The sequence below is a fragment of the Winogradskyella sediminis genome, from assembly GCF_003387355.1.
Classification (GTDB): domain Bacteria; phylum Bacteroidota; class Bacteroidia; order Flavobacteriales; family Flavobacteriaceae; genus Winogradskyella; species Winogradskyella sediminis.
The window spans coordinates 292,337-350,007 of record NZ_QUNH01000003.1; the positions used below are offsets into that span (position 1 = coordinate 292,337).

Sequence of the window (57,671 nt, forward strand, 5' to 3'; positions counted from 1 at the left end):
GTAAGCTGTAATGGAGGTTCAGACGGATCAGCTACAGCAAGCGCTACAGGTGGAACAGCACCATATACGTATGCATGGAGTAATGGAGCCACTACAGCAAGTATAGTAGGTGTTGTAGCTGGAACTTATAATGTAACCATCACTGATGCTAATGGTTGTACTGACACTACTTCAGTAACAGTAACAGAACCTACAGCTCTTGTAGCATCAAGTGTAGTGGATTCAAATGCAAGCTGTAATGGAGGCGTAGACGGATCAGCTACAGCAAGCGCCACAGGTGGAACAGTACCATATACTTATTTATGGAGTAACGCAGCAACTACAGCAAGTATTGTTGGTGTTGCAGCAGGAACTTATAATGTAACCATCACTGATGCTAATGGATGTACTGATACATCAAGTGTAACGATTACAGAGCCAGCAGCTTTAGTCGCTTCAAGTGTAGTTGATTCTAATGCAAGCTGTAATGGAGGTTCAGACGGATCAGCTACAGCAAGCGCTACAGGTGGAACAGCACCATATACGTATGCATGGAGTAATGGAGCCACTACAGCAAGTATAGTAGGTGTTGTAGCTGGAACTTATAATGTAACCATCACTGATGCTAATGGTTGTACTGACACTACTTCAGTAACAGTAACAGAACCTACAGCTCTTGTAGCATCAAGTGTAGTGGATTCTAATGCAAGCTGTAATGGAGGCGTAGACGGATCAGCTACAGCAGGCGCCACAGGTGGAACAGTACCATATACTTATTTATGGAGTAACGCAGCAACTACAGCAAGTATTGTTGGTGTTGCAGCAGGAACTTATAATGTAACCATCACTGATGCTAATGGATGTACTGATACATCAAGTGTAACAATTACAGAGCCAACAGCTCTAGTCGCTTCAAGTGTAGTAGATTCTAACGCAAGCTGTAATGGAGGTTCAGACGGATCAGCTACAGCAAACGCCACAGGTGGAACAGTACCATATACTTATTTATGGAGTAACGCAGCAACCACAGCAAGTATAGTTGGTGTTGCAGCAGGAACTTATAATGTAACCATCACTGATGCTAATGGATGTACTGATACATCAAGTGTAACAATTACAGAGCCAACAGCTCTAGTAGCTTCAAGTGTAGTGGATTCTAATGCAAGTTGTAACGGAGGTTCAGACGGATCAGCAACAGCAAGCGCCACAGGAGGAACAGCACCATATACATACTTATGGAGTAACGCAGCAACTACAGCGAGTATAGTTGGTGTTGCAGCAGGAACTTATAATGTAACCATCACTGATGCTAATGGATGTACAGATACATCAAGTGTAACGATTACAGAGCCAGCAGCTCTAGTAGCCTCAAGTGTAGTAGATTCTAATGCAAGCTGTAATGGAGGTTCAGACGGATCAGCAACAGCAAGTGCCACAGGAGGAACAGCACCATATACATACTTATGGAGTAACGCAGCAACCACAGCAAGTATCGTTGGAGTTGTAGCAGGAACTTATAATGTAACTATCACTGATGCTAATGGATGTACGGATACATCAAGTGTAACGATTACAGAGCCAACAGCTTTAGATAATAGTATAACTCAAGACTCAGGAGTTTTAACGGCAAATCAAGCAGGTGCAACTTATCAATGGTATGCATGTCCTAATACTTTATTAGTCGGAGAAACAGATCAAAGTTTTACTCCTTCAGAAGTAGGAAGCTATAAAGTTGAAATCACTATGGGAGCATGTGTTGAAGAGTCTGCTTGTGAAGATGTTACAGTATTGGGCTTAGAAGAAGTTGAAAATAATTTTAAATTTTCAATGTATCCAAATCCTAGCGATAGAAATGTACATATTACAACGAGCATGGATGGTTATTTTCAAGTTATTAATCAATTAGGTCAAATAATCAAAACATTTAAAGTAGATGCCAATATTGAATCTACGGTGTATGTTGGAGATTTAAATAATGGATTTTATTTTGTAAAATCAGTAAATAACAATTTTATTCAAAAGTTAATTGTAAAAAAATAGCTTAGTTAAGTACTTTTTTTGAACATGCAAAAGCGAGATTTCATTGTTAGAAATCTCGCTTTTATTTCCCCTTACATTTAATAATATCTATTGGATAAATGATAACTATCAAATATTTGAATTGATAGATTTAAATTCGTTTCATAATAAGTTTTAAGCTAAAGGTAAGGTTGTAAATATATCATTTTACTTCTTACTTTTTTTGTGTGACAAAGTGTTGTAAATTTGCAACTTCTAAAAACAATCCGAAATTAAATTTATGTCGCAAACAAATCAAGCTGTTCAAGAAAAAAAAACCGATAAAGAATTATACGACTACCAACAAGGTGCCATAAGTCAGATTTTTGAAAAGTTCGAAACAGAACGCGATGATTATCACTTATTATACCAACTACCAACAGGTGGTGGAAAAACGGTTATCTTCTCTGAGATGGTTCGTCAATATCTTAAAAATCATAATAAAAAGGTATTGATCATGACACACCGAGTGGAACTTTGTAATCAAACCTCTAAAATGTTAGATGGTTTTGGTGTGACTAATAAAGTGGTGAACAGTAAGGCAAATTTAGATGACCAGGCAGACTATTCTTGTTTTGTGGCCATGGTCGAAACCTTAAATAATCGATTAAATGACAACAAATTAGATATTTCAGATGTTGGTTTGGTGATTATTGATGAGGCGCATTACAACTCCTTTACTAAATTATTTAAGTTTTTTGAAAAATCCTTTATTCTTGGTGTTACGGCTACGCCTCTAAGTTCTAATAAGGATTTGCCAATGAAGGATAATTACGATGAACTCATTACTGGCGAAACCATTGAAAGTCTTATAGAAAATGAATTTTTGGCAAGAGCTGAAACCTATGCGTACGATATGGGTTTAACATCTTTAGAAGTCGGTTCTAATGGTGATTATACCGTAAAATCTTCCGAAGATTTATACTCAAGTCCAGCGATGTTGCAAAAGCTACTCGATGCTTATAAAAAGCACTCGTACGGTAAAAAGACATTAATATTTAATAACGGTATTAACACGTCTATAAGTGTGTATTATGCATTTAAAGAAGCAGATCTTCCAATTATGCACTTAGATAATACCGCGACAAAGAAACAACGTAAGCAGATTTTACAGTGGTTTCATGAGACGCCAAATGCAATTTTAACCTCAGTAAGTATTTTAACAACGGGTTTTGATGAACCTACAATTGATACCATTATTTTAAATAGAGCAACAAAATCGTTGACTTTATATTACCAAATGATTGGTCGTGGTTCTCGTATTTTAAATAATAAAACCAAATTTACTACTATCGATTTAGGAAATAACCTTTACAGATTTGGACCTTGGGGAGCCGATTTAGATTGGCAATTAATCTTTAAGTCGCCAAACTGGTATGCAGATCGCATTAAGGATGATGAAGCTATTGAATCTAACTTTAAACACGATTTATCCGATGAGATAAAGGAAGAGTTTTCAAAGTCTGAAGAAACCTATTTTGATATCAAGCAAACCTACAAAGACGCCGTAGATAGTGGTGAATCCTCTAAAGTGGTTTTAGAACGTTCTATAGCTCAACATGCTAAAATTTGTATTGAAAATAGTGAAGATGTGTATGATGCATTGGCTTTAGCAAAACTACTTAAAGACGATATTAATCAACGTATTGAAACCTATGCAAAATGTATTAGTCGTAGTACTTATAATTTCTTAAAATGGTTGAAAGACGATTATCAGAAGAAATTAAATTCTTATATACGAACTAATTTTGACGAGAAGTTTGAAGAAATTCACGGATTTCCACCTGAAGATTAAGAGTTTGCAATAAAATCAATTAATTAGATTTTGTATGAGAAAATAGCGTAGTTTCGCGGCTTATTTTAAAACATTATAAAATGAAACGCATTAGTCAATACAAAAAGCTTTTTTCTGTAGAAGAATCAATTAATCTTAAAGATTTAAAAAAGACATACAGAAACTTAGTTAAGGAATGGCATCCAGATAAATTTCAAGATGGAGATCCTAAACAGGAAGAGGCGGAATTTAAAAGTGTTGAAATTATTGATGGGTATCATTTTTTAGTCAGTATTGCACCTGAAACTAAAGCTGCAAATCTTGAAGAATACACCGAAACAATTACAAACTCTAGTATTGTAGACTTTCAACACAAAGGTTTATTATTAGAGATTACATTTTTAGATGGTTCTACATACGAGTATTTTGGAGTGCCAAAAGGTGTGTTTATTAAATTTTTAAATTCAGATAAACAAATGCGTTTTGCAAGACGAAGTATTTTTAATTCGTACACGTATAGAAAATCTAAAAAAGAACTTCAGGAGGCTTAGAATAGCGTAGACCTGATATTATAATAAGTTATGAGCAACGTAAATTCCGAGACAAACGAAGACATTTCAATCCATGAGATTGAAAACTGTATTTCTATATTAGAACGCCTCGTTGCGAATACAGATCAAATTTTTGAAATTCCAAAAGCCCAACGTACGGCTTTAATTAAGGCATCTGGCCAATTATCGCGTCCGAGTAGAGAGGAATTTTCAAGACGAAAGAAAGACGCAAAAAAAGCAGCAAAACGAAAGCAAGCTGCCAGAGATAAAAACGCACGAAAAGAAACCGGAATACGTAGTGCCAGAGAAGCACATGTTTTTGTAGCACCTAAATTATTACCTGAAGCCGATCTAAAGGCTAAGGAACAATTAGAATTAGAATCTCCAAGAAACTGCTACGTTTGTAAAACACTTTATACCAAATTGCATCATTTTTATGACACCATGTGCGAAGAATGTGGCGATTTTAATTATGCTAAACGTTTTCAAACCGCAGATGTTAAAGGGCAAGTAGCTGTAATTACCGGATCGCGTTTAAAAATAGGATATCACATAACGTTAATGTTATTACGAGGTGGTGCCACAGTTATTGCAACTACACGTTTCCCTGTAGATTCTGCTTTGCGTTTTTCAAAAGAAGAAGACTTTACAGAATGGGGACACCGTTTAAAAATACATGGTCTCGATTTAAGACATATTCCGAGTGTAGAAATCTTTTGTAATTTTATAGAACAACGTTACAAAAAGCTTGATATTCTTATCAATAATGCCGCTCAAACAGTAAGGAGACCAGCCGGATTTTATAGTCATTTAATGCCAAACGAAGAGCGCCCAATTGAGGAATTACCTAAATTTGCACGCGATCTACTAAACGATCACACTGAGTGTTTACAAGAATTACAACAGTTAACTTCCGGAGCCTCTTCTAATAAGAATATGCCAGTGACTTGGCATGGGCCAGAACCAGGTATTGGTTTGCGTGCTTCTGCTAAATTATCTCAAATTCCATATAGTTTTGATAATACCTTGGTAGCACAAGAGGTTTTTCCTGAAGGAGAATTAGATGCCGACTTACAGCAAGTAGATTTAAGAAAAACCAACAGTTGGAGGCTAAAACTTGGAGAAATTGAAACTACCGAAATGATTGAAGTACAGTTGGTAAATTCTGTAGCTCCGTTTGTATTGTGTAACCGCTTGTCTGAAGTGATGAAGAAAGAAAATACAGGGCAAAAACACATTATTAATGTATCTGCTATGGAAGGGAAATTTCACACCTTCTTTAAAGAAGATCGTCACCCTCATACCAATATGGCTAAAGCGGCATTAAATATGTTAACACATACGGCTGCTGGTAGTTTGGCTAAAGAAGGAATTTATATGAATGCCGTAGATACGGGTTGGGTTACAGATGAAGATCCTGCAGAATTGGCAAAACGTAAGCAAGAACTACACGATTTTCAACCACCATTAGATATTGTTGACGGTGCCGCACGTGTTATGGACCCGCTTTTTGATGGTATTAATACAGGAAAACATTGGTCGGGTAAATTCCTAAAGGATTATCGTCCGATTAGTTGGTAGGCTATCATTTTTTCACACATAGCCTTATTCCATTGTATAACATCAGTTCTAGTAATTTTGAAGGATGAAAAGCTTATTGAGAACACATCTTATTAAAAAGTGATATTCTCGATACAAGTATTTCGCTTTCTATCGTAAATTTTACTCGAATTGAAGAATTACCTCAAAAGAACAAATTACCTTTACAACTTAATAATAACACTATGGCATCATTTTCAGAATTAGGAATACACAAGAATTACATAAAAGGATTAAAAGAACTTAATATTGTAAGCCCAACAGAAATACAAGAAGCCGTTATTCCTGTTCTACTAGAATCTAAAACTGATCTAATAGGATTAGCACAGACAGGCACTGGAAAAACAGCAGCTTTTGGCTTACCTGTTTTGCATGCTATAGATGCTACGAATCCTGAAGTACAAGCCTTAATTATTGCACCAACACGCGAATTGGTGCAACAAATACAAAAGCAACTTTTTAAGTTTACAAAATATATAGATTCTAAGATTTTCTCTGAAGGCGTTTATGGAGGTGAAAAAATAGACCGTCAGATTAAAAATTTGACTAGAACAACGCATATTGTTGTTGCGACTCCGGGACGTTTACTCGATTTAGTAGAGCGTGAAGCAGTGGATATTTCAAATGTAAAAATATTAGTTCTAGACGAAGCTGATGAAATGCTTAGTATGGGCTTCAAAGAAGATTTAACTAAAATTTTACAGTACAATACGAAGAAACGAAACACATGGTTGTTTTCGGCGACGATGCCAATAGAAATTAAGAACATCGTAAAAAATTATATGTCTAAGGATGCTATTCGTGTAGAAGTGAATAAAAATGCTTTAGTAAACGAAAATATATCTCATCATTATATTCAAACGACGATTAAAGACAAATTGAATATGATTACTCGTATTTTAGACCGACGTCCAAATGAGCGAGGAATTATTTTTTGTAGAACCAAAGCTGGTACAAAGGCTTTAGCAGAACAATTGCAAAAAGAAGGTTTTGCAGTAGGCGCCTTAGAAGGAGATATGCAACAAAAGGACCGTGATAAAGTAATGCGTGCCTTTAAAAATGAAAGTTTGCAAGTCCTAATTTCTACGGATGTTTCAGCGCGAGGGATTGATGTTAACAATCTTGGTTTTGTATTACATCACCAATTACCAGAACATTTAGATTATTATACACATCGTAGTGGTAGAACTGCAAGAGCCGGAAATACAGGGCAATCTATAGCTTTAATTATTCCTGGTGAAATGCAAAAGGTTATCGATATTCAAAAAGCTTTGGGCATTACGTTTAGAGAACTTACCATGTAATTCTATTCCCTAGAAACTTGTTGTTTTTTTCAGAATTGAGAATGGATAGGTCTACATGTTAACAAGCGTTCCTTTACACTTTGGTTTGTTAAAATGTATAGGTTTTATTAGGTTCCGAGAAGTTGGTATTTTATTTGGTTAATTATTAAAACTCTTCAGACAGCAGCTTACCACATTTTCATTTATTAATAGTATATTGTGTTTTTATAAATAAACAATAAACACAGAATAATATACAATGAAATCATTTTCAGTAGAAGACATTAACGCCATAGTTAATGGTGAGATTATAGGCAAAACCACAAATAAAATTTCGGGATTAGAACAAATAAAAAAGGCCAATGAACATCAGGCTACATTTATTGGTAACCGAAAATTTGCGGCTTTATGGAAAGATTCTAAAGCAAGTTTAGCTATTGTAAATGATAATTTAGATATCGAACCAGGAGAAAATCGTGTGCTTATTAAAGTGAAGAATGCAGATTTGGCCATGGCTAAATTATTGGAATCTTTTACTCCAGAACCACCTCATTTTGAAACCGAAATTCACCCTTCTGCTACTATAGATGCCACTGCAACTATTGGAAAAGGCACTAGAATAGGAGCAGGTTCTTATATCGGAAAAGATGTGGTATTAGGAGAAAATGTGACTATTTATCCTAATGTTACCATTTTAGACGATACCACAATTGGTGATTATACCACGATTTGGTCTGGGACCGTTATTAGAGAGTACTCAGAAATCGGCAGTCATTGTATATTTCATAATAATGTAAGTATTGGTGCAGATGGTTTTGGCTATCGACCATGTGATGATGGCAGAGGCTTAGTTAAGATTCCACATATCGGAAATGTAGTCATTGGAAATGGAGTAGAGATTGGTGCCAATTCTTGTGTGGATCGTGGTAAATTTAGTTCTACAATTTTAGGAGATGGCTGTAAAATTGATAATTTGGTTCAAATAGCGCATAATTGTGTCCTTGGTAGATCTTGTATTATGGCTGGTAGTTCAGGTCTTGCAGGTTCTGTAACTTTAGGAGATGGTGTGATGATTGGAGGATCGGCCTCTATAAAAGACCATACTACTATCCATTCTGGTGCTACGGTTGGTGCAGGCTCTGGTGTAATGAATGACGTTGCTGCAGGTAAAACGGTATTGGGTTATCCTGCTGTAGACTCTAGAGAAATGTTAAAACAATGGGTAGCATTACGTAAGTTAGCGCGTTAAATAATACAAGACTAATAGCAATATACTATACGTCGCTTCGAGTGAAATTCTTATTCTATAATAAGTATCGAAACATTTTTATAAATTAATTGATTTTAACACCAATTACTTTAGACAACTCCACTCGAACTGACGTCTGTATTCTAAACCCTTAAGCTGATTTTTGTTCTACATTCTGTTTTAAATGTAGCAGACCAGCAACCATGCCATCTAGCTCATGTTCCAAAAAGGTAGCATTTCTTTTGCTAAACCCTTTGATGCTGTTGGCATAAAGTTCTACACCACCATGTGTAATACAAACACTGTACGTGTCATTTTCGGCATCTAATTTTACTGAAGTTCTGTAATCGCTTGAGATTAATAACCAGTAACACAAACTATTAATCTGATTAAATAAAGAAAATTTTGTTTCCATAATATTTAGATTTAATAGATAGAGGGAGATCTAAAACAAAGGTAGATTGAAGATCTACGGCAATCAAATTTTGTTGTTGTAGCGATTCTTTTTATCGGCTAACTGAGTGTAAATGACTAAAAATACGATGATTAACATATGGATTATTGAAAAGCCCAATACAAATAAGTATCGGGCTTAAACTTAAATATTTATGCGGGATTAATTATTTGTCCTTAGCAATCATAATAGATTTGGTATTCACAAATTCCTTCATACCAAAACCTCCGTGTTCTCTACCAAAACCAGAATCTTTAACTCCTCCAAAAGGCATATTCGGTTCTGCTAAACCAAATTTATTTATATATACCATACCAGTATCAAAATGCTTTTCGGCAAGTGTTGTAGCTCGCTGAATATCTTTAGAGAAAATACCTCCACCAAGACCAAATCGGCTGTCGTTTGCGATGTTTATGGCATCATTTTCATCTTTTGCTTTAATCAGTGCTGCGACAGGTCCAAAGAGTTCATCATCGTAAGCTGGTTGGCCTTTGCTAACAGATTCTAGCACTGTAGCAGGATAAAAGTAGCCATCACCTTTGGGTATACTTCCTCCACACAGTATTTTTGCTCCATTCTCTACACTTTTCTCAACTTGTTCATGAAGTGTTTCTCGTAAATCTTTTCGCGCCATAGGTCCTAATTTGGTAGATTTATCTGTAGGATCTCCTAATTTTAAAGCTTTCATAGCTTCAACGAATCCTTCTTTAAATTCATCATACACCGCATCTACCACGATAAAACGTTTGGCTGCAATACAAGTTTCTCCATTATTATAAATACGTCCCATAACGCAAGTTTTTACAGCGTGTTCGATATCTGCATCTTCAAGAACTATATAAGCATCGTTACTCCCTAACTCTAGTACGGACTTTTTTAAGGCTTTACCAGCTTTAGCGCCTATGGCTTCTCCTGCAACAGGACTACCCGTTAAGGTTACGCCTCTAATCAATTTATGCTTAATAAGTTCGTCTGATTGATCGTGATTAATAACCAAGACACTAAAGAGGCCTTCTGGCAAACCTGCAGCTTTGTAAATGGATTCTAATAACTTTGCTGTACCAGTAACATTAGAAGCGTGTTTCAATAGTACACTATTTCCGGCCATAAGGTTAACTATACTGTATCGTATCACTTGGTAAGTTGGATAATTCCATGGTTGAATACCATAGATTACACCCATTGGAGCATAGGTTATTATACCTTTTCCGCCATCTTGTAATTCGCGTTCTTCATTTTTTAGAACTTCGGCTGCTTGCGCTGCAGAATAATCACAGATTCCTGAGCATAAATCAATTTCTTGATGACTTTGTTTCAGTAATTTACCCATTTCATCAGTCATTAATTCAGCTAACTCTGTTTTATAATTTTGAAGTTCTTTTCCTATTGATTTAATAATTTCACCACGCTCTTCAAAAGATTTCATTTTCCATTGTAAGAAGGCTTCATGCGATTTTTTAACGGTAGATTCTACTTGGTCATCCGTCATATATTCATAAGAGGATAGGGTTTTACCGTTAGCAGGATTTATAGTTTTAAATGTCTTTTGTTTTGTTGTCGTTTCCATAGTTTCTTTTTTCTGTTCTTTTTCTATTTCTGTTCGCTAGGCACTAAATAAATATCATTGATATTTACGCGGTTGGGTTGTAATAAGGCGTAATGAATGGCGTTGGCAATATCTTCGGCCTCTAATGTGGTCATGTTCTGCATGTCTTGTATATTTTCCTTGATGTCTTCATCCGTAATGGTATCGGTAAGTTCTGTAGCTACAGCACCAGGCTCTATAGACGTTACATTAATGCCATACTTTGGCGCCAGTTCTTGCCTTAGACCTTCCGAAAACATTTTTACTGCCGATTTAGTGGCACAATACACGGCACCACCAGGAAAATAACGGTGTGCAGCCATGGATGAAATGTTAATGATATGTCCTCCGTTATTCGTTTTCATTTTAGGAAGCACGGCAGCAACACCATTAAGGACACCTTTAATGTTGACATCCACCATTTGTTCCCATTCGTCAGTTTTTAACTTTTCTACAAAGGATAAGGGCATGAGTCCGGCGTTGTTAATAAGCCCATCAATTTTGCCATAAGCTTTAACAGTTGCATCTACAACCTGATCAAAATTATCCTTTTTAATAACGTCTCCAGAGACCACAAGTGCCGTACCTCCGTCGTTTTCAATGGTGTCTTTTAAGGCTTTAAGTTTATCTTCTCGTCTTGCCATTAAAACCACCTTTGCTCCATCTTTAGCGAGTTTCTTGGCTGTAGCTTCTCCAATACCACTTGATGCTCCGGTAATTATGACAACTTTGTCTGTTAAATTCATATTGCTATCGTTTTTGTAATTAGTAATTCCCGTCTAAATTGCGATGATTTACACGATTTGCTTAACGGTAATAAGACAATTATTGACCTAAAACAAATAGGGTAGAAGAGAGCTCTAAAATTGCTTATAAATTTGCAATACCATTAATATTATTAGCAATAGTGACAATGGGTACTTGTGGTTCTTTATACTTTTAATGCATTGGACCGACTTAAAAATTAAGTTGCAGAATTTAAAAAAGAACAACATGATAAAACCAAGACAACAGACACCAGATTTAACAGTTAATTTAGTGAACGGAACCGAATGGACGCTCAGTAAACAGCAACCTGAGAATTTTACTTTAGTTATAGTGTATAGAGGATTACATTGTCCGGTGTGTAAAAAATATTTAGAAAAATTACAACCAAAGTTATCTGAGTTTAAAGACTTGGGTGTTAATGTGGTAGCGGTAAGTAGTGATACCAAAGCTACAGCAGAACAAACCTATAAAGAATGGGATATTGATGATGTGCCATTGGGTTATGAATTTTCAATTGAAGAGGCGCGTGAATGGGGACTATTTATTTCAAAAGGTATTAAGGACGAACCAGATACGTTTATAGAACCTGGTTTATTTGTGATTAAACCAAATCAAGAATTGTATTGTGCTTCGCTACAAACCATGCCTTTTGCACGACCAGAATTAGATGACATCATTAAAGCTATAAAATTTGTGTTAGATAAAGATTATCCGGCTAGGGGTGAAGCATAACAAATTAATTATAAGGTTATATGAGTACGACTCAAAAATTTAAAATTCAGCATTTACCACGATTATTACTCGATACAGGTAAAGCATGGTTTGAAGGAGAACCTTTTCAGCGTAGTGCCATTGTGGCTTATTACGCTGTATTGTCTTTGCCAGCATTAGTAATTATTATTTTAAAAATAGTAGGAAGTGTTTGGGGAGAAGATATTGTGCGCGGAGAACTGTTAAATGAGATTTCTAGTGCCATAGGTTCAGATGCTGCCGATGCTATAAGAACCATGATAGAAAACCAAAGCGGCGAAAAGACTTCTGTATTTGCGACCATTATTGGTATCGGAACCTTATTATATGGGTCTACAGGTGTCTTTTTTCAATTGCAATCTGCTTTAGATAAAATATGGGAACAAGAACCCTCGTATCAAAATGATGTGGTCGCTACGGTGATGAGTCGTGTAAAAAGTTTTGGATTTATACTAATTCTAGGCTTTTTAATGCTTATTAGCTTTATCATGACCTCTTTACTGAGTACTTTTAGTAAACAGCTGAATACGTTTTTGCCTGAAAATATGTTCGATTATTTATTTGTGGTCGACTTTTTAGTCTCAGTAGCCTTTATTTATGTCCTCTTTGCTACGATGTTTAAATACTTGCCTTCCTCAAAGATTTCGTGGAAATCAGTACGTGTAGGAGCAGGTTTAACCACCTTGTTATTTTTAATCGGTAAATACCTATTGGCCTTATATTTTAATAAAATGGAACCAGGATCTACTTATGGAGCAGCAGGTTCTATTATTTTAATTATGCTTTGGGTATCTTACTCTAGTCTTATTTTACTGTATGGTGCGTATTTTACAAAGCAATATGCCGATAAGTATATTAAAAACGATTATATCTCTTAAGGCTATATAGCGATCACTTAATACTATAGCATTGAAAAGCCTGTAAACGATAATGTTTACAGGCTTTTCTGCTATCAACCAATCAATATAATAATCTGGAAGTCCCAAATCACTATGTCAATATTTTTTAATATTTTCCGAATCTGCATCAATAAATTCTAAGACTTTAGAAGGGTTTTCTACCAACTTGGCTTTAGTTTTGGTAAATACTATTGCACCTTTTAAAGCTGCAGGATTTTGCCTTAAAATGGTAATACAATCTGAATCGTCAAAATGTTCAATATCTTTATCAATGGCTTTATCGTCAATGATATTGCACAATCTTGTATTGAGACGTTCGGCAAGTTCGGCCCATTGTGTCCCTGTGAGTTGCACGTTTGCAATATCTAAACTATGCACGCTTTTTTCAGATGCCTTAATATAGGCTAAAGTCTGTACATCTCTATTATCTTCACTGTTATAGATGCATGTAATTTGTCTGTTGTGATCACTAAATACTCCCATAATTAATAGGTTTTCATCATTTCTTTACGCTTCTTTAACTGTGAGGTTAAATCACTTACGGTCTCTGTTACCGCATCTTGAAAATTGTAACTCGATGATTCTGCGAACAGGCGAGGCCCAGGAGCGCTTAAACGTATGCCACAAACTTTTCCGGTGTTGTCTGAGCTTGTGTTTTCTACTTTAAAGAAGACATCTGCACGGATCACAAAATCGAATTTTGTAAAAATAGGATCTAGTTTTTCTCTTGTAAATGTCTCTAAGGCTTCGCTAGCTGAGACATCGTGATATTCAAAAATAATATTTGTATCGTTCATGGTATTTATGTTTTAAGGTTGTGTTATCAAATTTAGATAGAATACTAAGGATCAGTTGACTCGTATCGGAATGATTTTAACTATATTAGTGGCATGTGTGGTTGGTAATGCTGTTCTGGAGTCGCATTACAGTGTCCTTTAACTTTAATTGTATTTACATACCATGAAACTCTTTAATACGCTAAGATTACGAATGATAGAAGGGAAGTGCGTCAAAAAATATGTGCTCTATGCTATAGGTGAAATTATCCTCGTTGTTATCGGCATCTTAATCGCCGTCGCAATTAATAAACATACCGAAGCAGGTAAATCTGCAGATTACACCTATAAAATGGCTTTGCAAGTGAAGCAAAAGATAGAAGCCGATATCGCACTTTTAAAAGCGACAAGAGATGGCATCTCTGAAGATTTAAAAATCTATAATCTATATCTGAAAGCAAACAAAACGGATAGTGAACGTTTACAAGTGGTGACGCAAGCGCCGTTCTTAGTGACTGTAAGTGTACAATTTGCACCTATAAATCCTATTTTATCCACAGCCTTTGATAATACAAGCATCAATAGTTCGTCACTAACTGATAAATTATTGGAAATACAACAAGATTATAAATCCATAGACCGTACACTAAAACCTATGGAAGACATTATTACAGAAGAGCTTGTTGCTAACTTAAGACATATTAAAGATAACTTTAATTGGTATGAAAAATTAGTGAGCTTTAATGGCAAATTTACAGTAGATGAATATCGATACTTTGGTTCGGATGATTATAGAAACCGCGTTGTGCACATGAAGTTTTTATATCTCGAAGGCTATGACGATTTGTTAGAAGCGTTTCACGAATTACTCATTAATAGGTTAACAGAATTAAACGCTTTGTTAAAACATGATCATAAAGGATCATTATGATCTTCTTAATGTTATGAGGTTTTGTTAATAGGCAAGGTTTATTAGACTATTCTATTTTACATAATATAAATTATAGGACATTCTGTAATATAGCATATTTTAAGATTATAGGTACTATTTGTTGTTTGTACCGTTTTATAGGTATGCACGCGATTTATACCACAGCTATACATTACATTCTAGATTTGCTAAAATCACGAGCCTTTTATATTTGCGCTATTCTGTACCTTGGGCTTAATATTTTGAAATACCCGAATTATGAGCCTGCGAAATCTGGTGATCGTTTTTGTATTTAATTTTAGCCTTAGCATTTACACGACTTAATACTAGTATTTACCCGAATGATATACGGCTTAGATACGGCTTAGACCCGAAGTAAACACGGGTGAACCTATAATTTAATATTGTAAAAACTTATAGTACGGCTATACAAGCCATGGCTTTTGGTGATTGGTATGTTACGTAATTTCCGTCGTCGATTTTTAGATATGTTATGCCTAACCAAACTGTGATGGCTATGGTATTTGGAAGTTCTACTGTGGTTGGCATATGTAACGGCATGTGTATATGCGTATGTTCTATTTTACATAATAATGGTTGGGTTTGATTGGTGATGCTTAATGTGTGTAATTCTGAATGTGTTGGTTGATACGCGTTTTCGTTGGATTCCCATTGTAAGTTTGAGACCAGACTTAAGGCTGCTGTGAGTTGAAAATGTGTTGCGTTTATAGGCTTTTGGTTGTGATGGTTGCTATTCGATTTAGGGATATTTATGTCTATCTTATGCCGTGTATTATTAATATTAATCTGTGGTTTTGCGGTATAGATTTGCTCCAATGGTAACTCTTTTTTGAGCTGAAAGCCTATTAAAGCTGTGGGATGATTATGCAGGTTGGCTTCTCTTTGTCCTACCAGACCACTACCCTTTTGAATGATTTTACGACAACAGCCTGTTAAACGGCCTGTCATATAACTGTCTTTAAATCGTATAGCATTATCTCCTAAACCTTGTCGTAAAGCTTTGGAGAGTTTTGAAGCGGCTGCAAACTCTTGATTATTAGACTTTACGTTACTAAAGGCTGGATCTGTATTAATACGCTCTCTTGATGGTCCAACGGCTTTGCGTACAATGTATTGACCATTGAGTTGGTAATAGCATTTGCCTTGTAATGTGCCTTTGAGTTTAAAAAGTCCGTTTTGCTTAGGCATCTGATTTGGTGTTGGTTATGGGTTTTAAGTTAATGAATTTTTTTTAGTTGGTGGTTTTTGGTTGGTTGATGGACGTGGTTAGATTTTTAGATTTCTAGACAAGAGATTATAGACTATAGAAAAATTATAGAGTTTTGAGTTAAGATTAGATTTAGGGTTGTTGTCAAAGTTCGGTGTGTAGTGTTATGATTTTGGTGAAATGGAACAATTTAATATGGTATTGAGGTAATTTGAATTAGCTGATTTTCTTAATTTGAACAGATGCATTGTGCATGTGAAGCCTATACTTTGCCAACTACAGTTATAACGAATTGCCCCATTGCTATGTTGTATTTTGGGGCCGTTTTTTGTATCTTATGGTATGTGATTTGTCTTTATTATTAACTTAAAAACAACGTATTATGACTTATTATTTTAGTAAAACCTTAAAAGGCGATTTTAACGACACTGTAGACCAAGTTACCGCAGCCCTTAAAACGGAACAGTTTGGTGTATTAACGGAAATTGACATTAAAGCCACCTTGAAAAAGAAACTCGATGTTAATTTTAATAATTACAAAATATTAGGAGCTTGTAATCCACCGTATGCGCACCAAGCCTTATTAGCGGAAAATAAAATTGGAACCATGCTGCCTTGTAATGTTATTGTACAGGAATTAGATTCTGGTGATATTGAAGTGGCTGCTGTGAACCCAATGGCGTCTATGCAAGCGGTGGAAAATGACGATTTAAAAGGGATTGCTGAGGAAATTACTGAGAAGCTTAAGGCTGTGATTGAGGGGCTGTAGGAATTGGGAGTATGACATGTGGTGGTTAGAACCAAGAGCCAAGAAACTCCAGTTGTTTAATAATACAATCTGAAATCGAGTAATTTGCAGGCGCTGTAATGTCTTTGGTGTAATTCTTCTACTACAGCGAACATATCATCATCTTCTTTAAATAAATTAAAGAAAGCCTCATCTAGTTTTGTGCTCGCTATGCCATTATAGGCATGGCCATAGCCAGAAATCGCTTTGGCTCTGGTGATATCTAAAAAGTATTGTGCTTCTTCTTCGTCTAAATCTAGAAGTTTAGCATTTGAAAAATGTAAAATCTTTCCGTCTAACCGACCTTCAAAACGTTCTGCAATTTCTTGTAAACTATAGTAGTAGTCATTTAAACAAATGGTATTGGCTTCTCCCCTCATCACTAAATAAATGATTTCATAATCCTTAAAATAATGATCATCTAATACCAGTGCGTTTAGGCTATCTTCCAGGCCTTCAATGGTGTCGCAAGTTTTATAGATACTTGCTATGCCATAGTTTAGGGCCAATTGCGCTAAGTTGTGTTGGGCTTCGGTTACCGTGTTGTCGTCTACATCCTCTACTCCTTCTAAGCAATAAATAAAATACTCTGTGTCTGTAAGCTGTTCTTGTGGTAATTGTGGTCTTTTTTCTAGCAAGCTTTTAAATTTAGGCGATGTTTGTAAAGTGCGAAATTAATGGAATGGTTTTGATTTTTTTAGGGGTTTGGGGTGGAATTTATTGCACAAGCAATAACACATACGGACGTTGTAGAATATTAATAGAATAAGATGGCAACATATCTAAATAAATTAGCCTAGAAGCATAATTCTTAAGAAGATGCCCAAATCTTGAGATCACACCCAGAACTTTGAAGCCTATCATGTAAAATTAAAAGTAGTTTTTCAACATTTGTCATGTTATCTTTAAAAACAGCTGATTTAGAAAGACCTGGTTGAACCAAACAAACTTTATAATCCCAATCTGTAGGGATAAAATCATCATGTAATTCATTTAATTCATCATATTTATCCTCTAGTATTCTTGAATTTTTAGTTGTATTTACTCTATTCAATAATTGTTTAATTATGAAACTAGACCTTATCCAAATACAATTTCTCAATGCCTGTTGTAATAATTCTGTTATATTTCTCGTATCTGCTCCAGGTTTATCTGTAGATGAAAATTTACAATGAAAAAAGTGAATTATTTTTTCATTTAGGGAAAACCATATTATATCAGCCATTTCTCCTGCTCCGTCATCAATTACTATAATATCATTATCTGTATAACCTGGACTATTAATTATCACTTTAATAGTCTTTTGTTGTACATTATAAATTTTCCCTGGCTCTGTAGGTTCTTCTGCTTCTTTCTTTATATCTGTTTCATCCCAACCTCCATCTATCGCTTTAAATAAGGTCCTATCAAATTTCTGTTCCTTAATTTTTGGCTCAAACAATGTAGAACCTCTTAAACTTTTTGCATTTTGAAATATTATTAATGGTGGATATGCATTTATAAAGTCATCAAGACTAGTATTTATTGGATCCTTGTCAGGAATATCCATAAATATATTAATTTCTGTATCTGAGTTAACAACCCATTTTTTTTCATTATCAAAGTCAAAGTAAATTTTTGCTAGCTCATCTTTTTCTACAATAAGTGAACATTCAATTTTTCTATTATTGTTTAATAAATTATCAAAAATAATTTCGGGAATAAAGCTTTCATAATTTTTATCTCCTTTTCTAATAACAACTATTGCCATTTGAAAACAAACACTATCTAATTGAATTGAAACAGGTTTATCTTCGAATTTATCAACAGTTTTAAAATTAGCTAAATTTGACATTCTAGGAATTTTAGATTCATTATTTCCTAACTTAATAAGTGAATAAATATGTTGACACCAAATTGAAAATTCTTTAATGTTTTTTCTCTTAATGGCCCATATTCGACCATTATTGACAGCAATACCTCTAGTTTCATTTTCGTCTATTCTTGATAATGCATGACCAAAAGAAAATACAGCACCATCAGAATGTTTAACTGCAGACTCAACCTCTAGTCCCATTAACATTTTATACGTTGGATTTGATGCTCCGCTTCCGTAAATATTTGACATACCAACCATAAAGTACTGACCAATGGTATTATCACTTAATCCATTTCTTATATTTGAAGCAGGAACAATATCATATTTTTTTGTATCAAATAGTTTAGATTTCATATGATTTAAAATCAAATCTGAAGTCGAACTCTCAAATAAATAATCTTCAATTAAATATAAAATATGTAAATCATAATTCTCTTGAAATAAGGCTGAATCTTTTCCCCAAGGCAATGTTTTCTTATGCTTTGTAATTAATATTAAAGGAGAATTAAAATCTTCTTGATGAGTGAAAACTAAATCAATTCCTGAAGGCATTTTTTTATGAAAACCTTTTTTAAATTCAAAACCTACTTTTGTCTTATGTATTTTTGTACTAAAGAATGGTTTTAAATCATTAGGAGATATACCTAATGGATTTAACTCACTTGGTTCTGAATTTGGGAATAAAGGTGAATTCATAACAATGTGTTCAACTAAACCAGGAATTAATTTATCCCATGACTTATCAAAATAATATAATTTCTTAACCTCACCTTTCACATAGTTTTTATCTGCAATTAAAATTGCATTACCAACTTGGTCTTTGTTTATTCTGGAAATTCTACCAATAAATTGGATTGTTGTGGGTAGTGTTCTTGGAATATCATGTAATACACTTATTTTTAATGTTGGTATATCTAAACCTTCTCCAATCATACCTACAGCTATTAAACTTTCTAATTCACCTTTTTTACACTTAATCAAACAATCTTCGTTTTGTTTGGTCGTATTACCACTATGAATTAAACCAACCGATATTCCTTTAGCTTCATATATTTTTTTTAATTCTTCTGCAGAATTAATTTTTCTAGTTTTGATCAATAATTGAGCATTTGGATTATTTTTTTGCTCATTTCTCAAACTTTCTATTGCAGCATTTGCTAAAAGAGAATCTTTATCTTGACTTTTTCCATTGTTAGTATCTACATTTTTAAATGTAACAGGTCTATATATTTCATCTTTTATGGCTTCTGATATAGGATAATGATAAATTAACTCACCTTGAATTCTTTTTCGATCTCTTCTAAATGGAGTTGCTGTTAATAGAATTATTTTTGAATCTTTAAAATCTTTAAAAGCGCTTTCGTAAATTTTAGCACGAGCATGATGAGCCTCATCAATGATTATTAAATCAAATAAATCTTTTGGAGGAGCTATGTTTTCTTTCATATCAGAAGAACAACTATTTGGAGTTGAAATAACTACATCATATGATTTAGTTGCTTTTATCCAATCATTTTCAGTTTTTAAATACCCTATATGATTATTTACTTTTGGCTTTTCTTCACTATTAAATACACCTAGAGTTTTTAATATTTCCATTTCACTAAAAACATCAAAAATCTGTTTTCTAATAACAACTGAAGGTGTTATTATTAATACCTTTTTTATTTTTAACTCAAAACATAATGCTATCATTAAAGCAGTTTTACCTGATCCCGTTGGCATGCTTATTAGGGCAGGTGATTTACTCTTTGTATAATGACTTTTAACAGCCCAAACAGCTCCTAATTGGCACTTTCGAAAACCAAGTTTATCTTTTTCTATTTCTAGCTCAAAATGTTTTTTATTATTTATAAAGAATGCCATTTATTAATTTTTAATTTTAAAATAATAAGTTTTTAGTATCAAATCTTAACTATAATAAAAATGCTTAACTATTATGGAAGAGTTTAAATTTACAAAATAATGTAAGATATATTTAAGGGAAAACCGTAAATATCAAAACTTTATATCACCATATTAGCTTTCTCATCAGCTAATCCAATCTCGACAATACTACCAGAGTTAAAATTTAAAAAAACAGATTCAATACCAGCATTAAAAATGATGCCTTTTGGAGGCCTATGGGATTCTATTTTTAAAGTGTTAGTCGCGTTTATAATGCGGTAACCGACTATTCTATTTTATAATTAGATGTCAGGCTGATATTGTGGATTCCTGCCTTCGCAGGTATGACAGGTTTTTATTGGTAATACTAATTTCATTAATACTTTTAACATTGCAATTTAAAAATGCTGTTTATTTCGTTCTCGATACATTTCTTAATGCTTCGTTGCACTACTCATTAAGAAACACTCGAACTGACGTGCAGGTTCGCGATACTTCCCGATGAAAAAGACGGGACACTAGAACTGACAGTTATGGTTTCGCGTAACAGCCCATTTTAACTGTATTTAAAATATGATCGTTCTTGTGATACACCATTTCTACAATGATTAAGTACAGTAAAATTGTTAAAATTTAAATTTAACAATTAGCTATTCAGAATTAAATCGCTGATTTTTAATGGCATTAGGTAGTTTTAGATCATCAACAAATTACTAACGATGCGTAAATTATATAAAAAATTCTTTAACTTGCCAGCCCAAATACACTACATATGATTGCCCCTACAAAACCTACTAACGAAGCCGAAAGATTAGCCGCTTTAGAATCTTACAATATTTTAGATTCCTTACCAGAAGAAGATTATGATGGTATTACCAGAATTGCAGCACAAATTTGCGATGTTCCTATAGCTTTAATTAGCCTTATAGATAAAGATCGTCAATGGTTTAAGTCACGCCATGGACTTGATGTTACAGAAGCACCACGAGAGATATCTTTTTGCGGACACGCTATAAGCGAAGAGCAAAATGCACTTATGATTGAAGATGCCCGAAAGGATGAACGCTTTTTTGACAACCCTTTAGTTGTTAACGCTCCAAACGTTGTATTTTATGGTGGTGTGCCTTTAAAAACAGATAACGGATTGCCACTTGGAACCCTTTGTGTCATAGATTCTAAACCTCGCGTTTTAAGCGATGGTCAAAAAAATGCTCTTGATGCGTTATCGCGACAAGTCATTAATTTATTGACGCTTAGAAAACGTAATGTTGAGCTCAATGATTTGGTTGGTAAATTAGAAGATAAAAATGTAGACTTAGAGCAATTTGCTTATGTGGCGGCTCATGATATTAAATCGCCTCTCTCTAATATTGCTAGTCTTGCAGACATATTTTTGGCAGAGAATAGAAATAAATTGGAACAAGACGGTGTTCACCTTATTGAACTTATTCTAAAATCTACCGAGCATTTATATAAGTTCTTAGATCGTCTTATGGAATATAGCACTAAGATAGATCAATTAGAAAATTCTAAGGAGGACCTTTCCTTTGCAGAATTTAAAGATAGTATTGATGTCTACTACTCTAGCAATGCTACATTAGAATTAACGTTTATCACTGCATTAGAACGTTTGAGAATTAATCACATTATTGTGAGTCAGATTTTAACCAATCTTATAAATAATGCTGAAAAATATAATGATAAAGCTATAGCACAAGTTGATGTTGCTATTTCAGAAACACCAACGCACTATAAATTTAGTGTGAGTGATAATGGTCCAGGTATTCGAGCAGATTTTCATGAAAAAATCTTTAACATATTCGTAAAATTGTCTAAACAAGATAAACATGGTGTTGAAGGTTCTGGTTTAGGTTTAGCTATTGTAAAAAAATTAGTAACGCGTTTGGGTGGAGACATTGAAGTGAAATCGAAACCGAATGAAGGTGCTGTGTTCTCGTTTACCATTCTGAAATAATTTAATGTATTGAATCGTCACTACAGTTTAGGTAGTGATCACAATGAAAATTTAGAATTAGATATTGATAATACTAAAGACGACTAATATATATTTAAAAGCCAGTTTATTTTGACTGGCTTTTTTATGCCTTATAGTTGCTCTTTTGAAAATGTATCAATGGATTAGCGCTAATTTAATTTTTTTTCTTCAACAAAGACTTCATCTAGAGATACAGATTCTGTAGTCATGTGTATTTCCGTAAAATAAACCATTTCACCATATATATATTTAAATCTACAATAACCTTTCATACATAAAATAAAGCCATCTATACATTTTAAAGTTTCGTTTTAATAGTTTGTATGTAGTTTTATAACACATAGAATTGATTTTTCATATTTATAACCCTCTAAATGATATACTATTATGATTAAAAATTTACAGCTCATTTTCCTTTTATTAGTATCACCAATATGTTTGTCTCAAAGTTTTGAGCTCGATTTAAGCTTTGGTAATAGTGGAAATTCAGGCTATTTTGCCATTGACGACGGTAGCGAATATTTTAAAAAAGTGATTAATGATGGTAATGGGCTTTTATACTATGTGGGTTATACCAATAACCCAACACGCGTGGCTGTAAGTAGCACTACGGAAACGGGTGTATTAAATCTGGCTTTTGGTAGTGATGCACTTAAGACATTTGTGGTTCCTGGTTCAACAGATAATGGGTCATCAGGAAGTACGGGACAGTATATTGCGTTTCAGAACGATAAATTAATTGTTGGTGCTTTTGCTGAGATTAATAATACGGAGGAAACATCATTAGTTGTATTGCGTTTAAATCTCGATGGCACTCTAGATACCACGTTTGGAACTAACGGTTATTATATTTATGATCCGGTTGGGAATAATACTTACTTCAGCAGCATGGCAGTTAATGACGCCGGAGAAATTTTTATAGGTGGTAATGAGCGTGTTGGAACGACGAGTAATTATAGTTATTTAGTTCAGAAATTAACCGTCAATGGTGTTTTAGATACTGCTTTTGCGACTAATGGCAGGCTTAGCTTTAATAATTTTAGTAGTGGCCAATGGATTTCTGCCTTCTGTTTTTTAGACAATGGCCAAATCTTAATTTATGGAACTGAAAATGATAACCAATTATATCTCCTCAATGCTGATGGAAGTTTTGATGGTACTTTTGGTACTGGTGGCAACCTTTCTACTAGCCTACCATTAGAAATACGAGCCATAAAAGAAGTTAATGATTATTTTATTGCTGCAGGGAATAACCGAAATAATTGGCAACCCACTATTTTAAAGTTTAATAACAACGGATTTGATACCAGTTTTGGAGTCAATGGTATTGCTAGTTCAACGTATACTGCATCTATGCAAGATGCTTTTATTACTGACCAAGGTACCGCTTATTTTGCGAGTAATGGTTCTGGGTTACATCGTGTTTTTAGAACCGAAACCCAAAATTCAACACCATTTGATATAGGTAATTTTGATGTTTATGAACATAGTTTTAACCAAACAGTAGTCTATGGTATTACACCATTAGCTAACGGTAGTATTGTTGCTGCAGGTATTGGAAGCGATCTTATAAATTCTGGATCTGGTACAGATATGATGGCATTTAAGCTGGATGCTACTAGTTTATCGGTAGACGATTCCTTTTTATCTTTAATTAAAACATATCCAAATCCGGTACAAGACATCTTATATTTTAATGATTATATGACAGGAGAGGTAACGATAAGTTCGCTAAATGGGCAACAGGTTTTAAAACAGCGACTAGATGAAACGTTGTCTATAGATATCAGTCATTTTAAAAAGGGTATTTATGTTATAAAATTGAAAACCATAACTGGACCTACTGTTTTAAAACTTGTTAAGGCTTAAGCTTAATTCTACTTTTATTTGTATCAAATGCCAAACTCAAAGCCGTAAATAACTACGGCTTTAAAAACGTAAAATAAAACGTTGTCCCTTGGTTTTCTTGGCTCTCTAACCAAATTGCACCTTTGTAATGATCTATAATTTTTTTAACAATAGAAAGTCCAATGCCCGAGGACGCGCTTGTGCTTTCAAGTTTTGTAAATACTTTAAATATTTTATCAAAATAATCGGACTTAATGCCAATGCCGTTGTCTTTTACAAAAAACTCATAAGCATCCTTTTTGTCTGTATACCCTATTTCAATGCTGCCTTGCTCTTTATCGGAATACTTTATGGCATTTTGAATAAGGTTTTGAAAGACCTGTTTAAATCTCCAGGCATTACCATTGATACTCGGTAAGTTATCTTGAATATTTACGGTGATATGTTTTGGGATTAATAGCGACTTTACCACCTCATCTACGATAAAGTTAAAATCAATTTTAGAATCATCTGATTCGAGTTTATCTACAGTAGTATAGTCTAAAATTCCTTTTATTAAATTATTCATGCGCTCTACATTGAACAACGCCAAATTTAAAGGCTTTATGTCGCTGTCTTCAAAATCGTCCTTGTGATCATTGATAAACCAAGTTACCAAAGTATGAATATTAATCAGCGGAGCTTTTAAATCGTGAGATACGACGTGAGCATATTCGTTTAATTGTTCGTTTTGGTACGATAAATCTAACAGTAGTTTTTCACGTTTTTTATCTTGTTCAATGATATGTGCTTCATATTCTTTTCTTTGAATGACGCTAACGAGCATATTGGCATAAACGAATAGAATATCTTTTTCGTTTTCTGTGTATTTTTTAATTGTCTTCACGGCATCAAAACCAACAAACCCAATTAACTCTTTATTTTTAATTTTAGGAATGGCGATTAAGCTTTTAATACCTTGTGGTTCTAATACGGCACGTAAGCCGTTTTCGCCATCGTCTGGAAGAAGAGAGACATCTTCAACATAAAATGCCTCGCCTTTTTTATGCGCATCTACCCACTGCGGTATATACGCGATAGGCACATTTTGCAAATTATCAATTTCTGGTTCTATGTCTTCTGCGCACCATTCGTAAGTATTAGATGCGGTATTGTTTTTTAAATCATAAGAAAAAATATAACTACGATCTGCCTCTACAAATTCTCCTATTTGTTTTAAAGATTTTTGAATAAGTTTATCGATTTCGGATAAATCAGCATTGATATATGTTGTAGAAATGCTAATTAATAATTTTTGAAAACGTAACTGTCTCTCTATAATTTTATTTGTTTCAGTTTTATTTATAGTCTTGTTTGTGTCCATATCTTGGAAAGTCTTAATGACCTAATATCGTTTGAGTTTGTTATAAATTATAAACAGACCATAAATTTACGAAGTATTATAAAACTATAATACCGTAACCTCTTAATTATTTAAAAGTTATACGCAGAAACGCATGGCGTGGGTGTTGGATTATGAGAGCAGCGCATTTACAAACTACACAAAACGGTTTTATTTGGTTGTAGCCATGTATTCCTCTTGAAGTTTTTTGGCATAAGCCTCCAAGCTCAAGACATCGACAAACGTTTTGGGTTGTACTTGTAAAATGGAAATAGCGCTATGCTCTGTATTCCACGCTTTGTTTGGAAACGGTTTACTTTCCTTGGTTTTTGCTTCCATGATTATCACGCGGTTTTCAGGTACAAAAAATGGATGATGATTGTACATTAAATCTCCTGAATTAGTAAATGTAATATTCACAACAGCTTGATTTATAGTTGCAAAAACTTCTGCATCAGCTAAAGTGTTTTGTGCTTTTACAGTCGTAACTAAAACAAATACTAGTATTAAGAGACTTACGTTTTTCATTATTATTTTACCTCAAATTCTCCATTACTTCTAATATAAAGCACCGTTTCTTTTTCCGCTGAAATTATGGAAGTTGCATTTTCTTCTGCTCCGAAATATGATGGTGCGTTTAATTCCTTTTTATCTTCTTTTTTAGAAAACTGGTGTGAAATTCCACCAGAAATAACGACTGCTCTAAAATTTGGACTTAAATTTTTAATTTTTCCTTTAAAACCAGCTGGTAATTTTATTAAAGAAGCACGTAATTGATTTTTTTCGTGGCTTCCCCATAAAAAAGCAGTTTCGACATTACTTTTTTCTGAAACCCATTCTATATCCTTAGCGTTTAACCATACTAAATTGGTTTTATCTACATTAATTGGTCGTTCACCATTATCAAAAGCTTCGTCTGTTGGTTGTACTAAATAGGGGCCTTCCTGTATATCTAAAAAAGCCATATTTTCTTCACCATCTGCTGCAGTAATATGTGCTTCTCCTGCTGGTTGCTGCCAATAAGATCCAGCTGGTAGCCATTGTTTTTCGGCTTGTTCATCATCATTATGCAATAAACCTTTAATGACCACACCACGATACGTAATGTTGTGAATATGTGGTGGCGAAGAAAACCCTTTATTGAATTTTACTAAAAAACCTGCTGGTTCGTTTTTGGTTCTGTCTCCCCAAAGTTTTCCTGCAGCTGGACTTTTATCGCCTCGTAACGGATTTAACCAACCCCATTCTACAGTATCTGCAGTTACTACTTCGTTTATAGACTTAATATTGTCTGTTGTTGGTGTTTGCGCAAAGGTGCCTATGGTAGTTATAGTTGCTAATACAAGTGTAATTATTGTTTTCATTTTTTAGACTTTAGATATGAGATTCTGAAACTCCCAAAGTTTCGGGACAGAATAACAAATTTTTATAATTTATATTTTTTATTTCCAAGTAACTATATCTTCAAAAGCTCTTCTCGACTTTGGAAATTCTGGATCTGCTTTTCTATAACCAAATGCAGCCATAAATGAAATTCCATATTTGTCAGTATCCACTTCGAACTTATCTCTTAACAACGCTTCAGTTTCTTCAATATGAAAGCCTTCAATAGGACAAGAATCGATTCCGGTTAAAGCAGCAGCTGTCATCATATTACCTAAGGCAATATACGTTTGCTTTGAGGACCAATCGAATAATTTCTTATCAGAATCTAAGTTAAAATCACGTTCTTGAAACTCTCTGTAAAATTTAGAATACATTTCTACAACATCTTCTGGCATTTGCTTAACGTCTTTCATCATATGTTCTATGTATTCTGCATTGTGTTTTACCATTGGCGCTTTCATTGCTAAACCTAAAATAAAGTGACTTGCAGTGTCTAGTTTTACTGGTGCTCCCCAAGCTACAGGTTTTAAAAGTTCGCGTAAATCTTTGTCTTGTACCACTATAAAATGCCAAGGTTCAAAACCAAAAGAACTAGGTGATAAATTCGCTGTTTTTAAGATGAAATTGATTTGCTCATCAGTTAATGTTTTGGTAGCATCAAATTCTTTAGTAGCATGTCTGTAGTTAAATGCGTTTAAAATGTCTTCTTGTGCAATGTTTGGTGTATTCATTATTCGTATTTTATTTAAAATATATTGTACTATAATTTTTATAGTGACAAAAGTATGTATAGTGTTCAATACTGACAATAACGGTCAAAAAGGATAGTATAAAAATTTTAATACTAATTAGTTAGTAATGCTAATGAATATAGGACTTTAGCAGAAATGTTAAAATTACTATAAAAAGTATAGTTGTGTAATTTAGTATAGTGCCCTATCTTTGCAATCTGAATTAAAACTAATAATCGTATTTATGTATAAATTTAAAGGAAAAGAATACCCATGTTGCGCTAGTTTAACCATGGGTGTGATTGGTGGAAAATGGAAGACTGTAATATTGTTTCATTTGCGTGATAAAACACTTCGGTATAACGAGCTTAGAAAGGAAATGCCAACAGTTACAGAACGCACGCTTAGCTTACAATTAAAGACGTTGGAAGAAGATGGTATTATAAAAAGAAAGGTGTATACATCTAAACCACCGTTAAAAGTGGAATATTCATTAACTGATTTTGGAAAGACGTTAATTCCGGTCATTCAATCGATTGCAGATTGGGGCGTTTCTGTTGTTGAAGAACATGGTGATCTTGTAACATAAGAGTTGGTTTTGAATGACTTTGTTTATTATGTAAACCATTAAGTCTTTTAGTTTATCATTATTAACTTAGTGATAAACACTTAAGTTGTATGATGTTCTTGGGTTTCTTTTGTATAAGCTGCCAAACGTAACATATCATAAAATTTACTCAATTTACCAGTCAGTACAGCGATAGCACCATGATCTATAAATAAGCTTCTAGATACGTTTTGTTTCTTTTGAATACATTCTTTTATTAAGTCCTTAGCCTTGTCGATTCCTTGCGTTTCGTAAGTATACAGAATTTTAACCGTATTTTCATCTGCTGTGATAGCACGTTCTTTTGGAGTATAACCTAATTGTTGTATCATGTTTTCAGCTAACGCCCAAACCGACCACGGATTTTGACCTGTGACTAAATTTTTATCAACACTGATTTTTTCTAAGTACATGTTTCCTTCATTAAAAACAGCACCTTGTGCGATGAGTTTATCTTGAAGTAAAAAGGGAAATATAGAATCGGCATCTGGAATAAGTAACAATTCTTCGGCATTGGTAAATCCGCTGACCGCTCTGTGTTTTATAAAGGGGTCACCGTTATCTAAGGTCACTTTGGTTAAGGCTGCAGGTCCATGGCAGACGGCACCTATGATTTTATTCGCCTTTTGAAAATCTTGAACCATGCGCTGTATATGTTTGTTGTCTGGGAAATCGAACATGGCTCCTTTGCCTCCAACAAAATAGATGGCTTTATAAGCATTGGGCTCTACGTCTTCTAAGGCTATGGTCTGTTTTATTTTTTGTTGTGTGATGCTGTCGTTTAAGAAAGCATAATCGAAACGCCCCATGTCATCATCATCTAAAACCACTGGAGCTTCTCCACCTAAAGGACTTGCCACATCGACATCAAATCCATTAGCTTTAAAGACGTAATAAGCGCGTGCTAATTCGGTAAGCTCAAAGCCTGTAGCTTTACCACTTAAACCCATGGTGTCGGTACTGGTAACCACAGCTAATATTTTACCACGATACGATGGTATGGCCTCATTGATATAGGTAATATCACTGGCTTGACTATTTTTAATGTTGGGATTTTCTTCTGGTAAAAGGCTTGCGATATATAAACCTAATGCGACTATAAATAAGATGATGATACCTAGACTAGTTAAAAGCCATTTTAATATTTTGTACTTTTTGAACATGAGATGTGTTTTAAATTGTTGTTATATATTACAGACGATGCTTCGCCAAATTTGTAACTAGGTGGCTAGTGTTTTAAAGAACTGTGATAAGCGTTTGGTGCCAAATCTTGGCGCAATATGATCGTCTGCCATTAAGGTTAAAAAGAACTCAATGGGTCCATAAGTTTTAGAGGATGTAAATGTGCGAAGGGCCCAAATAATAAAGCGTCTGGTCCAATCTGGTAAGTGAATAATTTTTATAGGTTTGTCTAGAGCCTCTAATGCCATCTCCCCTATTTCGTTTAGTGTTAAGACGTCTGGTCCACCTACTATAATTTCAGTACTTGGAGAGGCGATAGCTTGTAAGCAGACGATCGCTAAATCTTCGCCATGGATAGGATTAAATTTTTGTTCACCATGACCAAAAAGGTATATTTTTCCTTTTCTGGCCATGTCTAAAAAATCTTTCATATCTGAAAAAAAACCATTAGGACGAATAATAGTATAGTCCAATCCTGATGCCTTTAAAGCGTCTACAAACTTTTCTTTAGCTTCAAAAATTTTGAGATGTCGGTATTTATTTCCGTTAATAGCAGACACGTAGATCAACTTTTTAACTCCTGCTTTTTTGGCTTCGTTTAGTAAGTTAATATTAGCCTGATAATCGACATCCATATAAGTTAAACCTTCTTTTTGTCGGGTTATACCAACGGTAGAGATGACGGTAGTGACTCCTTCGCAAATGCCTTTTAATGTTTCGGGTTGTGTGACTTCGGCTTTAACGATTTTCACCGTTTTCCGTTCTAAAGTTTGTAGTTTTTGAACTGATCTCGCAATAAGTTTAGCATTATATTGATGTTCTACTAAAGCTTTAGCGATATAACCACCTAAATAGCCTGTAGCACCCGCTAATAAAATGGTTTGTGTGTTTGTTATTTTCATTTGTCATTTATTTAGAATTATGGCCAACTCAGGCTTCTTATAATCGCGTCAGTCATGGCGTTCTATTATTTGCAGTACATCATGAATTAACATGAAAGCGCTTTTTGAAGCTTCCAATTGATTTAAAGTCCCAGAAATGTAGGTGTCTAATTGCGGACAATACCATACAAAAGCCGCAGTACTACCGGAATGTCCAATAAGTTCTATATCTGTATCAGAACCTGTGACTGCATTCATAAATACTTTTCTTATTCCAAATCCGTAGTCCATACCTTCGGTTTCATTAACCCAATTTTGCATGGCTAAACGTGTGGTTTTAGTTACAATGGCATCGTTATGATATGCTTCCAGAAAAGTAATTAAGTCTTTGGTTGAGGCTACTAAACCACCTCCTCCCCAATCAGCACTTAAACTTGTAAGGGATGACAACTCCAAATTACCAGCATAAAACTTAGTCATAGGCAAGGTCTCTTTAATTGGTGCTGATTTTAAATTGATGTAAGCGCTCTGCATCTGTAAAGGCTGAAATATCTGTTGCTTTAAGAACTGATGAAACGGTAAGCCACTTACGTTTTCTATAATCAATGCTAAGAGCACATATTCCGTATCGGTATAATGATAGCTAGTACCTGGGCTAAAAAGCGGTGTCATTTTTTGCTTGGTAAACGTAATCAATGCTTCTGCTGACCATGATTTTTGAGGATTCGTTAATATCTGATTGATGACATTAGGGCTGCCATCATTGGTAGGGTCTGTAAAATAGTCTGGCAATCCAGACGTATGCTGTAATAAGTGCGCAATAGTCAAGTCTTTTGAATGGTCTTTTCCATCAAAAAGGTGAAGATCGCGTAGTAACGCTTCTGGTAAATACTGAGCAACTTTATCATTAAAATTGAGTTTATGCTCATCTTTTAAAATTCCAATGGCTGCGGCTGTTAGCATTTTGGTGACACTAGCCGTGTAAAATGGACTGTTGTTATTGATGGTATCAACTTTGCTTTTGGCGATTTGCAAATTAATTCCACGCGATTTAGAATACACGTGTAGTATGCCACTATTAATGTTTTCTTTTTCTAATTCGGTTTTAAATAGGTCTATTATAGCCTTATTTAGAGTTTGTTGACTATTACAAGACCATCCGAGTATAAACATTATTCCTAAAAGTATGGTTTTCATAATGATGGTATTTGTAGCGTTTGTCAGTGTATGCACTTAAAATTTAATACCAATATAAAGATTAGGCTCAAACAGAAAGTGTGATTTCCATTTGTTGTCTAGTTGCTTAAATTCATCAGGAGTATTGGTGTCAATCATCCAGTTTTGACAATGAAACTGAGGTTCGATAAAGAATTGTTTCTTTTTACCAAAAGCGAAATGATAACCGATGTGGTATGAGGTATATAGTTTAAAGCCATTAGCTATTTCTTTATTATCAAGATCTACATAGGTTTTGTACTGAGGCAACACTTCTATAGATGCAAATAGCCCTTTCCATAACATGCGCTGATACGACACCCCAATTCCGGTTTCTTTGAGGTAGCCAGGATAGAACTCACTTTCAGAATCTATTTTGTCTAAAAGTCCGTCCCACCACTGAATGCCCATAGGTTGAAATAATCGCCAGGTGGCAAATTTTATACCTATAATATTTTTAGCGTCTAATTCACGCTTCACATGCAATTCGATGTGTTTAGTATTTGTTCTTTTGCCACCATCACCAATATTACCTAGAATTATAGCAGGAAAACTAACTCTGTATTTGTGATTTGGTATGTGATCTTTGAGTTGTTTTTGCTGACTTTGCGCAAACGCAGCATTTGTTATTAGTGTGAATAGAATGAGTATAGTTGATAACTGTTTCATGTGTACAAGTTTTAATGGTTGGGTTATATTTTTAATTGAATTCATTGGTTAATAGTTGTTGAATAATGGTATTGCGTTGTGCACCAGTATCATCTTGCTGATTACTTAATAATACGATTGTAGCATCGTATTCCGGTATAAAGCCAATCATACTCCAATAGCCATTGATATCTCCACCATGCCAGTACATTGTGGTGTTACCTTCTTGTGTAGTGAACCAACCAAGACCAAAATCGACGTAGCCACTTGGGACGTCTTCAGCAAATATTTCAGCTTTTTCAGACGCTGAAAACCAATTGTTTTTAACAGCATTGGTCCAAGTTTCCATATTATTTGGTGTGCTACTAAAGTCGCCCACTCCAAATGCAATAGTCATAGGATAGGTACTATTACTGCTACCATTGTTATAGCCTTCAGCATGTGTGTTGGTATCGATAACATTGGTGCCTTTGTAGGTGTTTGTCATGTTTAAAGGCGTTAAAAGGTGTTGTTGTATATAGTCGTGGTAAGACACCTGAGCTAATTCTTCAATCAATAAAGCAGCGATTAGAAAGTTTGAATTGCTATACTGTTTCCCAGAACCAGGTGTGAAATTGAGACCGTTTTCTGAAATCATTTCCATAATTACCTCATAGATATCTGCTTCATCTAGAGTTTCGCCTTGTTCGTAAGCATCTTCAACTACAAATTGATAATCAGGAATACCAGATTGATGCGACAATAATTGATTAATTGTAATTAGATCTCCATTAGGAAATGTATCATCAAATTCATTTAAGGTTTGATTAAAGCTTGTAATTAACCCATCGCGTTTTAACTGTACCATTGCTGCAGCCGTTAAGGTTTTGGTCACAGATCCTATTCTGTAGGCTAAATTATCATCTTGAGCCAATGCTGTACTTTCATTGGCTAATCCGAAGCCCTGACGCACGAGATCATTTCCGTTTTCAGTAATAATAGCATACCCTTTAAAGTCGATATCGGTTAATAGTTGTTCAGCAGTTGTATAGTTAGTGCTTGGTGCATTGGTATCATCGTCACTAGAACAGGACGATATTAAGGTGGTGATACCTAGTAAAAAAATGAATACAACACCGTTACCGATAGTTTTGAGTTTGCTAGAGTTGTCTTCTTTGGATGTGGGATGAAATGCTTTCATGACTGTTTATTTTTTGATTGATGTATAATTATTGGATGGTGCAAAGTTGCTGTATAAAAGGATTTCAATCGTCCGAGATTATAAATTAGGACGTTCGGAATTGTAGCCTATGCCTTTGCTTAAACCCATAGAAATACCTGTGCACGCGTGTAAGAACAGGTGACATGCTGTTAATAAATTAGTCTATTTAAAAGCTGAGATGAAACGGTGTCTCTATGAAAAATCAAGTATTACGTCGTCTATTATTTTGTGCTTTTACCCATTGACTCGGTGTGGTGCCTTCTGTTTTTTTGAAGTAGGTATTAAAGACACTTTTGGAATTAAAGCCGCTATCGTAAGCCAATCCTAAAATGGTAACATGTTTAAATTCAGGGTTTAATGCGATGGCTTTAAAATGGTTTATGCGGTACTGATTGATAAAGTCGTTGAAGTTTTTATCGTATTCGGCATTTAAAAGCCAAGACAATTTATTAGGATGTAATTTAATGTTATTGGCCAGTTCTTTTAACGAAAGATTCGGATTTAAGTACGGTTCGGAATCCTTTAAGAATTGCTCTAAAGCCCATTTATATTTGATGATTTCGGATGCATCTAAGGGTTTTGTAATGCTGTTTTGCGCCTTGGAAGATATTTCCTTTGGTAGGCGAATCCCAGAAGACAAGGTTTGTTTAGTAATTAACTGAAACCTAGGATGGTTTCTTAAAGGGTCTAAAAACGGATCTAATTGAAAGTTGACTAATTGTCCAACTTTTAGTTTCATCTTTTCTTCAAAAACAGCTAACGCTTCATCCGTTTTACAAGCATGAATGATGAAATAGAAAGACCATGGGTAAATACTTTTAAATGCCTCTTCAATAGTTATAGTATTAGCATCAAGTTGAATATCTACAGGCTTTATATTGATTAAGTTAAACAATGTTTCGCACAACTTAGGATGAATAAGTTGTGGCATTGTGGCTATATAATTATTAAAATTAGAGGCGTCATTTAAAAACATGTAACAGGCTAATTTGGTTTCAATAGCTAAGGTAAAGTTAGGATCTATTCTTAGGCATTCATTCAAATTACTAATCGCTTTGTTATAATCTTTATTTAAAAAATAGATATTCCCTTTTGTAAAATAATGGTTAGGCGACAATGGACTAATTTCTATGGCTTTATTGATGTTAGATAGTGCTTTATCTAATTGGTTTGTTGCCATGTAGATTTCAGCAATACCTTCGTAAGCTATAGCAAAACTAGGATTTTTGTGTAAAGATTTCTTTAGCGTTTCTAGGGCTTTGGTATAGTTCCAATTGTTCCAAAAACTTAAAGAGGATTCCGAAAAATAGCCCAAATAAGACGTGTTATTAATCTTTAAACCTTCTTCTAAATATGTTCTAGCTTTTTGTCTTCCGTCTTCTTTTTCAATTACTCCCCAACTTGACAAAATTCCATAAGATCGACTCAATGCAAAATAGGCATCATAGAAATTTTGATCTATCGCTATACTTTGTTTGTAACACTTTATCGCTTCTAGATAATCATCTAAGGCCCAATTAAGTTGGTATGCTCTACCTTTTAAATATAATTTATAGGCATTAATATTTTTAGTTCCGACGATAGAAATGTGTTTTGAAATATCGAGATGACCAAAATTTTCACGGATTTGTTCGGCGATGATTAGACTTATTTCATCTTGAAGCTCAAAAATATCCTCTAATTTTCTATCGAAATTTTGAGACCAAACCTGAAATCCATCATTGGTACGTATCAATTGCACACTAATACGGATGCGTTTATTAAATATTCTGATACTGCCCTCTAAAACTGTAGCCACACCCAATTGATTGCCAATATGCCTTACATCTGCATTTTTGTTTTTAAAGGCAAACGAAGAGGTTCTTGCTATAACTTTTAAACCCTTTACTTTAGTTAATGCATTGATGATTTCTTCAGTAATACCATCGCAAAAATAGTTGTTATCAATATCGTTACTCATATTGACAAAGGGAAGTACTGCTATGGATTTTTGATTAATCAAGCTATTTTTTACTTAAAGCGCTGTAAAAGTAAGAAAACGAGATAAAATGAGCAGTGATGCTTTGGTGAGATTGTACATTGGCATCAACATTTGAATTTATGTATGCATTTATCCCTTTTTTTTGTCTATCAGATTGTATTACTAACGGTAATTTGCAACCTGTTTAAAAGCTAATATTCTCTGTATAAAAGCCTAAGCTCTTTAACGTGTTTCACTAAAGAATTATATAAAAGTTAACGTAGTGAAACCTAATAAAGACGTACCTTTGCAGCCACATTTATATGAAGTCCAAATCTTCAATTGATATTAAAAAATCTTCAAATATGAAACATTCAATTACAGTACTTTTAGCACTTTTGCTCAGTACAACGACTTATGCACAATTTCAAGTTTCTGCCAGTGGTGGTTATGCCATTGGAAGTGCAGGCATGAAATTGGGTGAAACACAGACCGCTAACGGTATAGAAAATTCTTATGGCAGCTATGGTGAAGGCTTAAATGCCCAATTACGAGGAACCTATTTCTTTAATGATAGTTTTGGTCTCGATTTGAGTTTAGGATACCTCCATGGAGATGACCAAACCGTTTCTGATGTAAATTTAACGGGTTATGAGGTCGATGCAGTCGCAAGAGCCCGCGCGTTTGGAGCAGCAGCTTCAATAGTATATAAATTTAACACTAATGTTTATGCGCGCCTTGGTGCGCTTGTTAAATTAGGAGGGAAAACAGAAGCTGTCGTTTATCAAAAAGCAACTTTTTCTCAAGCTGAAGCCGATGCTATTGGTGTGCCTTACGGATCGTATTCTGAAACTAATTATGTAGAGGATTATCACGGACAGTTTCCTTTAGGGTTTGTGGCAGCGCTTGGTTATGAGTATCCACTGAATGAAAATTTTAGTGTATTTGCCGAAGCTGAGTATTACGGTATCAGTTTAAAGCGTAAGGATTCTGAAATTACAGCATTTAATACCGATGTTGTGTTACCAGATGGCACCGTTGCAGTACGTGGTCTTTATACCTTAGATAATTTACCAGAAGGCACTAACAGACATACGACCTTTGTAGATGAGTTGCCTTCGGATAATACCGATTCCTCAAAAGAATTAGCGGTAAAAGTCCCTTATTCTTCTTTCGGAATTAATTTTGGTGTGATTTATAAATTTAAAAAAGCGGCACCATCTCATGAACGGTAAGTTGTAAATTAACTTTTTTTAAAACGCTTAAAAACTCTTATTGTAATGATAAGAGTTTTTTTATTGCAATTCATTCATAATTTCAGCGAACAGTTTGTACGAATGAATTCTAGCCTCAATGTCGTATAAATGTGTCACCGCAATTAATTCGTCTGCATTAGTTTGATCTAAAAATTCTTTAACCTGAGTTTTCACAGTAGCTTTACTGCCAATAAAAGAATATTTCAACATTTGATGCACTTGCGGATTACGCATAATGTCTCTTAAGTCATTCGTCATGTCAGTTGGTGGTTGTACTTTTGCACGTCTACCCGTAAAAATGCCTACAATCATCCGAATTAATGAAGTAGCTAAGCGTTCGGCTTCCTCGTCTGTATCCGCGATTATAATATTAACACCAGCCATCATATAAGGTTGGTCTTGTGTTTTAGACGGCTGAAATTCTTTGCGATAAATAGCTATAGCATCCCATAGATGTGCTGTAGCAAAGTGACTAGCAAAGGCATAAGGTAACCCTTTTTTAGCTGCCAGATGCGCACTATCTGTGCTCGACCCAAGAATATACAGCGGTACATGCACTCCTTCGGCAACTGTGGCTCGAACTTTAGCCTCATCATTAGCCGCAGAAAAATAGGTTTGTATTTTATTGACTTCATTAGGAAAAGAATGTGCCGCTTGCATAAAGTCTGTACGTATCGCTTCAGCTGTTTCTTTATCTGTACCAGGTGCTCTGCCTAATCCTAAATCGATGCGATTTGGATATAAGGTACCAAGGGTTCCAAACTGTTCGGCAATAATTAAAGGAGAATGGTTAGGTAACATAATACCACCAGAACCTACGTTGATGGTTTTTGTGCCTTGCGCCACATAGCCAATGAGTACAGAGGTGGCACTACTTCCAATATTTTCGGCGTTGTGATGCTCTGCGAGCCAAAACCGTTTATAGCCAAAGCTTTCTGCTTCCTGTGCCAATTGTAAAGCATTATTAAAAGTAGCTTTAAGCGTTTGGCCTTCAGATACTAAGGCAAGGTCTAATATGGAATATGCAACGTGCTTAGGATTCATAACTATATTCGAATATATATTTTGGGGTTAAAACGTGAAATTACAATTTCATAGTCGTTTTCTTTATTAAATAATTACTAAATTATTGCTAATTATAAAGACTCAAACTACGGTGATTTTGGATTCAGATAAGCGCTAAGGAGTTACAGCTTTGTAGTAGAGTTTTCTAATGCTTTTCTAATATGTTCGCTATCCCAATGTTTGTCAAAATCGACTATACCTCTTTTAAAATCGGCACCCAATAATTCCTCTTGCTCTTGCAACTCTTTCCTTGCTTTAAAAATATAGTCATCACCTCGCTTCGATGTTTTAGCTAAACGTCTTAAACTGGTTTCGTCATACTTTATAAAGTTTTTAACCTGTCGTTTTAGTGTGTATTTTCTAAATCCAATTTTGTGCAGTACTTCACTCGCCATAGCCAATGAGGTTTCTAAGGATTCTCTATAGATGTTTTCGTGACCAAGGTTTAATAATTCATATGCATCGTCTCTGTTTTTGGTACGAATTAACATCTCGACATGTGGATACTTTTCCTTCACAATTTTACTAATGGCTTTAGACACATTGAGCTTATTGGTGGCTACGATGATGATTTTAGCATCTGCAATTCCGGCAGATTCTAGTAAATCTAATCGTGTGGCATCACCATAATAGACTTCAAATCCCATTTTACGAAGAAAATCTACACGATTAGAATCTTGATCTAGAATTGTAGCTTCAATACCATGCGATCTTAAAAAACGGCCAATAGTACTACCGAAATGTCCAAATCCAACAAGAATTATTTTGTGAGATTTCGCAATATGATCCATTGGTCGCTTAATAGATTGTTTAGTACCCACTTTTGGAAGTATCACACGCTCATTAAGCATACTAATAATAGGTGTTAATGCCATACTTAGTGCTGTAATAACGAGCATCATATCCATTTGCTCCTGTTCTAAAATGTGAAGACTAAACGCGAACGATAATAATACAAATGCAAATTCACCTACTTGGGCTAAACTGAATGTGAGTAATAGTTTTTGATCTAATTTTAATTTAAATACTTGTGCCGTGATATATAATACTAATGCTTTTAATAAAATGATGGCTAGTAAAAGTCCACCAATAGTAAGCGAACTTTTGGCAATGACGATAAAGTTAATAGAGGCACCAACAGCCATGAAAAACAAACCGAGTAGCAAGTTTTTAAAGGGTTCTAAGGTACTTTCTAATTCGTGTTTAAACTCACTATTAGATAACACCACACCACCTAAAAAGGCCCCTAATGCCGGACTTAATCCTACCAGTTCCATAATAAATGAAATACCAAATACAATTAAAAAAGCGGCTGCAATTAATAATTCTCTCACACCAGTTTTGGCTACTTTTCTAAGCATAGGCACAATAATAAGACGGCCTAAAACAATAATTACCGCAACAGATGAAATAATGGCTAAGGTTTGCAATCCTAGTGGTAAGCTTTCAATTAAATTTGCAGTAGTACTATGCTCGTCTGTCGTAGTTGTGTTTCCGGTGTTCGCTAAAAGCGGCATAGCACCAATCATAAAAATGACAATGATATCTTGAAAGAGTAAAATGGAAAATGCAGAGGTTCCAAACGTTGTAGGCATTAAGCCTTTTTCTTTTATCGTTTGCATGGCTATTGCGGTAGAAGAAAGTGCTATAGCCATTGAAATCACTAAGGTGACTTCCCAATCAAACCCAAGTAATGAAAATAATAGAAAGGATAATAGCATTGTTCCACCGACCTGAATTCCTCCCATACCAATAATGGTTTTTCTCATGTTCCAAAAGTTCTTTGGTTCGATTTCTAAACCAATAAGAAATAACATCATTACCACTCCGAATTCAGCAAAATGAAGAATATCATCACCCTCCTCTCCGATAAATCCCAATACGTAGGGACCAATTAATATACCAGCCAACAAATAGCCAATTACAGAACTTAATCCCAAGCGTTTGGCTAAAGAGACACAAATAATAGCACCTGCTAAAAAGACAATGGCCATAAAAAGTAAACTTCCAGTCATATTTAAGTGGTTTTAAGTTGTGGGATATCGTTTATAAATGAAAGCTTTTCAAAATCTTGTAAGGAGAGATCTGCCTGAAGTAAATCGATTAACTTTCCGTAACTGATTTTATAATTATGTAATACTTCATCCGAGATACTATGCGTACCCATAACCGCAAACGGTGGAAAATACGTCATGCCGCACAAATTAGACGTTTGTTCAAAAGGTCTTAAAAACTGTTCTACCGTAAAACTGTTATAGCCAGCAGAACAGTAAACCTCTTTAGAACCACCCGTTGTAATGGCATTTAAACAAATTTTATTATGCAGAGCTTTCCCTTTTGGTCCATAAGCCCAATTAAACTCTAAAACCATATCTATCCATTGTTTCATTAATGGAGGACAACTGTACCAGTAAAACGGATGATGCCAAATGATGATATCGTGCTGTTCTAATAATTGTTGTTCTCTTGGAACATCAATATGAAAATCGGGATATTCTTCATATAAATCGTGAATAGTTACCTGATCTTTGCCTCTAATATGTTCAATTAAAGATCGGTTGGCTCTAGATTTTTCAAGTTTAGGATGTGAAAATATAATGAGAATCTTTTTCATGTTATAAAACTAACGATAAATACGTTTAAATACAGTAGGTTTAAAATTTTGTGCTATTAATTCAGATATTTGTATGTTGTGCGCTGTGGCTATTAACCATAAAAATAAGATAATTGCTGTAGGACACAACTTTTTGATATCGAAACACTCACCGTATAAAAGCCTTTCCGTTGTAGACTATAAGGTGCGTCGGAAGCCATACTGGAAAACGGTGATAATCTAAGTCGTAATAAGATTAAAGGATATCTTAATACCTTGAATAATCATTCCTGTACCAATTATGGCTATGATTAAACCCATTATTTTTCCAATCACAGAAATGACGTTATTACCAACAATATTCACAATATAATCGCTCATTCTAAAGGTAAAATAGGTTAATAGACTCATGGAACCAAAAATGGCAATTACTAAAATGATATGCAAAACCTCTACGTTAGAAACAAAGTTCATGGCGGTAACGATGGTGCCTGGTCCTGCTAAAATTGGAATCGCTAGCGGTGAAATAGCAATATCTTCATCGATGTTAACGTGTTTTATATTTTTTACGTCCGATTTTTTAGATTGTAGCATTTCGAAACCGATGTAAAATATTAAGATGCCGCCAGTTATTTTAAAAGCCGGAATACTAATATTAAACAATTCAAATATATATTTCCCTAAAAGCACAAATACGGTGACAATGACAAAAGCTATTAAATTCGCTTTTTTGTTAATGTCTCGTTTTGTTTTTTCGTCCGCACCTTGGGTTAATGACAAGAATACTGTCATATTAGAGATAGGATTGGTTATAGCAAAAAATCCTGTAAATACCGTAATTGAAAATGTAATTAGGTTATCCATTTTTGTAAAAGATTTAATCGCGCAAGAAATTGAATTACCTCCTACTTTCCTAATTAATTTTGAAAATAATAACATGGCCTTCTATTTAGAAACCTAAACCTTTGTTAAAAAAAGAATGAACGTTCATTTTTGGTATATCTTTGTAACAGAATTTTAATACCATGGCAAAACTTCAAAAAAGTATAGATAAAAGAAACGCCCTTGTAAAAGCCACAATAGAGTTGGTAAATAACAACGGATTTCATGCCACACCGATGAGCAAAATTGCAAAAATGGCCAAGGTGTCTCCGGCAACAATATATCTGTATTTTGAAAATAAGCAAGATTTAGTTAATCAGACTTATATCGATGTGAAGGCCGAATACACCAATTATGCTTTTGCAAATTATGATGAATCCATGTCGGTAGAAGCCGGATTTGAAATGATATGGAAACGTATTGCCGATTTTAAACTAAAAGAATGCGAACATGCCATGTTTTTAGCGCAATGTGATAATACACCAATGATAGATGAAGAAAGCCGTCAAGAAGGTATAAAGCATTTGCAACCCTTATTAGATTTGTGGGAACGTGGTAAAAAGGAAGGTATTATAAAACCCATGACTAATTACATGCTTTACGCCTACTCCATCAACCCTTTATCTTTTTTAATGATGTCGGAAAAGCGAGGTGTACTTAAGTTAGATGCTTCGCAATTAGAAGATGCTTATCAATCCGCTTGGAGCAGTATAAAAATGTGTAAGTAGTATGAAAAAGACAGCCATTATATTAGGAGCTTCAGGATTAACAGGAGGCAAACTGCTTCAAAAATTAATTAAAGACGAACGGTACGCATCCATCAAATTGTTTTCACGTTCTAAAATGGAAGGCCTACCGGATAAAGTTACCCAATATATTGGTGACCTCTTAGAGCTCAATCAGTTTAAAGCTGAGTTTACGGCAGATGAAGTGTACTGTTGTATTGGCACTACAAAAGAGAAAACACCAGATAAAACGCTTTATAAACAAATAGATTGTGGTATTCCCTCTGCCGCAGCAAAGCTTTCAAAAGCGAATGGTATAGCCACTTTTATAGTGATTTCGGCTATGGGAGCTAACGCAGATAGTGCCATATTTTATAATAAAACCAAAGGTGAAATGGAGCAACAGGTCATGGCTCAAGCTCTTGAACATACCTATATACTAAGACCGTCATTAATTGGTGGAGACAGACAAGAGCGTAGAGTATTAGAAAAAATAGGCTTAGTGCTTTTTAAAGGAGTACAACCGTTATTAATAGGTCCATTAAAGGCCTACAGAATAGTGACGGCTGAAACAATAGCACAAGCGATGCTACACTTGGCGAATACAATAAAATATCCTGAAGTGCTTATTCCTTCAGATGACATTCAAAATTTAGGAAACAACTTTTAACCAAAACGATGGAATTATTAGATAAATTAAATTGGAGATATGCTGCTAAAGCCATGAATGGCGAAAAAGTAGCAGAAGATAAAATAGAACGCATATTAGAGGCTGCAAGATTAGCGCCAACATCAAGTGGTTTACAGCCATTTGAAATTATGGTGATTACCAATCAAGAGGTTAAAGAAAAAATTAGACCAGTGGCTTGGAATCAATCGGTTATTACGGACTGCTCTCACCTACTCGTATTTGCCGCTTGGGATACGTACACGGAAGATCGAATTAATTATATGTTCGACCTAACTAATACCATCCGTGGTTTTAAAAATGAAGGTTGGGAAAATTACCGTCAAATGTTATTGAGCGCTTATCCTCAGAAGGATGCTGAAGAAAACTTTAATCACGCTGCAAGACAAGCCTATATTGCATTTTCGCAAGCTATAGCAGCTGCAGCTTTTGAAGGTGTAGATGCCACACCTATTGAAGGATTTGAACCCGATGCCGTTGATGAGATTTTGGGACTCAGAGCTAAAGGCTTACGTAGTGCGGTATTATTACCAATTGGCTACAGAAAAGAAGATGAAGATTGGTTAGTAAATCTTGTAAAGGTGCGTAAACCTATGGAAGATTTAGTAACTGTAATAGACTGAAAAACAAATTATTATGATTAAGACAATTTTATTAAAACATAGACCTGAAGGGAAACCAACAGTGTCAGATTTTGAATTTACCACAGAAGATACCGAACTTACACTTCAAGATGGTGAGGTGCTAATAGAAGCGGTTTACGTTTCTGTAGATCCTTATTTAAGAGGTCGCATGAGTGATGCTAAATCCTATGTACCTCCTTTTGAATTGAACCAACCGATACAATCTGGTGTCGTGGCTAAAGTTTTAGAAAGTAAGAACGATGCCTTTGCCGAAGGAGATTTCGTTTCGGGTATGTTAGATTGGAAAACCCAACAAGTATCCAATGCAGAAGGACTTACTAAAGTCGATCCTTCCAAAGCCCCTCTAAGTGCTTATTTAGGTATTTTGGGTATGACGGGATTAACTGCTCTCACCGGTTTAACGGAAATAGGAAAACCTAAAGAAGGAGAAACGATTGTAGTTTCTGGTGCTGCTGGCGCTGTAGGAAGCGTGGTTGGCCAAATTGCTAAAATTTATGGCTTACACGTTATTGGGATTGCTGGTACCGATGAGAAGGTAGATCTCTTAAAGTCTAAATTCGGTTTTGATGCAGGTATCAATTACAACACTACTGAAGACATGGCAGCAGCTATTGCAGCGGCTGCACCAAACGGAGTAGATATCTATTTTGATAATGTAGGAGGACCTATATCAGATGCGGTGTTGGTAAATATCAACCAATTTGCGAGAATTATAATTTGTGGAGCCATTTCCGTATACAATAATACCGAAGCCCCTAAAAGCTTAAGCGTACAACCATTCTTGGTTAAAAACAGCGCTTTAATGCAAGGATTTATTGTATCTAATTATGCCGCTAAGTTTCCGGAGGCTATATCACAGTTGGCAACATGGTTAGCCGAAGATAAATTAACCTATTCTGAAACAATCGTTAAAGGTTTTGACAACATTCCAAATGCATTTATCGATTTGTTTGAAGGTAAGAATAAAGGTAAAATGATTGTTGAAATTTAAAATCACATAAAAAGCACCATTAACCATTCATACTAAACAAAAAAAAACATCATGAACAATTTTGAATTTAAAAACCCTACCAAAATCATATTTGGAAAGGACACGATAAGCCAATTAGAAACCGAAATTCCTAAAGACGCCAAAGTACTAATGCTTTATGGCGGAGGAAGTATTAAAAAAAATGGTATTTACGATCAAGTTAAAACAGCTTTGGCTCAAGTAACGATGATTGAATTTGGAGGTATTCCGGCAAATCCAGAATACGCTAAATTAATGGAAGCCTTACAGATTATCAAAGACGAAAACATTACATATTTGTTAGCCGTTGGTGGCGGATCTGTTATTGATGGTACTAAGTTTTTATCTGCGGCTGCGGTTTATGACGGTGAGACGCCTTGGGATATTTTAACTAAAAACGTTAGAACACAAAAAGGTATGCCTTTTGGTACGGTTTTAACGTTGCCTGCAACAGGATCGGAAATGAATTCGGGTGCTGTAATTACTAGAGCAGAAACCAAAGAGAAGTTAGCTATGGGTGGCCCTGGACTATTTCCTGAGTTCTCCGTATTAGATCCTCAAGTCATTCATTCTATCCCACAACGCCAACTAGCGAACGGTGTAACGGATGCCTTCACCCATGTTTTAGAACAATACATGACCTATCCTATAGGAGCTTTATTGCAAGACCGTTTTGCCGAAAGCATTTTACAAACCTTAATTGAAGTCGCGCCAAAAGTGTTAAAAGATCCTACAGATTATAAAGCTGCGTCAAACTTTATGTGGAGTTGTACTATGGCTTTAAATGGATTAATTCAGAAAGGGGTACCAACGGATTGGGCTGTGCATGCTATGGGACACGAGCTTACCGCCTTATTTGGAATTGACCATGCACGGACACTAGCTATAATTGCACCAAGCCATTACAAGTTTAACTTTGAAGCTAAAAAGGAAAAATTAGCACAATACGCAGAACGTGTTTGGAATATCACTGAAGGTAGTACTGACAATAAAGCTTATGCTGCTATTGAAAAAACGGTCGCTTTTTTCCACGAATTAGGTATAGACACCAAGTTATCGGATTATACCAAAGATTACGAAGGCACGGCCGAAAAAATCGCAAAACGTTTTACCGATAGAGGTTGGAAAACCTTAGGGGAACACCAATCGTTATCACCAGACAAGGTTGAGAAGATTGTAAAGATGGCTTACTAATGATAAACTGATAATAGAATATTTTTAAATGAAAATACTACCATCCATAGTAGTCATACTATCCCTATTTACAGCGATAAGTTGTAAAGAAAATAAAGCTTCTGAAACCGTTTTAGAAGGACAAAAAGAATTAAAAAAAGAAGAAACCATGAACGTATTATTCGTATTAACATCTCACGATAAATTAGGAGATACAGGAAAGAAAACAGGATTTTGGGTAGAAGAATTCGCAAGTCCATATTACACCTTGTTAGATAAAGGTGCCCATATTACTATTGCCACTCCAAAAGGAGGTGCAGCACCTATCGACCCAAGTAGTGATTCACCAGACGCGGCAACAAATGCTACGGAGCGTTTTAATAATGATGATGAGGCTAAAGCTAAAATTGCAAACACTAAAGTATTAGCAGATATGAATCCCGATGATTTTGATGCGGTATTTTATCCAGGTGGACACGGTCCTTTATGGGATTTAACAAATGATGCTCATTCAGTAAAATTGATTGAACAATTTGACCGTCAGAACAAACCCATTGCTTTTGTTTGTCATGCACCAGCCGTATTAAAGGATGTGAAAAATGAAGATGGTACAGCTTTAGTTAAAGGCAAAAAAGTTACAGGTTTTTCTAATTTAGAAGAAGCAGCCGTAGGTTTAACCGAAGTGGTTCCTTTGTTATTAGAAGATATGCTGATTGAAAATGGCGCATTTTATTCTAATGCCGATAAATGGGCACCATACGCTGTACAAGACGGAAATTTAATTACAGGACAAAATCCTGCGTCATCAGAATTGGTAGCTGAAAAACTATTAGAAACCTTAAAGTAATCAATTTCCCTAAGTTGATTAATAGCGAGAAGCCTGTATAACTTTATGTTTACAGGCTTTCTTTTGTTTTTAGTGTATTCCATTTTTAAATAATGGATGTGGATATCAACTATCTTACTTATTGCAAGCAATTTCTTTGCAATTGTAACTCTCAACACCACTAACATTTGTATTTTTGCGCCGCATTTAGCGCTACGCTGCACTATTTAAGTTTATAATACATGATTATCTCTAAACTACATTATAGCTCTCAAGGCTCAACTCCTGAAGACCATTTGATCAATATACAAAAAGCCTGTACTTATGGCATTGAGTTAGTACAATTGCATCTTAAGGACGTGACTAACGCTCACTATTTAGAGATTGCAAAAGCTGCGCGAGATATTACATTGCGCTATCAAACGAGATTAGTTATAACTCATAATTATGAAGTAGCAAAAGCAGTAAAAGCCGAAGGAGTCATTTTAGAAAATTTAGAAGATTGTCCAACGCAAATAAGACCAAATCTATACAGCTGGCAAATGATTGGCGGTATCGCAAAGACACTAGAAGATTGTAAAGCATTCCTAGCCAAAGATGTCGATTATGTTGCTTTGGGGCCTTTTGCTAGCACTAGTGACACTTCTTTAAGTAATACTTTAAGTATTGATAACTATCATGCTATAAACAAAGCACTACATACTGAAAAACCAATTATTGCTTTTGGCGCTATAGAACCTAATGATGTGACTGCTTTATTAGAAGCCGGAATTGCTGGGATAACGCTAGCTGATGGTATAACTACAAATTTTGATACCATTAAACGCTTTAATGAGTTATTGCAAGCATCGGCCACTGGTGAGATACGTCATACGTTTGAGTAACTCAATAATAGCCCTTAGAATTACAAATTGTTAATCAGATATCGGAAAGTATGTGGATGTATTTAGGCTTGCTAGCTGCACTATTTTTAGGATTACACAACTTATGTAAAAAGCACGCTGTACGCGGCAATGAAGTGTTTCCGGTGTTGTTAGGTACCGTATCAAGTGGATTTTTGTTTGTAGCAACCTTTTATGGTCTCTCTATTTTCTATCCAGAATACGCTTTAGCACACGGTTATAACTTTCAGAGCATCGCTTGGTCTACCCATGGTTTTATTTTTATAAAATCGGCTATAATGGCTACCTCGTGGATTTTAGCGTATCAGGCTTTAAAGCATTTACCCATAACGATTGTTACACCCATACGTTCTGCAGGTCCATTTTTTACCTTTATCGGCGCACTATTAATTTATAATGAACAGCCAAGTATATTGCAATGGATTGGCTTTTTCCTCATTATTTTATCAGTGATGCTATACTCTAAAATCGGGAAAAAGGAAGGCATTATTTTTAAGCGTAACAAATGGATATTTGCAATTATAGCTGCCACATTTTTAGGAGCGTCAAGTGGCTTGTATGATAAATTCTTAATCCAGAACCTCAGTCTTAATCCACAAACACTTCAATTTTGGTTCTGTTTATACACCATAATAATTTTACTTGTAATCCTCAGCATATCATGGTTTCCGTATCCCAAAAAGCGCAAAGCGTTTAAATTCCGTTGGTCTATTATCGCTGTAGGAATTTTATTGCAAGCAGCAGATTACTTTTATTTTAAAGCACTACAAGATCCTGAGGCTTTAATCATGTTATTGTCTGCCATAAAACGCAGTCAGATTATCATTGCTGTGGTCGTTGGTGGCTTAATTTTTAAAGAACAAAATAAGCGTAAAAAGTTAGTGCCTTTAGCAGGAATTATGATTGGAGTATTTCTTATTCTGTATTCAAATTGATACATTGCATGTTTATATACTGAACAAAAAGTGATTGACGAAAACTCAATTGGCTTTTAATTAATAAAAGGTAGTACTACGCATGAATTCAGATTACGGTCAGATTATCAAAGACGCTTATAAGTTTACAAAATCCATTAAAAACAAAGGAAAATTAGCTACATACATCCCAGAATTAGCTAATGTAGATCCCGATAAGTTTGGAGTTCACATGACGAACCTCGATGGTCAAAATTTTGGTATGGGCGATCACTTAGAAAAGTTTTCCATTCAGAGTATTGCTAAAGTGTTGTCGCTATCGTTAGCCGTTAAGTTTTTAGGCGAAAAAATTTGGACGCGTATTGACGTTGAGCCTTCGGGTACAAAATTCGATTCACTTCTTTTACTTGAGACATATAAAGGTATACCTCGAAATCCCTTTATCAATTCAGGTGCTATCGTCATTTGCGATATCTTAATCACACACTTAGAAAACGCACGCGAAGAATTTTTAGAGTTTGTAAGAGACCTTAGCGATATACCCGACCTCGACTATTCCGATGACATAGCCGATTCTGAAAAAGCAACCGGTTTTAGAAACGTTGCTTTATGTAACTTTATAAAATCCTTAGACAATATCGATAACGATCCTGACGAAGTTTTAGATTTTTATTTCGACATGTGTTCTTTAGAAATGAATTGCGAAGAATTATCGCGTACATTCTCGTTTTTAGCCAATGGAGGTAAAAAATTGAGCGATGGGAAAAAGATTCTTACACGTAGTCAGACCAAACGAATTAATGCACTCATGCTAACATGTGGTTTTTATGACGAGTCTGGTGAATTTGCATTTAAAGTTGGATTGCCAGGAAAAAGTGGTGTGGGTGGTGGTATTGTAGCCTTATACCCTAGCAATTTTACCATAGCCGTTTGGAGTCCAAAATTAAACCCTAACGGAAATTCTTTTAAAGGCATGAAATTATTAGAAACAGTAACCACCCATTCTGAAATGAGTATTTTCTAAGTCTCATGGATATACTATATACCCTATTGTATTCAAAATCATCAAGGTTTTAATGGTATCCGTTAATAGTTTAAGGTCATAATTTTTAAATTTGAGTACATCTTAAAAATTGAAGATTATGAAAAATGAAGATAAAAAAAAACCATACAATCCAGAGATTACTAAAGAAGACAAAGACATATTAGGTGATAAATCTGGAAACTTAAGACAAGACAACGGAGATGATCAAATATTAAAAAAGCGTCCAAATGAACCCGATTTTGCGGCTAAAAATTTAGATATTCCTGGTGGTCGTAATGCAAGACCACTAACTAACGAAAGATATCCAGACGAAGAAAATAGACATCACAGTCTTGGCAGTGCTCATAACGATAATCTTGAGCAAGATATTGAAAATACAAGAACTGAGTAGTTTTCAGTTTCAGAAATAGGAACAATCCGAATAACAAATAAACAATCAAGATCTATAACTAGTACATGGTAACATGGTTATTTTAGGTCTTGATTTTTTTTTATATGAGAAAGTCCATAAGGAAAAGCATTGTAAAACCAGCGCTTTACAATGCTTTTCTCTATAATTTAAGTTAACAACTACTCAGAAGCAAAAGGATAGTCTGTATATCCTTTTTTTCCTGGTGTATAAAAAGTATCCTTATCCCAATCCGCTAATTCTAAATCTTGTTCAAAACGCGCTACCAAATCCGGATTAGAAATAAACGGTTTACCGTAAGCTACCAAATCCGCATCACCAGCTTCGAGAATCATATTACCTTTATCCCTATCAAAATCACCATTAATCATTAAAGTACCATTGTACAACGGTCTAAAATGCTTGGCAATGTCTGTAACTGCAAAAGGCACATCTGTAACATCAGTAAAAGGCTCCGATAAATGTACATAAGCCAAATTATAAGCATTCAGCTTTTTAATAATATATTCAAACGTCGGAATGGTGTCTTCATCAACCGTCATTCCAAACAAACCATGTAACGACGGATTAAAACGCACTCCAATTTTTTCTTGCGGTATCACAGTCTTCATCGCATCTAAAACCTCAAAAAAGAAACGGGTTTTATTTTCTATACTTCCACCATAGTCATCAGTTCTGGTATTAGAGCAATTATTAAAAAACTGATGAAATAAGTAACCGTTAGAAGAATGCAATTCTATACCATCAAAACCAGCCTCCACGGCATTTGCGGCAGCATTTTTAAAGTCTTCAACGGTACGTTTAATATCCGCTATAGTCATTGCTTTAGGTGTCACGGTATCTTTAAAACCGTTTGGTGTGTAGGATTCTGCGTTGGGATTAATCGCAGAAGCCGAAACCGGCAAATCACCATCATGAAAATCGGGATGAGATATTCGACCAACGTGCCATAGCTGAATAAAAATGGTACCATCTTTATCGTGTACACGTTGCGTTACTTTTTTCCAGCCTTCCACTTGCGCTTTAGAGTGAATACCAGGTGTATTGATATATCCAACAGCTTCTTTAGAAACCTGCGAGCCTTCGGTAATAATTAAGCCTGCAGAAGCACGTTGTTCGTAGTATAAACCTTGCAAGTCATCTGTAGCAACTTTTTCAGTATTATCCGCACGACTTCGTGTCATAGGTGCCATAACGACGCGGTTTGGTAATGATATATTTTTATGATAAGGTGTTAATAAGGGTTGTGTTTTCATATTATTTTTTCATTTTCATTTAAAGTATTAAAGTTACGATTTTTAAACCTTAATGTTTAAGAATAGCTGCCGATTAAGATAGATTTAACCTTTGGTAAATCTGCCTTAAGAGGTCTTTTCTAACAGGAAAACGAACCTTTAACCGTACTCAACGTCAGTTCTAGTGTCCCAACGTTTCAGTCGGGCTGTATCGAGAACATATTGAGCCAAACATAAAAAAGACCAAAACATTAAATAAATATTAAATAACCCTTCGCTCTTTGGCATTTCAATCCATTATCAAGAACTTTACAAAAAAAACATCCCAATGACCATATTTGTAGACATGGATGATGTGTTAGCAGACACTTACGGCAAACACATCGAATTATATAATAAAGAGCATCAGCAAGATTTACATATCAGCCAAATCATTTCGGGCGAGATATGGCACAATGTTCCAGAAATCCACCAAAAAAGCATCAAAGCTCACGCGCTTCAACCTGGCTTTTTTCGCGATTTAGAACCCATTAAAGATGCCATACAAGTAATGGAAGCCTTATATGCTAAGCACGAAGTTTACATTGCTACGGCAGCAACACAGTTTCCTAATTCGTTATTAGAAAAAAGTGAATGGTTAGATGAGCACATGCCCTTTATTACGTGGCAACATCGCATTATGTGTGGAGATAAATTTATTTTAAATGGAGATTTGCTCATAGACGACAGAACCTATAATTTGGAAAAATTTGAAGGAGATACACTTTTGTTTAATTCTCCTCATAATGTAGAAGATACAGGTTATACTAGAGTGTCAACGTGGTTAGAAATAGCTGAACGCTTATTGTAAATTAACTGTAATCCCTTTAGCACAGCTTCTTCGGGTGAGTTATCGGAAATTTTTACATTACACCAAAATCACATATATAGTGCTTTAATAATGGGATTGAGTTTGGTGGTATCGTTATGAAACCGTTATTGAGATCGTTCGGTACATTTTGGTACAAATATTATGGAGCACAGAAAATCTTGCAAAATGCAAGATTTTCCACGGTTTTACAAAGAGGGAATTTTAAAACTTAATGCTATTTAAGAATTCGTTGATGTTTTCTTTAGTTTCACCAGTTTTTTTCTGAATTCTACCTACAACCTCGTCTTCTTGTCCTTCTTGGTAATCGAGATCGTCATCGGTAAGTTCTCCCCATTTTTGTTTTAATTTTCCTTTTGCAATATTCCAATTGCCTTTTGCTTTATCTTGCCATGGTTTAGACATAATTTCTGTATTTTTAAGTTATTGATCTCATAAGTAAACCACTTTGATTTACTACTGTAAAATTAACAGGTATACCAAGAACTTATTAACGCGATACATGAAGTTATTAATTCAAATAAATAGCTAAAAACAAGACCAGTAAAAATGATTTATACCATCATTGATGTTGAAACCACAGGACAAGGCAATCGTATGACCGAGATTTCCATATTTAAATATGATGGAACAACAGTAATTGACGAATTTACCTCATTGATTAATCCAGAAAGTTTTATTCCACAGCACATCACAGCACTCACAGGGATTGATAACGCTTTAGTTGCAGATGTACCGACCTTTGCGGAAGTGGCTCAGGATATACTCAATATTACGCAGGGTACTATTTTTGTCGCTCATAATGTTAACTTTGATTATAATGTTATTAATGGGGAATTTAAACGTTTAGGGATAGAATTCACCCGAAAGAAACTCTGTACCGTTCGTTTGTCTAGACGACTGCTACCAGGTCATCGTTCTTATAGTTTAGGAAAACTGTGTAATGCCTTAGATATTAATCTCGTTGACAGGCACAGAGCACGAGGTGATGCTGAAGCTACAGTCATTCTTTTCAAATTATTATTACAACAACCTAACGCATCTGAGGTCTTTAAAGAATTTTTAAACAAGAATTCTAAAGAAGCCACCTTACCTCCTAACCTACCCAAAAAAACGTTTGAAGCCTTACCAACTACGGCTGGCATCTATTATTTTAAGGATAAAAAAGGCAAGGTTATTTACGTGGGAAAAGCTATAAATATAAAAAAAAGGGTGCTAAGTCATTTTTATAGTAAGACTAAAAAATCACAAGATATGGTACGCGAAACTGCCGATATTGATTTTGAAGATTCAGGCAGTGAGTTAATCGCTTTACTTATGGAAGATGCCGCTATAAAACATCACTTTCCTGTCTATAATAAAGTGGCTAAGCGTACCGTGCAATCTTTTGCTATATTCTCTTACCAAGACCGCAAAGGGGTTTTACATTTAGCAAGCAACAAAGGGCGTTTAGTCCCAAATCCTATTGTAACACTATTTAGTATTAGAGAAGTCCGTGCTTATTTAGAAAAAATCTGTGAGACACATAATTTATGCCCAAAATACTGCCACTTGCAAGAGTCGGTAGCTGAGTGTTCTCATTTTAGTATTAAAAATTGTAAAGGTATTTGCAGAGACGAGGAAGCTGTAGAAGCCTATAACGACAGAGTTTTAGAAGCCATAAAGGATATGGCAGATCAGAAAACCGATATGGTGCTGAGAGAAAAAGGCCGACACCAGAATGAAGAAGCCTTTGTAATGGTGAAAAATGGCGAATATTTAGGATATGGTTTTGTAGATAAAGAAGAAACCATAAACCATATCGATGATTTGGAGACGTTCCTTATTCCGCAAAAAAACAATATGGATATTCAAAAGATTTTAAAATCCCGCTTACTAGAATTGTAGGTATTCATTGTTTGAAGTTGTATAAAGTCATTCAATTTTATGTGGCATTAAAAATTAGACCTAAAGCTGAAAACAGCATCGTAATGATGCTGTTTTCATATTAAGCAAAAGGGTTTTGCCTATATGGTTAGGGTAATCGATTTTGATTTGTTTTCTTTCTCTATGGAGATTTCATAAGTCATGATAGCGCCATTGGTTTGGTCGTAGTTCACTTTACATGAGCTGTTTAAAAATGCCCAACCTGGATATTTTTTAGCTAACTGCTGACTTATTTTTAATGGAATCCGGACATCTTCATAATATTCTTCTGAACTTATAATAATACTATTAGCATCATAAATTGCAGTGATGTAATTTTCACTAGACTTAAAGTTAACCGTATAAGTTACAGACTGGTTTTTACTGTAAACAGGATCGCTTGTAACATCAAAATTAGCGGCCATCGTTTGCAATTTTTTAATTCGTACAGCTATGGGTTGTGCTGTAGTCAGTTCTAAATTTAAGTAATCTTCATTCTGAATGGTTACAGCACGTGGTGTGTAATTTTTGTCAGGTAATGCTGTGGTTTCCATTGCGATGTCATTTTGTGCGAAACTAAGGCTGGTGAGTCCTAAAAATAATAAACCAAGAAGACAAGTTTTCATGAGTTGTACGGTTTTAGAGTTATACGTATTTATATAAAGTGGTTAAAGCTATTTTCTATTATCGTTGTGTTGATTAAATAGAACATTGCTAAGGTATAAGCAAACCTGTACATGACCTTAAAATTGAGATAGACCACTAATGCACAAGCAATAGACAATCAATAGACAGTGTTATTCTAAAGATTGTAAAATATTGATAAAGTGCTTGTTATAAGCTTTGAATGAAGAGATCTAAATCAGTATCTTCAGAAAGGTTTAATTTTTTTCTGAGACGATATCGGCTTGTATTTAAAGATGCCAATGTTATATTTTGAAGTGTGGCGATACTACGACTTTCTATTTTTAATCGAATTAAGGAACAAAGTCTAATCTCGTTTTTACTCAAATTGGGATACTGCTCCATAAGTTTGCTATAAAACGTATCACTTAATTTATCTAAACGTTCAAAAAACGCTTGGGTATCACTATCTACACTAATTTTATTCGCAATTGTGGAATCGAGATTTTTTATCAAAGCAGGTTGCTCTTTAGAACTTGCTTGTTTTAGAACTTCTAATTGTGCTGCAAGTTCTTTAGCCCAATCTTGATCTTGAGTTAATTTAATAGCAAAATCAGATAAATCACGCTCTTTAGATTTAATTTCTGAATTTAGTTGTTCTACTTTTAAAGCCGTGTTTTCAAGCTTTTGCTCTGCAAGCAACTGCTTATTCTTAGCATTTAAAAGATGCTGTCTTCTATTCATAATGAGCGCAACAAGTAAGATAATAAATAACGACGACAAAAGGCCTATAAACCAGAGTTTTGTACGTTGGTTTTTAATCATGTTTTCCTTTTGAATACGGTCTATTTTAAAATTTAATTCAATTTTATCTATCGTTATATCATTTAATTCCTCTTGCCACCGCTTGTCTGCATGATTTAATAAGGTTTGTAAACTATCGGAAAGCTTTTCAATGTCTTTCGCTGTTAGGTACGCCTCTGAAATTTGATTAGTGGTTCTTAATAACTGTTCTTTCGCTCTTAAAAATTCTAATTGAGATGGCGTGGAAACATTGTTATTTGCAGTTTCTGTAACTACAATATGCTCTAGTTCCGTAAAGTGTTGTTGGGCGGCTTTAAAGCGATGTAAGTATGTGTTTGTGGTAATTAATTGCGCACCAGCACTGATTAAGCGAGGCACATCTTTAATCAAGGTTTTCTCATTGATCGCTGTTTTGTAAAACTCAAAGTTTTGTTGGTATAAGGGTAGTGCTTTATCGTAGGCTTGTTGTTCTATATACAAATCAGCAATATTATCGCGAATACTTCCTATTAATGTGTGGTTCGGAAATTTAGTTTGGGTAAGCTTATAAGCACCATCAAAAAAATACATAGCGGAGTCTAAGTCCTTTTTGTACCAATAGAAAAATAGGCCATAATTATTTAAGGCAGAAGGATGGTAAATATAGTTGAGGCTTTTAGTAAACTCTATATTAAATTTATGCTGTATGGCAGCACTATCTAATAAACCTAATTTGGCATAATTTTCAGCGAGAATACTTCGTGCGAAGCTTCGCATATTTTTATAGTCTTCACGTTGAATTAAAGTTAACTTATCTTCATGCGCTTCATAATATTGAAAAAAGTCGAGATATGATTTGATGGATTCCTTCGGAAAACCTACGGATCTAAACCAATTACCAGAATGTAAATAACTGTCTAAAACAAAAGCCGTATGTTCTTGAATATCACCTAATAAATCTAAACGTTTAAAATGAAGTGATAAATAGCGCTGCATTTGAGCATCTGAAAAGGAGGCACGTCGAAACGTTTTTATATCCTTTTCTGAAGAAATTGAACCCATTAGTTCTGTAATTTCTTCATATTGCTTAAAAGGCGTGTCGGTAGTAAGTGCCGTGTTTTGTGACCAAACTAAACCGTTTGCTGTTAAGATTACAAATAACAGTGATGTATAAAACTTAAGCATTAATAATTAGAAGGTTAGGATAGGCTAAATATACCGTTTTTTTTAGAGTATAAGAATAAACCTATAAAAGACGTGGCTCTAAATTTTAGATATTAGTATCTCCTAACCTTCTCTGCGTAAAACTTCTAAAGGCGAACTTCGTAACACAGTTTGAATATTACTTAAACCAATGCCTAACACTAAGAATGTAATGCCAGGTAAAAACACTAAAAACGGTATTAGTGAAGGTGTAAAAGGTTCATTAAATAATAGCAATGCTAAACAGAGACTACTTAATAAGGCTAATATAATGCCAACTAAACTACCAAGTAAGCCTAAAAATAGATATTCTAAAGCCGTAATTTTGAGAATCTGAGCGTTTTTAGCACCAAGCGTTCTTAGCAATACACTCTCTTTTATGCGTTGATATTTACTTGTCCTCACAGAGCCAATTAAGACAATGATTCCGGTAACGATACTAAAAAATGCCATAAAGTTAATCACCCATGAAACTTTGTCTAAAATATCTTCTATTATGGTATAAACTTGTCTGAGATCTATAATGGAAACATTAGGAAACTCGGCTACTAAATCGCGCTGTAATGCCGCAGAAGTGCTGGCATCTTTAGCATTTGTAGAAATAACACGAAACTGTGGAGCTTGCTCTAAAGCTCCTGCTGGAAACACAATATTAAAATTAGGTTGTAGTTGTCTCCAATCTACCTTTCGTATGCTACCAACCTTTGTCTCCATTAAAACGCCTTGAACATTAAATGTAATAGCATCACCAATGCTAATCCCATCTTCTGCAAGATTATCTGAAATTGAGACTAAGATTGGATCTTTAGTTTTGGCGTGAGATGTCCACTCGCCTTCTAAAAGTTCTTCGGAAGAAGTCATGGTATCACGATACGTACTTCTAAACTCATGGTTAAGTACCCAATTGCGCATCTGTTTTGTTGAGTCTTGGCGTAAGTCATTAGCTAGTCGTCCTTTAATTTTATGAATACGCATGGTTACAATGGGAATACTATTAACAATAGGTAAGCCTTTTGCTGTTATGCGTTCTTCAATAGCATCTTGCTGATCGGATTGTACGTCTAAAATGATAATATTAGCACTTTCTGAACTTTGTCCGACTTCGGTTTTAGCTAAGAGAATATCTTTTGTAAAATAGAGTGTACTGATTAAACATGTGCCTAAGCCAATAGCAACCACCAAAACAACGGTTTGGTTGTTTGGTCTAAATAGGTTTAATAGACTTTGTCTTGCTGTGAAACCCCAACGTTGCGGAAAATATTTTTTTAGCCCTTTGATACATAATAAGGCTACACCAGCTAAGGCCGCAAAAGCGATTAAGGTTGCCAGCATAAAACCTAAGGCATAGCCTATATCTCTGAGCAACCAATACGAAAACATAAATAGAAAGAGTAACACAGCTGCAATAACGAATATGCGTACTTTTAAAGGTTCTGGTGATTCTTTTTCATTAACACGTAAGACTTCTAA

53 protein-coding genes (1 of these 53 cut by a window edge) are annotated in these 57,671 nt (G+C 34.8%); 26 read left to right on the forward strand and 27 right to left on the reverse strand.

The window, feature by feature from the left end; translation table 11 throughout:
- The 6 genes from C8N41_RS17010 to lpxD form a co-directional block, all read left to right on the forward strand.
- Positions 1-2,019, forward strand: a 2,019-nt coding sequence (locus C8N41_RS17010) for a T9SS type A sorting domain-containing protein (protein WP_115839727.1), incomplete at its 5' end; no start/stop codon positions are given.
- 259 nt (positions 2,020-2,278) lie between these two features.
- Positions 2,279-3,832, forward strand: a complete 1,554-nt coding sequence (locus tag C8N41_RS14025) for a DEAD/DEAH box helicase (protein ID WP_092443030.1) — start codon at positions 2,279-2,281, stop codon at positions 3,830-3,832.
- 80 nt (positions 3,833-3,912) lie between these two features.
- The gene (locus C8N41_RS14030; protein WP_115839728.1) at positions 3,913-4,362 is read left to right on the forward strand and encodes a KTSC domain-containing protein; all 450 of its coding nucleotides are present in this window, start codon (positions 3,913-3,915) and stop codon (positions 4,360-4,362) included.
- 30 nt (positions 4,363-4,392) lie between these two features.
- Positions 4,393-5,943, forward strand: coding sequence for an SDR family NAD(P)-dependent oxidoreductase (locus C8N41_RS14035; RefSeq protein ID WP_092443026.1), 1,551 nt, complete (start codon positions 4,393-4,395; stop codon positions 5,941-5,943).
- A 203-nt stretch (positions 5,944-6,146) separates the two neighbouring features.
- A complete protein-coding gene (locus tag C8N41_RS14040; protein WP_092447671.1) occupies positions 6,147-7,265 on the forward strand; it encodes a DEAD/DEAH box helicase in 1,119 nt (372 codons plus the stop codon).
- A gap of 238 nt (positions 7,266-7,503) precedes the next feature.
- Entirely contained in the window at positions 7,504-8,493 is a 990-nt protein-coding gene (gene lpxD, locus C8N41_RS14045) for a UDP-3-O-(3-hydroxymyristoyl)glucosamine N-acyltransferase (protein WP_115839729.1), read from the forward strand.
- Between the two features lie 151 nt (positions 8,494-8,644).
- Here lpxD and C8N41_RS14050 read toward each other — a convergent pair whose 3' ends face one another.
- The 3 genes from C8N41_RS14050 to C8N41_RS14060 form a co-directional block, all read right to left on the reverse strand.
- Complete coding sequence (locus C8N41_RS14050) at positions 8,645-8,908, reverse strand: hypothetical protein (RefSeq protein WP_092443023.1); 264 nt, start codon at positions 8,906-8,908, stop codon at positions 8,645-8,647.
- 205 nt (positions 8,909-9,113) lie between these two features.
- Positions 9,114-10,514 carry an NAD-dependent succinate-semialdehyde dehydrogenase gene (locus tag C8N41_RS14055; protein WP_115839730.1) on the reverse strand — a complete coding sequence of 467 codons (1,401 nt, stop codon included), beginning with the start codon at positions 10,512-10,514 and terminating at the stop codon, positions 9,114-9,116.
- Positions 10,515-10,537: 23 nt separating this feature from the next.
- On the reverse strand, positions 10,538-11,278 hold the full coding sequence (locus C8N41_RS14060; protein WP_115839731.1) for an SDR family oxidoreductase: 741 nt from the start codon (positions 11,276-11,278) through the stop codon (positions 10,538-10,540).
- 247 nt (positions 11,279-11,525) lie between these two features.
- Here C8N41_RS14060 and C8N41_RS14065 point away from each other — a divergent pair, with 247 nt between their 5' ends.
- Both C8N41_RS14065 and C8N41_RS14070 read left to right on the forward strand, forming a co-directional pair.
- Positions 11,526-12,032 carry a redoxin domain-containing protein gene (locus C8N41_RS14065; RefSeq protein WP_115839829.1) on the forward strand — a complete coding sequence of 169 codons (507 nt, stop codon included), beginning with the start codon at positions 11,526-11,528 and terminating at the stop codon, positions 12,030-12,032.
- A 20-nt stretch (positions 12,033-12,052) separates the two neighbouring features.
- Entirely contained in the window at positions 12,053-12,928 is an 876-nt protein-coding gene (locus C8N41_RS14070; RefSeq protein ID WP_115839732.1) for a YihY/virulence factor BrkB family protein, read from the forward strand.
- Between the two features lie 117 nt (positions 12,929-13,045).
- Here the strand turns inward: C8N41_RS14070 and C8N41_RS14075 are convergent, their stop codons facing one another.
- Positions 13,046-13,432 carry a hypothetical protein gene (locus C8N41_RS14075; RefSeq protein WP_092447666.1) on the reverse strand — a complete coding sequence of 129 codons (387 nt, stop codon included), beginning with the start codon at positions 13,430-13,432 and terminating at the stop codon, positions 13,046-13,048.
- A 2-nt stretch (positions 13,433-13,434) separates the two neighbouring features.
- Positions 13,435-13,746 carry an HPF/RaiA family ribosome-associated protein gene (locus tag C8N41_RS14080; protein ID WP_092447665.1) on the reverse strand — a complete coding sequence of 104 codons (312 nt, stop codon included), beginning with the start codon at positions 13,744-13,746 and terminating at the stop codon, positions 13,435-13,437.
- A gap of 163 nt (positions 13,747-13,909) precedes the next feature.
- Here C8N41_RS14080 and C8N41_RS14085 point away from each other — a divergent pair, with 163 nt between their 5' ends.
- Positions 13,910-14,656 (forward strand): hypothetical protein, encoded by a 747-nt coding sequence (locus tag C8N41_RS14085; RefSeq protein WP_115839733.1) that lies wholly within the window; start codon positions 13,910-13,912, stop codon positions 14,654-14,656.
- 414 nt (positions 14,657-15,070) lie between these two features.
- On the opposite strand, the gene C8N41_RS14090 is transcribed toward C8N41_RS14085, so the two are convergent.
- Positions 15,071-15,865 carry a hypothetical protein gene (locus C8N41_RS14090; RefSeq protein WP_115839734.1) on the reverse strand — a complete coding sequence of 265 codons (795 nt, stop codon included), beginning with the start codon at positions 15,863-15,865 and terminating at the stop codon, positions 15,071-15,073.
- Between the two features lie 401 nt (positions 15,866-16,266).
- Between C8N41_RS14090 and C8N41_RS14095 the strand changes: the two genes are divergently transcribed.
- On the forward strand, positions 16,267-16,653 hold the full coding sequence (locus C8N41_RS14095) for a DUF302 domain-containing protein (RefSeq protein WP_115839735.1): 387 nt from the start codon (positions 16,267-16,269) through the stop codon (positions 16,651-16,653).
- 56 nt (positions 16,654-16,709) lie between these two features.
- On the opposite strand, the gene C8N41_RS14100 is transcribed toward C8N41_RS14095, so the two are convergent.
- Both C8N41_RS14100 and C8N41_RS14105 read right to left on the reverse strand, forming a co-directional pair.
- Complete coding sequence (locus C8N41_RS14100; protein ID WP_115839736.1) at positions 16,710-17,309, reverse strand: DUF6642 family protein; 600 nt, start codon at positions 17,307-17,309, stop codon at positions 16,710-16,712.
- Between the two features lie 173 nt (positions 17,310-17,482).
- Positions 17,483-20,395 (reverse strand): DEAD/DEAH box helicase, encoded by a 2,913-nt coding sequence (locus C8N41_RS14105; RefSeq protein WP_115839737.1) that lies wholly within the window; start codon positions 20,393-20,395, stop codon positions 17,483-17,485.
- Between the two features lie 793 nt (positions 20,396-21,188).
- Between C8N41_RS14105 and C8N41_RS14110 the strand changes: the two genes are divergently transcribed.
- Together C8N41_RS14110 and C8N41_RS14115 are read left to right on the forward strand one after the other, a co-directional pair.
- Complete coding sequence (locus C8N41_RS14110) at positions 21,189-22,391, forward strand: sensor histidine kinase (RefSeq protein WP_115839738.1); 1,203 nt, start codon at positions 21,189-21,191, stop codon at positions 22,389-22,391.
- A gap of 408 nt (positions 22,392-22,799) precedes the next feature.
- A complete protein-coding gene (locus C8N41_RS14115) occupies positions 22,800-24,281 on the forward strand; it encodes a T9SS type A sorting domain-containing protein (protein WP_115839739.1) in 1,482 nt (493 codons plus the stop codon).
- Positions 24,282-24,333: 52 nt separating this feature from the next.
- Here C8N41_RS14115 and C8N41_RS14120 read toward each other — a convergent pair whose 3' ends face one another.
- The 4 genes from C8N41_RS14120 to C8N41_RS14135 form a co-directional block, all read right to left on the reverse strand.
- Complete coding sequence (locus C8N41_RS14120) at positions 24,334-25,623, reverse strand: sensor histidine kinase (protein ID WP_115839740.1); 1,290 nt, start codon at positions 25,621-25,623, stop codon at positions 24,334-24,336.
- Positions 25,624-25,812: 189 nt separating this feature from the next.
- Positions 25,813-26,169 (reverse strand): hypothetical protein, encoded by a 357-nt coding sequence (locus C8N41_RS14125; protein ID WP_092447655.1) that lies wholly within the window; start codon positions 26,167-26,169, stop codon positions 25,813-25,815.
- Positions 26,170-26,171: 2 nt separating this feature from the next.
- A complete protein-coding gene (locus C8N41_RS14130; RefSeq protein WP_092447654.1) occupies positions 26,172-27,005 on the reverse strand; it encodes a DUF4437 domain-containing protein in 834 nt (277 codons plus the stop codon).
- 78 nt (positions 27,006-27,083) lie between these two features.
- Positions 27,084-27,758: an NAD(P)H-dependent oxidoreductase gene (locus C8N41_RS14135; protein ID WP_115839741.1), complete on the reverse strand. Its 675-nt coding sequence runs from the start codon at positions 27,756-27,758 to the stop codon at positions 27,084-27,086.
- 244 nt (positions 27,759-28,002) lie between these two features.
- On the opposite strand from C8N41_RS14135, the gene C8N41_RS14140 reads away from it, so the two are divergent.
- On the forward strand, positions 28,003-28,347 hold the full coding sequence (locus tag C8N41_RS14140) for a winged helix-turn-helix transcriptional regulator (RefSeq protein WP_092447652.1): 345 nt from the start codon (positions 28,003-28,005) through the stop codon (positions 28,345-28,347).
- An 80-nt stretch (positions 28,348-28,427) separates the two neighbouring features.
- Here C8N41_RS14140 and C8N41_RS14145 read toward each other — a convergent pair whose 3' ends face one another.
- From C8N41_RS14145 to C8N41_RS14170, 6 genes are all read right to left on the reverse strand, one after another.
- On the reverse strand, positions 28,428-29,528 hold the full coding sequence (locus tag C8N41_RS14145) for a type 1 glutamine amidotransferase domain-containing protein (RefSeq protein ID WP_115839742.1): 1,101 nt from the start codon (positions 29,526-29,528) through the stop codon (positions 28,428-28,430).
- 57 nt (positions 29,529-29,585) lie between these two features.
- On the reverse strand, positions 29,586-30,449 hold the full coding sequence (locus tag C8N41_RS14150; protein ID WP_115839743.1) for an SDR family oxidoreductase: 864 nt from the start codon (positions 30,447-30,449) through the stop codon (positions 29,586-29,588).
- A 48-nt stretch (positions 30,450-30,497) separates the two neighbouring features.
- Positions 30,498-31,625, reverse strand: coding sequence for a serine hydrolase domain-containing protein (locus C8N41_RS14155; RefSeq protein ID WP_115839830.1), 1,128 nt, complete (start codon positions 31,623-31,625; stop codon positions 30,498-30,500).
- Between the two features lie 36 nt (positions 31,626-31,661).
- Complete coding sequence (locus tag C8N41_RS14160; RefSeq protein ID WP_115839831.1) at positions 31,662-32,312, reverse strand: hypothetical protein; 651 nt, start codon at positions 32,310-32,312, stop codon at positions 31,662-31,664.
- Between the two features lie 31 nt (positions 32,313-32,343).
- Positions 32,344-33,471 (reverse strand): serine hydrolase domain-containing protein, encoded by a 1,128-nt coding sequence (locus tag C8N41_RS14165; protein WP_115839744.1) that lies wholly within the window; start codon positions 33,469-33,471, stop codon positions 32,344-32,346.
- A 223-nt stretch (positions 33,472-33,694) separates the two neighbouring features.
- Positions 33,695-35,452, reverse strand: coding sequence for a tetratricopeptide repeat protein (locus C8N41_RS14170; RefSeq protein WP_115839745.1), 1,758 nt, complete (start codon positions 35,450-35,452; stop codon positions 33,695-33,697).
- Between the two features lie 365 nt (positions 35,453-35,817).
- Between C8N41_RS14170 and C8N41_RS14175 the strand changes: the two genes are divergently transcribed.
- Positions 35,818-36,687, forward strand: a complete 870-nt coding sequence (locus C8N41_RS14175; RefSeq protein WP_115839832.1) for an outer membrane beta-barrel protein — start codon at positions 35,818-35,820, stop codon at positions 36,685-36,687.
- A gap of 60 nt (positions 36,688-36,747) precedes the next feature.
- Here C8N41_RS14175 and C8N41_RS14180 read toward each other — a convergent pair whose 3' ends face one another.
- The 4 genes from C8N41_RS14180 to C8N41_RS14195 all read right to left on the reverse strand — a co-directional run bounded on the left by C8N41_RS14180 (position 36,748) and on the right by C8N41_RS14195 (position 41,230).
- Entirely contained in the window at positions 36,748-37,752 is a 1,005-nt protein-coding gene (locus C8N41_RS14180) for an LLM class flavin-dependent oxidoreductase (protein WP_115839746.1), read from the reverse strand.
- Positions 37,753-37,895: 143 nt separating this feature from the next.
- Positions 37,896-39,788 (reverse strand): monovalent cation:proton antiporter-2 (CPA2) family protein, encoded by a 1,893-nt coding sequence (locus C8N41_RS14185; RefSeq protein ID WP_115839747.1) that lies wholly within the window; start codon positions 39,786-39,788, stop codon positions 37,896-37,898.
- 2 nt (positions 39,789-39,790) lie between these two features.
- Complete coding sequence (gene kefF / locus C8N41_RS14190; RefSeq protein WP_115839748.1) at positions 39,791-40,387, reverse strand: glutathione-regulated potassium-efflux system oxidoreductase KefF; 597 nt, start codon at positions 40,385-40,387, stop codon at positions 39,791-39,793.
- 219 nt (positions 40,388-40,606) lie between these two features.
- The gene (locus tag C8N41_RS14195; RefSeq protein ID WP_092447854.1) at positions 40,607-41,230 is read right to left on the reverse strand and encodes a MarC family protein; all 624 of its coding nucleotides are present in this window, start codon (positions 41,228-41,230) and stop codon (positions 40,607-40,609) included.
- A gap of 161 nt (positions 41,231-41,391) precedes the next feature.
- Between C8N41_RS14195 and C8N41_RS14200 the strand changes: the two genes are divergently transcribed.
- The 10 genes from C8N41_RS14200 (at position 41,392) to C8N41_RS14245 (ending at position 49,565) form a co-directional block, all read left to right on the forward strand.
- The gene (locus C8N41_RS14200) at positions 41,392-41,976 is read left to right on the forward strand and encodes a TetR/AcrR family transcriptional regulator (RefSeq protein WP_115839749.1); all 585 of its coding nucleotides are present in this window, start codon (positions 41,392-41,394) and stop codon (positions 41,974-41,976) included.
- A gap of 1 nt (position 41,977) precedes the next feature.
- The gene (locus C8N41_RS14205; protein ID WP_115839750.1) at positions 41,978-42,643 is read left to right on the forward strand and encodes an NAD(P)H-binding protein; all 666 of its coding nucleotides are present in this window, start codon (positions 41,978-41,980) and stop codon (positions 42,641-42,643) included.
- 8 nt (positions 42,644-42,651) lie between these two features.
- Positions 42,652-43,284 (forward strand): nitroreductase family protein, encoded by a 633-nt coding sequence (locus C8N41_RS14210; RefSeq protein WP_092447642.1) that lies wholly within the window; start codon positions 42,652-42,654, stop codon positions 43,282-43,284.
- A 13-nt stretch (positions 43,285-43,297) separates the two neighbouring features.
- Positions 43,298-44,296 (forward strand): NADP-dependent oxidoreductase, encoded by a 999-nt coding sequence (locus tag C8N41_RS14215; RefSeq protein ID WP_211318208.1) that lies wholly within the window; start codon positions 43,298-43,300, stop codon positions 44,294-44,296.
- Between the two features lie 51 nt (positions 44,297-44,347).
- Positions 44,348-45,508: an iron-containing alcohol dehydrogenase gene (locus C8N41_RS14220; protein WP_115839752.1), complete on the forward strand. Its 1,161-nt coding sequence runs from the start codon at positions 44,348-44,350 to the stop codon at positions 45,506-45,508.
- A gap of 28 nt (positions 45,509-45,536) precedes the next feature.
- Positions 45,537-46,334 carry a type 1 glutamine amidotransferase domain-containing protein gene (locus C8N41_RS14225; protein WP_211318209.1) on the forward strand — a complete coding sequence of 266 codons (798 nt, stop codon included), beginning with the start codon at positions 45,537-45,539 and terminating at the stop codon, positions 46,332-46,334.
- Between the two features lie 221 nt (positions 46,335-46,555).
- Complete coding sequence (locus C8N41_RS14230; protein WP_115839753.1) at positions 46,556-47,197, forward strand: thiamine phosphate synthase; 642 nt, start codon at positions 46,556-46,558, stop codon at positions 47,195-47,197.
- Between the two features lie 50 nt (positions 47,198-47,247).
- Positions 47,248-48,150, forward strand: coding sequence for an EamA family transporter (locus C8N41_RS14235; RefSeq protein ID WP_092447638.1), 903 nt, complete (start codon positions 47,248-47,250; stop codon positions 48,148-48,150).
- 82 nt (positions 48,151-48,232) lie between these two features.
- Positions 48,233-49,153, forward strand: a complete 921-nt coding sequence (locus tag C8N41_RS14240) for a glutaminase (RefSeq protein WP_115839754.1) — start codon at positions 48,233-48,235, stop codon at positions 49,151-49,153.
- Between the two features lie 118 nt (positions 49,154-49,271).
- Positions 49,272-49,565, forward strand: a complete 294-nt coding sequence (locus C8N41_RS14245) for a hypothetical protein (protein ID WP_115839755.1) — start codon at positions 49,272-49,274, stop codon at positions 49,563-49,565.
- A gap of 179 nt (positions 49,566-49,744) precedes the next feature.
- On the opposite strand, the gene C8N41_RS14250 is transcribed toward C8N41_RS14245, so the two are convergent.
- A complete protein-coding gene (locus C8N41_RS14250) occupies positions 49,745-50,839 on the reverse strand; it encodes an alkene reductase (RefSeq protein WP_115839756.1) in 1,095 nt (364 codons plus the stop codon).
- A gap of 307 nt (positions 50,840-51,146) precedes the next feature.
- Here C8N41_RS14250 and C8N41_RS14255 point away from each other — a divergent pair, with 307 nt between their 5' ends.
- Complete coding sequence (locus C8N41_RS14255; protein WP_092447634.1) at positions 51,147-51,668, forward strand: 5' nucleotidase, NT5C type; 522 nt, start codon at positions 51,147-51,149, stop codon at positions 51,666-51,668.
- A 222-nt stretch (positions 51,669-51,890) separates the two neighbouring features.
- On the opposite strand, the gene C8N41_RS14260 is transcribed toward C8N41_RS14255, so the two are convergent.
- Positions 51,891-52,091, reverse strand: a complete 201-nt coding sequence (locus C8N41_RS14260; RefSeq protein ID WP_092447633.1) for a CsbD family protein — start codon at positions 52,089-52,091, stop codon at positions 51,891-51,893.
- Between the two features lie 144 nt (positions 52,092-52,235).
- Here C8N41_RS14260 and C8N41_RS14265 point away from each other — a divergent pair, with 144 nt between their 5' ends.
- The gene (locus C8N41_RS14265; protein ID WP_115839757.1) at positions 52,236-53,573 is read left to right on the forward strand and encodes an exonuclease domain-containing protein; all 1,338 of its coding nucleotides are present in this window, start codon (positions 52,236-52,238) and stop codon (positions 53,571-53,573) included.
- A 119-nt stretch (positions 53,574-53,692) separates the two neighbouring features.
- On the opposite strand, the gene C8N41_RS14270 is transcribed toward C8N41_RS14265, so the two are convergent.
- The 3 genes from C8N41_RS14270 to C8N41_RS14280 all read right to left on the reverse strand — a co-directional run.
- Positions 53,693-54,217 (reverse strand): hypothetical protein, encoded by a 525-nt coding sequence (locus tag C8N41_RS14270; protein WP_092447631.1) that lies wholly within the window; start codon positions 54,215-54,217, stop codon positions 53,693-53,695.
- A gap of 208 nt (positions 54,218-54,425) precedes the next feature.
- Positions 54,426-56,183: a helix-turn-helix transcriptional regulator gene (locus C8N41_RS14275; protein ID WP_115839758.1), complete on the reverse strand. Its 1,758-nt coding sequence runs from the start codon at positions 56,181-56,183 to the stop codon at positions 54,426-54,428.
- A gap of 102 nt (positions 56,184-56,285) precedes the next feature.
- On the reverse strand, positions 56,286-57,671 hold the 3' portion of the coding sequence (locus tag C8N41_RS14280; RefSeq protein ID WP_115839833.1) for an ABC transporter permease. Its footprint extends 1,107 nt past the window's final position; only the last 1,386 of its 2,493 coding nucleotides appear in the window; its start codon lies beyond the right edge, outside the window — the gene reads right to left on this strand; the stop codon is at positions 56,286-56,288.

What these genes read in the sequence shown, in the direction of transcription:
- C8N41_RS14070 (WP_115839732.1), top strand. Translation starts at nt 12,053, where the DNA reads ATGAGTACGACTCAAAAATTTAAAATTCAGCATTTACCACGATTATTA.
- C8N41_RS14255 (WP_092447634.1), top strand. Translation starts at nt 51,147, where the DNA reads ATGACCATATTTGTAGACATGGATGATGTGTTAGCAGACACTTACGGC.
- C8N41_RS14090 (WP_115839734.1), bottom strand. Translation starts at nt 15,865, where the DNA reads ATGCCTAAGCAAAACGGACTTTTTAAACTCAAAGGCACATTACAAGGC.
- C8N41_RS14240 (WP_115839754.1), top strand. Translation starts at nt 48,233, where the DNA reads ATGAATTCAGATTACGGTCAGATTATCAAAGACGCTTATAAGTTTACA.
- C8N41_RS14170 (WP_115839745.1), bottom strand. Translation starts at nt 35,452, where the DNA reads ATGAGTAACGATATTGATAACAACTATTTTTGCGATGGTATTACTGAA.
- C8N41_RS14250 (WP_115839756.1), bottom strand. Translation starts at nt 50,839, where the DNA reads ATGAAAACACAACCCTTATTAACACCTTATCATAAAAATATATCATTA.
- kefF (WP_115839748.1), bottom strand. Translation starts at nt 40,387, where the DNA reads ATGAAAAAGATTCTCATTATATTTTCACATCCTAAACTTGAAAAATCT.
- C8N41_RS14135 (WP_115839741.1), bottom strand. Translation starts at nt 27,758, where the DNA reads ATGAATACACCAAACATTGCACAAGAAGACATTTTAAACGCATTTAAC.
- C8N41_RS14050 (WP_092443023.1), bottom strand. Translation starts at nt 8,908, where the DNA reads ATGGAAACAAAATTTTCTTTATTTAATCAGATTAATAGTTTGTGTTAC.
- C8N41_RS14035 (WP_092443026.1), top strand. Translation starts at nt 4,393, where the DNA reads ATGAGCAACGTAAATTCCGAGACAAACGAAGACATTTCAATCCATGAG.
- C8N41_RS14195 (WP_092447854.1), bottom strand. Translation starts at nt 41,230, where the DNA reads ATGGATAACCTAATTACATTTTCAATTACGGTATTTACAGGATTTTTT.
- C8N41_RS14055 (WP_115839730.1), bottom strand. Translation starts at nt 10,514, where the DNA reads ATGGAAACGACAACAAAACAAAAGACATTTAAAACTATAAATCCTGCT.
- C8N41_RS14220 (WP_115839752.1), top strand. Translation starts at nt 44,348, where the DNA reads ATGAACAATTTTGAATTTAAAAACCCTACCAAAATCATATTTGGAAAG.
- C8N41_RS14115 (WP_115839739.1), top strand. Translation starts at nt 22,800, where the DNA reads ATGATTAAAAATTTACAGCTCATTTTCCTTTTATTAGTATCACCAATA.
- C8N41_RS14150 (WP_115839743.1), bottom strand. Translation starts at nt 30,449, where the DNA reads ATGAAAATAACAAACACACAAACCATTTTATTAGCGGGTGCTACAGGC.
- C8N41_RS14120 (WP_115839740.1), bottom strand. Translation starts at nt 25,623, where the DNA reads ATGGACACAAACAAGACTATAAATAAAACTGAAACAAATAAAATTATA.
- C8N41_RS14145 (WP_115839742.1), bottom strand. Translation starts at nt 29,528, where the DNA reads ATGTTCAAAAAGTACAAAATATTAAAATGGCTTTTAACTAGTCTAGGT.
- C8N41_RS14080 (WP_092447665.1), bottom strand. Translation starts at nt 13,746, where the DNA reads ATGAACGATACAAATATTATTTTTGAATATCACGATGTCTCAGCTAGC.
- C8N41_RS14075 (WP_092447666.1), bottom strand. Translation starts at nt 13,432, where the DNA reads ATGGGAGTATTTAGTGATCACAACAGACAAATTACATGCATCTATAAC.
- C8N41_RS14260 (WP_092447633.1), bottom strand. Translation starts at nt 52,091, where the DNA reads ATGTCTAAACCATGGCAAGATAAAGCAAAAGGCAATTGGAATATTGCA.
- C8N41_RS14160 (WP_115839831.1), bottom strand. Translation starts at nt 32,312, where the DNA reads ATGAAACAGTTATCAACTATACTCATTCTATTCACACTAATAACAAAT.
- C8N41_RS14225 (WP_211318209.1), top strand. Translation starts at nt 45,537, where the DNA reads ATGAAAATACTACCATCCATAGTAGTCATACTATCCCTATTTACAGCG.
- C8N41_RS14040 (WP_092447671.1), top strand. Translation starts at nt 6,147, where the DNA reads ATGGCATCATTTTCAGAATTAGGAATACACAAGAATTACATAAAAGGA.
- C8N41_RS14210 (WP_092447642.1), top strand. Translation starts at nt 42,652, where the DNA reads ATGGAATTATTAGATAAATTAAATTGGAGATATGCTGCTAAAGCCATG.
- C8N41_RS14060 (WP_115839731.1), bottom strand. Translation starts at nt 11,278, where the DNA reads ATGAATTTAACAGACAAAGTTGTCATAATTACCGGAGCATCAAGTGGT.
- lpxD (WP_115839729.1), top strand. Translation starts at nt 7,504, where the DNA reads ATGAAATCATTTTCAGTAGAAGACATTAACGCCATAGTTAATGGTGAG.
- C8N41_RS14140 (WP_092447652.1), top strand. Translation starts at nt 28,003, where the DNA reads ATGTATAAATTTAAAGGAAAAGAATACCCATGTTGCGCTAGTTTAACC.
- C8N41_RS14085 (WP_115839733.1), top strand. Translation starts at nt 13,910, where the DNA reads ATGAAACTCTTTAATACGCTAAGATTACGAATGATAGAAGGGAAGTGC.
- C8N41_RS14110 (WP_115839738.1), top strand. Translation starts at nt 21,189, where the DNA reads ATGATTGCCCCTACAAAACCTACTAACGAAGCCGAAAGATTAGCCGCT.
- C8N41_RS14235 (WP_092447638.1), top strand. Translation starts at nt 47,248, where the DNA reads ATGTGGATGTATTTAGGCTTGCTAGCTGCACTATTTTTAGGATTACAC.
- C8N41_RS14030 (WP_115839728.1), top strand. Translation starts at nt 3,913, where the DNA reads ATGAAACGCATTAGTCAATACAAAAAGCTTTTTTCTGTAGAAGAATCA.
- C8N41_RS14125 (WP_092447655.1), bottom strand. Translation starts at nt 26,169, where the DNA reads ATGAAAAACGTAAGTCTCTTAATACTAGTATTTGTTTTAGTTACGACT.
- C8N41_RS14245 (WP_115839755.1), top strand. Translation starts at nt 49,272, where the DNA reads ATGAAAAATGAAGATAAAAAAAAACCATACAATCCAGAGATTACTAAA.
- C8N41_RS14155 (WP_115839830.1), bottom strand. Translation starts at nt 31,625, where the DNA reads ATGAAAACCATACTTTTAGGAATAATGTTTATACTCGGATGGTCTTGT.
- C8N41_RS14025 (WP_092443030.1), top strand. Translation starts at nt 2,279, where the DNA reads ATGTCGCAAACAAATCAAGCTGTTCAAGAAAAAAAAACCGATAAAGAA.
- C8N41_RS14180 (WP_115839746.1), bottom strand. Translation starts at nt 37,752, where the DNA reads ATGAATCCTAAGCACGTTGCATATTCCATATTAGACCTTGCCTTAGTA.
- C8N41_RS14175 (WP_115839832.1), top strand. Translation starts at nt 35,818, where the DNA reads ATGAAACATTCAATTACAGTACTTTTAGCACTTTTGCTCAGTACAACG.
- C8N41_RS14065 (WP_115839829.1), top strand. Translation starts at nt 11,526, where the DNA reads ATGATAAAACCAAGACAACAGACACCAGATTTAACAGTTAATTTAGTG.
- C8N41_RS14215 (WP_211318208.1), top strand. Translation starts at nt 43,298, where the DNA reads ATGATTAAGACAATTTTATTAAAACATAGACCTGAAGGGAAACCAACA.
- C8N41_RS14200 (WP_115839749.1), top strand. Translation starts at nt 41,392, where the DNA reads ATGGCAAAACTTCAAAAAAGTATAGATAAAAGAAACGCCCTTGTAAAA.
- C8N41_RS14270 (WP_092447631.1), bottom strand. Translation starts at nt 54,217, where the DNA reads ATGAAAACTTGTCTTCTTGGTTTATTATTTTTAGGACTCACCAGCCTT.
- C8N41_RS14165 (WP_115839744.1), bottom strand. Translation starts at nt 33,471, where the DNA reads ATGAAAGCATTTCATCCCACATCCAAAGAAGACAACTCTAGCAAACTC.
- C8N41_RS14205 (WP_115839750.1), top strand. Translation starts at nt 41,978, where the DNA reads ATGAAAAAGACAGCCATTATATTAGGAGCTTCAGGATTAACAGGAGGC.
- C8N41_RS14230 (WP_115839753.1), top strand. Translation starts at nt 46,556, where the DNA reads ATGATTATCTCTAAACTACATTATAGCTCTCAAGGCTCAACTCCTGAA.
- C8N41_RS14105 (WP_115839737.1), bottom strand. Translation starts at nt 20,395, where the DNA reads ATGGCATTCTTTATAAATAATAAAAAACATTTTGAGCTAGAAATAGAA.
- C8N41_RS14265 (WP_115839757.1), top strand. Translation starts at nt 52,236, where the DNA reads ATGATTTATACCATCATTGATGTTGAAACCACAGGACAAGGCAATCGT.
- C8N41_RS14095 (WP_115839735.1), top strand. Translation starts at nt 16,267, where the DNA reads ATGACTTATTATTTTAGTAAAACCTTAAAAGGCGATTTTAACGACACT.
- C8N41_RS14185 (WP_115839747.1), bottom strand. Translation starts at nt 39,788, where the DNA reads ATGACTGGAAGTTTACTTTTTATGGCCATTGTCTTTTTAGCAGGTGCT.
- C8N41_RS14130 (WP_092447654.1), bottom strand. Translation starts at nt 27,005, where the DNA reads ATGAAAACAATAATTACACTTGTATTAGCAACTATAACTACCATAGGC.
- C8N41_RS14275 (WP_115839758.1), bottom strand. Translation starts at nt 56,183, where the DNA reads ATGCTTAAGTTTTATACATCACTGTTATTTGTAATCTTAACAGCAAAC.